The following is a 56,332-nucleotide window of genomic DNA, read 5'->3' as shown; positions in this document are numbered from 1 at the left end:
CCCACCCGGGTGCATCCCGCCCGGAAGGAAAGCCCCACGTGGAGTTCCGGCTGCTCGGTACGGTCTCCGTGGAGACACTCACCGGACCGCTGCCACTCGGGCCCGCCAAGCGGCGCAGCCTGCTGGCCGCGCTGCTGCTGTCCGCCAACACACCTGTCCCGGTCTCCCGGCTGACGGACTCCCTGTGGGACGACATGCCCCCGCTCCACGCCCGCAGCGTCATCCAGGGGCACGTCTCACGGCTGCGCGCCCTCCTGGTGGGCGCGGACGCGGCGGCGTACGGGGTGGAGCTGGTCACCCTCGGCGACGCGTACGTGCTCCGGGTACCGGAGACCCTGCTGGACTCCCAGCGGTTCGAGGAACTGCTGATGCTGGCCCGGCAGCAACGCAGCCCCGCCGACTCCGTGCTGATGCTCACGGAGGCGCTGTCGCTCTGGCAGGGGCCGGCGCTCAGCGGCGCGTTCATCGGGCCACCGCTCCAGGCTGCCGCCCACACGCTGGAGGAGTCACGCCTGGCGACGGTCGAGCAACTGGCGCGGGCCTGGACGGCGATGGGGGAGCATCACCGCGCCGCGTCCGTGCTGCGGGCGGAGGCGGCCGCGCATCCGATGCGGGAGTCGCTGGCGGCGGCCCTGATAAGGGCGCTGTACCGGGCGGGACGTCAGTCCGAGGCACTGGACTGGTTCCACCGCACGAGGCGGCTGCTCGCCGACGAGCTGGGCATCGACCCCGGACGCGAACTCGCCGACGCGTACGCGCTGATCCTCCGGGGCCATTGCCTACCGGACGCGGGCCGGGACGGGACGGACGCGGCACCGCCGGCAGGCGGCCCGGGGACGGCGCCGCACGATCCCGTACGGCCGGGCTCCGCGGGCGGGGACCGGACGCTACCCGCGGCCCGCCGGAGCGAGGACGCCTCGCCCCCTGTGGCCGGCAGCCCCGGCGCCCCGCCCCGCGACCGCCCCCTGGCGCCCCCGGCGGACGGACGGCTCTACGCCGATCTGCTGCCCCGCGCCCCCCGCGGCTTCCACGGCCGGGCGGCCGAACTGGCCGCGCTCACCCGGGCGGCAGCGGGCGAGGCGCCCGTCTGCCTGGTCACCGGACCGGCCGGTGTGGGCAAGACGGCGCTGGCCCTGCAGTGGGCGCACCACAGCGCCGCCTTCCCGGACGGACGGCTCTTCGCCGATCTGCGCGGGTTCAGCGAGACCGGTGAGGCCGCGCTGATCGACGTACTGCGCGAATTCCTGCTGGCGCTCGGCGTCGCACCGCGCCGCGTCCCCGAGTCCGTCCCCGCCGCAGCCGCGCTCTTCCGGTCCCTGACCGACCGGCGCCGGCTGCTCGTGGTCCTCGACAACGCGCGTGACTCCGCCACCGTCCGGCCACTGCTTCCGGGCGGCACCGACTGCGTCACCCTGGTCACCAGCCGGCACCGGCTGGAAGGGCTCATCGCCTCGGACGCCGCCCGGCCCGTCCCCCTCGACACGCTCGAACCCCACGACGGCACCGCACTGCTCGCCGGGGTGCTCGGCGAGGAACGCGTCCTCGCCGAGCCGGTGGCCGCCCACCGGCTCGCCGAGCTCTGCGGAGGCCTGCCGCTCGCCCTGCGCGTGACAGCGGCCCGGCTGGCCGGGCGTCCGCACCGGACGCTCGCCGGACTGGCCGCCGAACTGGCCGACGAGCGCAGCCGGCTGACCTATCTCGACGTGGACGACATCGGTGTCTCCGCCGCGCTGCGGCTGACCGTGCAGCAGTTGCCGCCGGAGGCCGTCCACCAGCTGGGCAGGCTGGGCCACCATCCCGGCAGCCACTTCGACCCGTACACGTGTGCCGCGCTCGCGGGAACGGACCCGGTGTCCGCCGCGACGGCGCTGGAACGGCTCGGCGCCGCCCACCTCGTGACCGAGACGGCACCCGGGCGCTGGGTGCTGCACGACCTGGTGCGCCTCTACGCCCGCGGGCTCGACCCCGCGTCGGCGTCCGAGGCCCTGGTCAAGGTCCTCGACCACTACATCGCCACGGCCCTCGCCGCCGCCGACACCGCCGAGCCCGGCGGTGAGCCGTGTTTCGTCCTTCCGGACGACTACCACCACCCTGCCGCCGTAAGGGACTTCACCGACCGGACGGTGGCGATGCGCTGGCTGGCCGCCGAACGCGACGACCTGGCCCTGGCCGCCGTCGCGGCCCGGACCGCCGGGCTCCACGACCGGGCCTGGCGGATCATCCTGCTCCAGTGGCCGCAGGTCGTGTGGCGGGTCCGGGACAGCTGGGCCCCGCTGCTCGAACTGGCGCTGGACTCCGCCCGTGCGCAGAAGGACCCGTACGCGGAGTCGAGGGTGCTCAACCTGCTGGGGTGGGTGCTGACGGAAGAGGGCAGGACGGCCGAGGCGGTGACCCTCCTGGAGCGTTCGCCCGGCCTCGCCAGGGACGCCGGGGACCGGCTGGGCGAGGCGACGGCACTGATCAACCTCGCTGTCGTCCAGGCCGGGCAGGGAGACCTCGAAACGGCACTGGAGGGCTGCTCCCGCGCCGTCCGGCTGGCCCGGGAGGAGCAGGACCGGCACACCGAGATGCTCGCCCTGCAGCACCTCGCCCGGATGCGGCTCACCGCGGGCCTGCCCGAGGACGCCCTCGAAGCCGCCCGGACCGCGCTCGACCTGGGTCCCGAACACGAGGAGGCGGCACGCCGGAGCCTGCTGCTGGCCATCAGCGGCGAGGCCCGTCTGGCGCTCGGCGAGCAGGACGAGGGGGTCCTGCTGCTGGACCGGGCAGCGGCGGAAGCGGAACACGCGGGTTACGACGAGGGCGCGGCACAGGCCCTGGCGGCGCTGCTGCGCGCGACCGGGCGGCCCGAATACCGGAGGCGGTACGAAGAGGCGCTCCAGCGGCTCACCGACGAGGGCTGACGCACCCGGGGACGGCGCCGACGGGACGTCAGCAGGACGTCAGCGGAAAAGCAGCGGAACGTGAGCGGCAGGGTCCAGACTCATGGACGTCAGCAGATCGGAGGCGCTTCGTCCGGACCAGGCGAGCGCCTCGCTCCGCGCCACCACGTCTCACTGCCACTCACGGGGGAATCTCCATGCGTACGTTCCGCAGCCGCACCACCGTCCTCGCCGCCACCACCGCAGCGGTGCTCGCCCTCGCCCTCACCGCCTGCGGCGACAACGGCACCGGCACGAAGTCCGCCGGCGCCGCGACAGACGGATCCGCGCCGGCCTCCTCCTCGGCGACGCCCGCGCAGAACGCCGGCGCCGCGAAGGACAGCGGCACCGCACAGGCCGGCACGTCGGACAAGGCGGGCGGCACCCGGACCGCCGCCGGCACCAAGGGCACCAGCGGCTCCTCCTCGTCCGCTCCCCTCTGCACCACCAAGGACCTGAAGATCGGCGCCGAGCTCCAGGACGGCCCGCCCTACACGCACATCGTCCTGACGGCGAAGAACTCCTCGGGCCACAGCTGCCGGATGGAGGGCTTCCCGGAGATCCGCTTCCTGGAGAACGCCCGGGGGACCGTGCCGGCCGTGGCCAAGAGCAAGCCCGCCGCCCCCGTCGTGCTCGAGGCCGGTGCGCCCGCGTACGCGCTGGTGAAGCTGTCGGACGGCGGGATGGACGAGGACGTGGAGACGGTGAAGGACTTCTCCGTCACGCTCCAGGGCAACGGCGGCATGGCAATCGTGAAGGCACCCGGCGCCGAGGGCATCTCCGTCGACCCGGCGGTGTGGGCGACCGGCTACTGGACGTACGAGCTGCGCAACGGCGCCGACGACTTCTGATCCGTCAGCCCCGCTCGTCCAGCCCGGCCAGCACCAGCGGCAGCCTGGAGACCCCGTCGGCGGTGACGCGGACGGGAACGCCCCAGTCCTGCTGGTGCACATGGCAGGCCGGGTACTCGTTCGCCGGGTCGTCGTCGCAGGACGCGGCCATCGCGGACACGTGCAGGACGCCCTCGGTGACACCGTCCGCCAGGCGGAGGTCGCGGCCCAGGTCCGTACCCGGCCCCGCCCCTCCGGCCAGCAGTTCCGGCGGGGTGGAGGAGACCAGCAGCCGGGTCGAGGGCCCGTACCGGGTGTCCAGCTTCTGCCCGGCGGGGGCCTGGAAGACCACGTCGAGGCGGAGCGTGCCGGCGGCTACCTCGGTGGCGGCCCGCTGCGTGCGGTGGGCCCGGCCGGCGACCCGGACGGCTTCCTCGGGGAGCCGCAGCCGGGTCAGCCGGTGCCGTGCGGACTCGACGACGACCAGGTCGCCGTCGACGAGCACGGCGTCACTCGGCTCGCGCAGGTCCGTGGCCAGCGTGGTGACCTCGCCGCTCCCGGGGTCGTAGCGCCGCAGAGCGTGGTTGTACGTGTCGCTGACGGCCACGGAGCCGTCCGGCAGGGCCGTGACGCCCAGCGGGTGCTGGAAGAGCGCCTGCTCCGCGGGACCGTCGCGGTGGCCGAAGTCGAAGAGACCGGTGCCGACGGCGGTGTGGACGGTGCCCTCCAGGTCCACGTACCGCAGCGCGGAGGTCTCCGGGTCGGCGACCCACAGCCGGTCGCCGGCCGCCGCCAGGCCGGACGGCTGCGCGAACCACGCCTCGGCGCCCGGTCCGTCGACCAGCCCCTCGTTGGTCGTGCCCGCGGCGACCCGCACGGTGCCCGTGCCGGGGTCGTACGTCCACAGCTGGTGCACGCCGGCCATGGCGATCCACAGCCGGTCGCCGAACCAGGCGATGTCCCAGGGCGAGGAGAGGTCCACCTCCGTGGCTGGACCGCTGGTGGCGGAACCCTGCCACCACTGGCGTCCGGTACCGGCGAGCGTGGCCGTCAGGCCCGTGGTGAGGTCGAGGGCCCTGATCGCGTGGTTGACCGTGTCCGCGACGGCGATCCGGCCGTCGGGCAGGACCGCGAGGCCCTGTGGCTCGCTGAACTCGGCCTCGGCGGGGCCACCGTCCGTGAACCCGCGCGTACCGGTACCGAAGTGCCTGCGCACGGACTCGCCGTCCGCGTCCAGCTCGACCAGCCGATGCCGGGTCGTGTCGGAGACCAGGAAGCCGCCGTCCTCGAGGGCGAGCGCCTTGCCGGGGAACCGCAGATGCGTGGCGACCGGCTCCGGCGCCACGTAGGGGCCGTCACCGCGGCGCAGCGTGCCTTTCGCGGCGTGCTCGTCCTCCAGCTCCTGGACGAGCTTCTCGATGGCGTGCGCGTGCCCCTCACCCGCGTGCTGGGCGACCACGTAGCCCTCCGGGTCGACGACGACGAGCGTCGGCCAGGCGCGCACGGCGTACTGCTTCCAGGTGGCGAGCTCGGGGTCGTCCAGGACGGGGTGGTGCACGGCGTAACGCTCGACCGCGTCGACGACCGCCTGGTGCTCCGCCTCGTGCACGAACTTCGGCGAGTGGACGCCGATGATCACCACGGTGTCGCGGTGCTTCTCCTCCAGCTCGCGCAGCTCATCGAGGACATGCAGACAGTTCACGCAGCAGAAGGTCCAGAAATCCAGGATCACAATGCGTCCTCGCAGATCAGCGAGGGTGTACTGCTGGTTGCCGGTGTTGAGCCAGCCGCCCTTGCCGATCAGTTCGGGGGCGCGGACGCGTGCACGTGCTGTCATGCCAACAGTCAACATCACCAGAGCCTGCGCACATTCCGGCGGAGCCTCGGGGAACCTGTGAGGCATGAGACTTCTCGTACGTGAGCGCCTGTTCGCCGTCGGCGACGACTACTGGATCGAGGACGCGGACGGACGCAAGATCTTCCTCGTCGACGGCAAGGCACTGCGGCTCCGCGATACGTTCGAGCTGAAGGGCACCGACGGCCGGGTGCTGGTGGGAATCCGCCGGAAGCTGATCAGTCTGCGCGACACGATGGTCGTCCAGCGCGACGGCGAGGAGCTCGCCACGGTCAGGCGGAAGCGGCTCTCGCTGCTGCGCAACCACTACCGGGTGACCCTGGTGGACGGCACCGGGCTCGACGTCAGCGGCAAGATCCTGGACCGTGAGTTCGCCGTGGACTACGACGGCGAACTGCTCGCGCAGGTCTCCCGGCGGTGGCTCACCGTCCGCGACACGTACGGCATCGACATCGTGCGGGAGGACGCCGACGTACCGCTGCTCGTCGCGGTGGCGGTGTGCGTGATCGCCCTCGCCGACAAGGAGAAGGAGGAGGAGGAGGAGGACTGAGCCGGGCCGGCCCCTGTTTCACGTGAAACAGGTTCAGCGTGGCGGGGCGAGGCCCAGGCGGCGGTCCTTGAGGGCGGGAAACTGCTCCCGCGTGGTGGCGGTCCTCGCCGGGTCGAACTCCACCGTGAGCACCTCTTCGCCCGCGCCTGCCTCCGCCAGCACCTCGCCCCACGGATCGACGGCGATGCTGCGCCCGGCCTGCTCCACCCCGCCGTGCGTGCCCGCGGTGCCGACGGCCAGGACGTACGCCTGGTTCTCGACGGCGCGGGCCCGCGCCAGCAGTGTCCAGTGCGAGCGGCGGCGCTCCGGCCAGCCGGCCGCGACGACCAGCGTCTCGGCCCCCGCGTCGACAAGACCTCGGAACATCTCGGGGAAGCGCAGGTCGTAGCAGGTGGCGAGGCCCAGAGTCGTCCGCGGCAGCGCGACGGTGACGAGCTCCTCGCCGGCGCCCATCATCACCGCCTCGCCCTTGTCGAAGCCGAAGCGGTGGATCTTGCGGTACGCGGCGGCCCGCTCACCCTCGGGTGTGAAGACGAGCGAGGTGTTGTAGAGGGTGCCGTCCTCGGTGCGCTCCACGAAGGACCCCGCGTGCAGCCAGACCCCGGCCTCGGCCGCGGCCTTCGCCATCACGTCGTGCGTGGGCCCCCGCAGCGGTTCGGCCTCGTCGGCGAACGCGGTGTAGGCGAAGGCACCGACCGGCCAGAGCTCGGGAAGGACCACCAGGTCCGCACCCCGCTGCGCCACGACCAGTGAAGCCGCGCGCTCCCTACGGGAATTGGCAGATTCGTCCGGATTTACTGCGATCTGGATGAGGGAGGCGTGCACACTACCACCGTCCTGGCATGAGAGACGTCAACACGGGCCTACGATCGTCACACGAAAGCACTGCCGGGGTGCCTGCTCGCAGCGTAACTTAGCGAGCGAACCTCCCACGCAGCCGCCGACAGCGCCGTCAGTGCCGGCCAGCCCGCCAGTACTCCCTGCTCTCCAGCCCATGCACCGCAGAACCGCACGAGGGGTCCCGTGACCGTCCATCCCAGCCTCCAGACCTATGCCGATGCCTGGACCCACTCCGTCGAGTCGATAGCCGAGCTGGTCAAGCCGCTCGCCGAGGGGGAGTGGAACCGCCGCACGCCCTGCCCGGGCTGGTCGGTGCGCGACATCGTGTCGCACGTCATCGGCATGGAGTGCGAACAGCTCGGCGATCCGCGCCCGATCCACACGCTGCCGCGCGACCTGTACCACGTGCAGAACGACTACCAGCGCTACATGGAGATGCAGGTCGACGTACGGCGCCACCACACGGCGCCGGAGATGACCTCGGAGCTGGAGTACACGCTCATCCGGCGCATGCGCCAGCTGCGCAACGAGTCGCGCGCCCCCGAGACCATGGTCCGGGCGCCGCTGGGCGCCGAGCAGACACTGGAACTGGCACTGCACATGCGGGCCTTCGACGTCTGGGTGCACGAGCAGGACCTGCGCACGACGCTGGGCCTGCCGGGCAACCTCGACTCCCCCGGCGCCCTGGTCGCCCGGGACACACTGCTGGCCGGGCTGCCGAAGGTGGTCGCCAAGGACGCGGGCGCGCCGCCGAATTCGGCGGTGGTCCTCGATGTGCACGGCCCCCTGGAGTTCCTGCGCACGATCCGGGTGGACGGAGAAGGGCGCGGTTCGGTCGACGGTGCGCCCTCGCTCGGCCCCGCGGTGACGCTGGCGATGGACTGGGAGACGTACTACCGCCTGGCCTGCGGCCGGGTGCGGCCGCACGCGGTGGAGGACCGGATCAAGGTCGAGGGCGACCAGGACCTGGCGGCGACGATCCTGCGGCACTTCGCCGTGACGCCGTAGCGAGGTGATCGGCGGCGCCCGTCCGTACGCGGACCGGGGCGGGCGCGCCGCCGGACACGGTCAGGCGGGAACGTGCAACGCCTCCACCCGGCTGACGACGTGATGGTCGCGTTCCCGGTGTGTGGCACTGGCGTGCAACCGCAGGATCTGCACGACCCCGAGCGCCTCCAGGACGAAGACCGAGGCGAACGCGATGCGGTAGTCGTCACCGGTCGCGTCCAGCAGGACACCGACCGCGAACAGTGTGGTCATCGAGGCGACGAAACCGCCCATGTTGACGATCCCCGACGCCGTCCCCTGGCGCTCCGGCGGGTTGGCGGGCCGTGCGAAGTCGAAGCCGATCATCGACGCGGGCCCGCAGGAGCCGAGCACCACGCACAGGGTGACCAGCAGCCACATCGGGGCGTGCTCGCCGGGGTGGAGAATCGTGGCCGCCCAGAGCAGTGCGGTCACCGCGACCGTACCGAGGGCCAGCGGCGCGCGTGCCGCGTGATGCCGGGCGATGACCTGCCCGTAGACGAGCCCGACCACCATGTTGGAGAGCACCACCAGGGTGAGCAGTTCACCGGCGGTGCCCCTGCTCAGCCCCTGGGCCTCCACCAGGAAGGGCATGCCCCACAGCAGCAGGAACACCATGGCGGGGAACTGCGTGGTGAAGTGCACCCACATGCCGATCCGGGTGCCCGGCTCGCGCCACGCGGCGGCGATCTGCTTGCGCACGTACGCGGAGCCCGCGTGCTCGGACGGCGGTGGCTCGTGCCCCTCCGGGTGGTCCTTCAGGAAGAACAGCAGCGGTACCAGCACCGCCACTCCCGCCAGCGCACTGCCCGCGAAGGTCGTGGTCCAGCCGAATCCGTGCAGCGCGCGGGCGATGAAGAGGGTCGAGACGAGGTTGCCCGCCATGCCGAAGAGCGCGGCGACCTGCCCGATCAGCGGCCCGCGCCGGGCCGGGAACCAGCGGGCGCCGAGCCTCAGCACGCTGATGAACGTCATCGCGTCGCCGCAGCCGAGCAGGGCACGGGAGGCGAGCGCCATGCCGTACGAGGGGGAGAGGGCAAAGCCCAGCTGGCCCACGGTGAACAGCACCGCCCCGATGGTGAGGACCTTCTTGGTCCCGAGCCGGTCGACCATCAGACCGACGGGAATCTGCATGCCGGCGTAGACGAGCAACTGCAGGATGGAGAAGGTCGACAGGGCCGAGGCGTTGACGCCGAACCGGTCCGCGGCGTCCAGGCCGGCGACGCCCAGGCTCGTACGGAAGATGATGGCGACGAAGTAGACGGCGACCCCGATGCCCCAGATCCAGGCGGCGCGCCTGCCGCCGGGCGGGTCTCCGGGCAGGGCGAGGGTGGGGGCGGCGGACGTCACCGGTCCTCACCCCTGACCAGGACCTTGACCCGGCCGACGTGGCGCCGTACGACCTGTGCGGCGCCTTCGGGGTCGCCCGCCCTGATGGCGTCCAGCAGCTCACCGTGCTCGGTGATGTTGGCGGCGATCCTGCCGGGGTGCGCCTCCATCACGGCGACGCCCATCCGCAGCTGGCGGTCGCGGAGCTGGTCGTAGAGGCGGGAGAGGATCTCGTTGCCCGCGTTCTTCACGATCTCGGCGTGGAAACAGCGGTCCTTGACGGCGACGGCGGCCAGGTCACCGGCCTGCGCCAGCTGCCGCTGTTCCTCCAGGAGCTGCTCGAGCCGGGCGATCAGCCGCGCCGGGGCGGGGACGGCCTTGCGCGCGGCGAACTCCTCGACGAGCAGCCGGGTCTCCACGACGTCGGCGATCTCCTGCGCGGAGACGGCGAGGACCAGGGCGCCCTTCTTCGGGTACAGCCTGATCAGCCCTTCGGCCTCCAGCCGCAGCAGCGCCTCCCGCACCGGCGTCCTGGACACGCCGACGGCTTCCGCCAGGTCGCCCTCGGTGAGGAGCGTGCCGCCCTCGTACCGGCGGTCGAGGACCGCCTCCTTGATGTGGGTGTAGACGCGTTCGGCGGCGGGGGGCTGCTTGACGGAGGTCTTGGCGGGCTCGACGGGAACAGGGGGTGCGGCAGGCATGCGCACAGCATAGATACAACATGCACGCATCACGGGACGGTTCCACGATGCGGGACACCGAGCGCCCCGAGCACCGCGGTCCGCGCGCAGCCCCGCGGCCGGACACCGGCTTCCCCCGCCCGTAGCCCTCGCTCCCGAAATCACCCGTGCGGCAGCACATCCATTCGCCCGCCTCATGAGTCTCACCACCGAGCGGCACCTTCATGTGGCCGCAATTCAGGGGTATTTGGAGCGTTTGACTTGAAAATCGGTCTTAAGGGCATAAACCGCGCGACCGTTGCCGCCACCGTGGCCCTCACCGCGGGTGCCGTCCTCGCGGGCAGCGCGTTCGCCTCGACAGCGCAGGCAGCGACACTGCCGACGCCCACGATCACCGCCAAGGGCGGTTTCGTGATGAACAACGGCACCGGGAAGGCGCTCTACAGCAAAGCCGCGGACATCCGTCGCTCCACCGGCTCCACCACCAAGATAATGACGGCCAAGGTGGTGCTGGCCCAGACGAATCTGAATCTGGACTCCAAGGTCACGATCCAGAAGGCGTACAGCGACTACATCGTCGCCAACACCGCCTCGTCGGCGCGGCTGATCGTCGGCGACAAGGTCACGGTCCGTCAGCTCCTGTACGGGCTCATGCTGCCGTCCGGGTGCGACGCGGCGTACGCCCTGGCAGACAAGTTCGGCTCCGGCACCACCCGCGCGGCCCGGGTGAAGTCCTTCATCGGCAAGATGAACGCCAGCGCGAAGAGCCTCGGTCTGCAGAACACCCACTTCGACTCGTTCGACGGCATCAGCAGCGGCTCGAACTACTCCACGCCGCGTGACCTGACGAAGATCGCCAGCAGTGCGATGAAGAGCTCCACGTTCCGCGCGATCGTGAAGACGAAGTCGACGAAGCAGAAGGTCACGACGAAGAGCGGCGGCTACCGCTACATGTCGTGGACCAACACCAACGCCCTGCTCGGCAGCTACAGCGGGGCGATCGGTGTGAAGACCGGTTCCGGCCCGATGGCCAAGTACTGCCTGGTCTTCGCCGCAACCCGCAACGGCAAGACGGTCATCGGCACGGTCCTCACCTCGACCTCCTCGACGACCCGTACCACGGACGCGAAGAAGCTCATGGACTACGGCTTCAAGAAGTAGCCCCGGGCACACGCACGACCGGGTACGCGAGGAGGGGCCTGCCGCAGGATGCGGCAGGCCCCTCCCTCGTGTGCGGCAGGCCGCTAGGCCCAGGTGATCAGCCGCTTCGGCTGTTCCAGGATCGCGGCGACGTCCGCGAGCACCTTGGAGCCGAGCTCGCCGTCGACCAGCCGGTGGTCGAACGACAGGGCGAGCGTGGTCACCTGGCGGGGCTTCACCTTGCCCTTGTGGACCCACGGCTGGAGCTTGATCGCCCCGACCGCGAGGATCGCGGACTCGCCCGAGTTGAGGATCGGCGTACCCGTGTCGACGCCGAAGACACCCACGTTCGTGATGGTCACCGTGCCGCCCGCCATGGCCGCGGGGGACGTCCTGCCCTCGCGCGCCGTGGAGACCAGCTCGCCCAGGGCCGCGGCCAGCTGGGGAAGCGTCTTGTCGTGCGCGTCCTTGATGTTCGGCACGATCAGACCGCGCGGGGTGGCCGCGGCGATACCCAGGTTGACGTAGTGCTTCCGCACGATCTCCTGGGCGGCCTCGTCCCAGGCGGCGTTGATCTCCGGGTTGCGCCTGATCGCGACGAGGAGCGCCTTGGCGATGATCAGGAGCGGGTTGATCCGGACTCCCGCCATGTCCTTGTCTTCCTTGAGCTCCGCCACCAGCTTCATCGTGCGCGTCACGTCGACGGTCACGAACTCGGTGACGTGCGGCGCCGTGAAGGCACTGCCGACCATGGCCTGCGCCATGGCCCTGCGTACGCCCTTGATCGGGATGCGCGTCTCCCGGAGGCCCGCGGCGGCCTCCACGGGCACGGCCGGAGCCTGGACGGCGGCGGGTGCGGGCGGCGCGGGGACCTCGGCGGCAACGGGAGCGGCCGCCGCGTGGACGTCCTCGCGGGTGATGATGCCGCCCTCGCCGGTCGGGGTGACCGTGGCGAGGTCGATACCCAGGTCCTTCGCGAGCTTGCGTACCGGCGGCTTGGCGAGCGGCCGGCTCTCCGGCACCACCGCGCCGTGGCCGTTGATCTCGGCCTGGATCGCGGCGGCGGCCGGACCCGGGACCTCGACGCCCTTGCGGGCGCGGCGCTTGGTGGAGCTCTCGGCCACGCCGTAGCCGACCAGCACCGGCTGCCGGCCCTTCGGTGCCTCCGGCTCCGCCGGCGCCACGGGCTGCCGCACGACTGCCGGGGCGGACTCCGCGGCCGGGGCGTCACCGCTGCCGGGCGCCACGTCCACCGCGATGATCACCTCGCCGACGTCGACGGTCGTCCCCTCGGGGAAGCGCAGCTCGTGCACCACCCCGTCGAACGGGATCGGCAGCTCCACCGCGGCCTTGGCCGTCTCGACCTCGCACACGACCTGGCCGTCGGTGACGGTGTCGCCGGGCTGGACGAACCACTTGAGGATCTCGGCCTCGGTCAGTCCTTCACCCACGTCGGGCATCTTGAACTCACGGAAGCGAGCAGACGTTTCGGTCATCGTCGTCACGAACCTCTCCTCAGTACGCCAGCGAGCGGTCGACGGCGTCGAGCACCCGGTCGAGACCCGGCAGGTACTCGTCCTCGAGCCGGGCCGGCGGATACGGAACGTGGTAGCCGCCGACCCTCAGCACCGGTGCTTCGAGGTGGTAGAAGCAGCGTTCGGTGATCCGGGCGGCGATCTCCGCCCCGGAGCCGTAGAACACCGGCGCCTCGTGGACCACCACGAGCCGGCCGGTCTTCTCGACGGACGTCTGTACGGTGTCGAAGTCGATCGGGGACATCGACCGCAGGTCCAGGACCTCCAGCGACTTGCCCTCCTCCTGCGCGGCCGCGGCCGCCTCCAGGCAGACCTTCACCATCGGGCCGTACGCGACGAGCGTGAGGTCGGAGCCCTCGCGGGCCACGGCGGCCTTGTGCAGGGGCCCGGGGATGGACTCGGTGTCGAGCTCCCCCTTGTCCCAGTAGCGCCGCTTCGGCTCGAAGAAGATGACCGGGTCGTCGCTCTGCACGGCCTGCTGCATCATCCAGTACGCGTCGCTCGCGTTCGAGGGCGAGACGACCTTCAGGCCCGCCACGTGCGCGAAGAGCGCCTCGGGCGACTCGCTGTGGTGCTCCACGGCCCCGATGCCGCCGCCGTACGGGATGCGGACGACGACCGGCAGCTTGATCTTGCCGAGGGCGCGGGCGTGCATCTTGGCGAGCTGCGTGACGATCTGGTCGTACGCGGGGAAGACGAATCCGTCGAACTGGATCTCGACCACCGGGCGGTAGCCGCGCAGGGCCAGGCCGATGGCCGTCCCGACGATGCCGGACTCGGCGAGCGGGGTGTCGATGACCCGGTCCTCGCCGAAGTCCTTCTGCAGCCCGTCCGTGATCCGGAAGACCCCGCCGAGCTTGCCGACGTCCTCACCCATGATGAGGACCTTGGGGTCGGTGTCGAGAGCCTTGCGCAGCGACTCGTTGAGCGCTTTCGCAAGGGACATCTTTTCCATGGCCATGGCTAGTTGCCCTCCTCGGCGAACGATGCCTGGTAGGCGGCGAACTGGGCGCGCTCCTCGTCGACGAGCGGGCTGCCGTCGGCGTAGGCGTGGTCGAAGATCGCCAGCCGGTCCGGGTCGGGCATGGCCCGCACCGCTTCACGGACCCGCTTGCCGAGGGTCTCGCTCTCCTCCTCCAGCGCGGTGAAGTACGCCGCGTCGGCGAGGCCCTGCTTCTCGAGGTACGCACGCAGCCGCAGGATCGGGTCCTTGGCCTCCCATGCCGCACGCTCCTCGTCCGCCCGGTACTTGGTCGGGTCGTCGGAGGTGGTGTGGGCACCCATGCGGTAGGTGAACGCCTCGACGAGGGTCGGCCCCTCGCCCCGGCGGGCACGCTCCAGCGCCGACCTGGTGACGGCCAGGCACGCCAGTACGTCGTTGCCGTCGACCCGGACACCAGGGAAGCCGAAGCCCTGTGCGCGCTGGTAGAGCGGCACTCGCATCTGCTTCTCCGTCGGCTCGGAGATGGCCCACTGGTTGTTCTGGCAGAAGAACACGACGGGCGCGTTGTAGACGGCGGAGAAGGTGAAGGCCTCCGCGACGTCGCCCTGGCTGGAGGCTCCGTCACCGAAGTACGCGATCACGGCCGAGTCCGCACCGTCCTTGGCGACGCCCATGGCGTAGCCGGTGGCGTGCAGGGTCTGCGAGCCGATGACGATCGTGTACAGGTGGAAGTTGTTCGTGGTGGGGTCCCAGCCGCCGTGGTTCACGCCGCGGAACATCCCGAGCAGATTGGTCGGGTCCACCCCCCGGCACCAGGCCACGCCGTGCTCCCGGTAGGTCGGGAAGACGTAGTCGTCGTCGCGCAGCGCCCGGCCGGAGCCGATCTGCGCGGCCTCCTGACCCAGCAGCGAGGCCCACAGGCCCAGCTCGCCCTGGCGCTGGAGCGCGGTGGCCTCGGCGTCGAAGCGGCGGGTCAGAACCATGTCCCGGTAGAGACCGCGCAGCTCGTCACCGCTCAGGTCGATCTGGTAGTCCGGGTGCTCGACGCGCTCGCCCTCCGGCGTCAGCAGCTGAACCAGCTGCGGCTCGGAACTCTGTGGCGTCTTCGCGGCGCTGGTCCGCTTACTGCTGCGTCGCGGTTTGCGCGCTGCAGTGCTCTCCACGGTCACGTGCGTGCTCCTCCGTCGGTCCGGCCCCCGGGATGGCCGGGAACCAGTGCGGCTCGCCTGTGTCCGGACCCGTGCACGGGGTGGGTGCCGCTCGGCCGGGAACAGGCGTGACAGGTGCCCCGGCGAACGCCCTGTCATAGGCACGTTACCCAGTGCATCGCATAACTGCGAAACACCTTGTGACCTGCAATTTTGCTTGGATTTCCAAGTAAATCGCAATAACCGCGAACTTCTGCTGGTCACAGCACTGGCAACGGCCTCGCAGGCCGCCGGAACAACGGCACGTTATCCCGGGCGGCAGCGCCAGGGAAGGGCAGACAGGAAAGGAGTATGTGAGACTGCGATTGTGCGCGAAGAAGGAAAAATCACCGTATTCCTGCTCGATGACCATGAAGTCGTCCGGCGCGGCGTTCATGAGCTGCTCTCCGTCGAGGAGGACATCGAGGTCGTCGGCGAGGCCGGTACGGCGGCGGACGCGCTCGTGCGGATCCCGGCGACACGGCCGGATGTGGCCGTCCTCGACGTGCGGCTGCCCGACGGGAGCGGGGTGGAGGTCTGCCGCGAGGTCCGCTCGAAGGACGAGAACATCAGATGCCTGATGCTCACCTCGTACGCCGATGACGAGGCCCTCTTCGACGCGATCATGGCGGGCGCGTCCGGATACGTACTGAAGGCGATCCGCGGCAGCGAGCTGCTCAATGCCGTACGGGACGTGGCGGCCGGGAAGTCCCTGCTGGATCCGGTGGCCACCGCGCGCGTGCTGGAACGGCTCCGTGAGGGGAAGGACGGAAAGGGCGACGACCGGCTCGCCGGCCTGACCGACCAGGAGCGCAGGATCCTCGACCTGATCGGCGAGGGGCTGACGAACCGGGTGATCGGCGAGCGGCTGCACCTCGCCGAGAAGACCATCAAGAACTACGTCTCCAGCCTGCTCGCCAAGCTGGGCATGGAGCGGCGCTCGCAGGCGGCGGCGTACGTGGCCCGGCTGCAGGCGGAAAAGCGCTAGCGGCGCGGACGGTTCCGGGCAGAGACGCGCCGAGCGGCGCGGTCCGGTTCAGGGCCGGGACACACCGAGCCGCGCGGGCTGGTCCCGCCGCTGCGGACACCCGGGACCTTCGTCCCCGTCCTGACGGTCGGCGGACCCTTCCGGGGCTCCTGACAGGTGCCGGAGAGTGGAGCGCATGCCCTTTCCCCGCCCCTCCGACGAACTCCGCGCCATCGAGCTCCTCGGCCGCGTCCGCTACGGCCGGCTGGCCACCAGCATGCGGGCCCTGCCCTTCCTGGCCGTGGCCCGTCACCTGGTGATCGAGGGCCGGATCGTCCTGCGGACGCACCGCGGGCTCGGCTGTCACGAGTCCTGCGACGGAAGCGTCGTCGCGTACGGGGCGGATAACTTCGGCTCCCCCGCGGTCACCGCACCCGACGGCTTCGAGGACGAGGACCCCTGGGCGGTGCAGGTCACCGGCCTCGCCGAGATCGTGCACCCCGACTCCGGCCGACGGGAACTCTTCGGCACCGGCCCGTCCGAGGTGAACGGTGAACCCTTCGACCCGGTATTCCTCCGGCTCGAGCCGCACGTGATCCATATGCACACTTCGACTTTCGAAGCAAGTCAGTAAAACCAGCCACACAGCGTCACCTAACATGTGGCGAGTGCTGCGCTCATCTGTGACCTTTTCACCTGTTCCTCCGGTCGGCGAGGTCCTGCGCCGCTATCCGGGTGCCGGTGAACCTCTCGCCTGCGAGCCCCTCACCAAGGGCCTGCTCAACCACGGTTACCGGGTATCCACGACCCGTGGCTCGTACTTCCTCAAGCACCACCTCGACAAGCACCACCTGGACGACGCCAGCGGGGACCACGACACCATCGTCCGGCAGCACCGCGCCACCCAGCAGCTGCACACCCTCGGCGTGCCGGTGGCCCCGCCCCTCGCGGACACGGAGGGTGACACGGTCACGGTGATCGGCGGGGGGTGCTACGCCCTGCACCCCTGGGTGGACGGCCTCCACCGCGACGGCGCCCAGCTCACGACCGCCGAATCGCGACGGCTCGGGGCGCTCCTCGGAGCCGTACACACAGGACTGGAGCAGGTCATGGAGGCGGACCCGCCGCCTCCCGTACGGGGTCAGAGCCCCGATCCCGCCGACACGTTCGCCCTGATCGACGACCTGCTGGCGTCCGCGCGCGGCATGGGTCCACGGGACGCGTTCGACGAGCTCGCCGTGCACCGCCTCGTCGAGCGCCGTGCCTTGCTGGAACAGCACGCGCACCGGCGCCCGCCGACGCCCGGGGAGCCCGCGCGGGGGTGGGTGCACGGCGACTTCCATCCGCTGAACCTGCTCTACCGGGGCGCGGACCCGGTCGCGATCGTGGACTGGGACCGGCTCGGCGTGCAGCCGCGGGCGGAGGAGGCGGTGCGGGCCGCCGCGATCTTCTTCGTCCGGCCGGACGGGGAACTGGCGCTGGAGAAGGTGCGGGCGTACGCCCGCGCCTACCGGCGGTCGGCCGGCGCGGGGGCGGCCGAGCTGGCCGCCGCGGTGCACCGGGTGTGGTGGGAGCGGCTCAACGACTTCTGGATACTGCGCTGGCGCTACCGCCTGCACGACCGCAGGGCCGACCCGCAGTTCCCTGCGGTGTCGGCCCTGGCGGTGTGGTGGACGCGCGAGTACGAGGCGGTCGGCGAGGCCTTCACGGGGTGAGGGCCCGCGACGGCTACGGGGTGGTACCGGTGGTGGTGCTCCCCCCGGCAGCGCCTGCCGGGGTACCGGTGGTGCCTCCGTCGGTGGTCCCCTCGGTCGTCGTTCCCGTGTCGCCGGTGGTTCCGCCGTCGCCGGTGGTTCCGCCGTCAACGGTCCCGCCGTCGTCGCCGGTCCCGCCGTCCGTCGTCGTGCTGCCGCCGTCACTCGTGCCCGGATCCGGCGACGACGGGGTCTCCGAGGGCTCCTCGGACGGCTCGGTCGGGGTGTCCGAGGGCACCCAGGTCGGCTCCTTGGTGGGCCAGTTCTGACCGCCCGTGGAGCTCTCCGGCGCCTCGGTCTCCTCCGTCTCGTCGTCCGTCGGCTCCGGCGAGGAATCCGACCGGGACGGGGAGACGGAGGAGGAGGGAGCCGTCGGCGTCTTCTTGTTGCCGCCGTCGTCCGCCGCGTTCACGGCGAACGCGACGCCCGCGCCGATCGCGACGAGGGCGAGCACGACGAACAGCCACATCTTTCCGCGGCCGCCCCCGTCGCGGTGGCCGCCGGCGTACGCGCCGTCGTCGGGGTTCATCGGCGGCAGGATCGGGCCCTGCGAGGTGTCCCCGTGCATCGGGTGGCCCATGGCCGCCGTACCGCCGCCGATGTTCATCACGGCCGTGTGGCCGCTGTCGCTCATCGCGACCGGACCCGTGTTCCACGTGCCGGTGTGCCCGCCCTGGACCTGCAGCATCTGCAGGCTGTACTGGACGAGGCCGCGCATCTCCTCGGCGCTCTGGAACCGGTCGTCCGGGTCCTTCGCGAGCGAGCGCATGACCATGCCGTCCAGCTCCGGCGGTACGCTCCCGGCGACCTCGGAGGGCGGGACCGGGATGTCCTGGACGTGCTGGTACACCACGGACAGCGGGGTCTCGCCGGTGAACGGGGGCCGCAGGGCCAGCAGTTCGTAGAGCAGGCAGCCGGTGGCGTACAGGTCGGAACGGTGGTCGACCGCCTTGCCGAGCGCCTGTTCGGGGGAGAGGTACTGGGGCGTGCCCATGACCATGCCGGTCTGGGTCATCGTCGACTGCGCGCCGTGCAGCGCACGGGCGATGCCGAAGTCCATCACCTTGACCGCACCGGAATGCGTGATGATCACGTTCGCCGGCTTGATGTCACGGTGCACGATGCCGTGCTGGTGCGAGTACGCGAGCGCTTCCAGCACACCCGAGACGATGATCAGCGCCTGCTCGGGCGGCGGTGCCTCGGCACTGACCAGCAGCTCGCGGATGGTCCGGCCCTCGACCAGCTCCATCACGATGTACGGCACGGTCGCGCCGCCCACGACGTCCTCGCCGGAGTCGTACACGGCGACGATCGCATGGTGGTTGAGTCCCGCGACCGACTGCGCCTCGCGCGTGAAGCGGGCCTTGGAGACCGGATCCTCGGCGAGATCGGAACGCAGGAGCTTCACCGCGACCGTGCGCCCCAGACGGACGTCCTCCGCGGCGAAGACCTCGGCCATACCGCCGCGGCCCAGCCGGTGGGTCATGCGGTAACGGCCGTCCCCGACCACACCGCCGACGATCCCGGAATCGGTGCCATCCGAGAATCCGCCGCCGTTTGCTTCGGGTTCGGGTGCCATCAGTCCTCGCCGTCGTTTCTGTCCGCGCGTCCGCGGGTTCTCACGGTGCCTTGCTGCATTGCCACGTCACGCTACAGCCTCTGACGGACCCACCTGTTCCGAGCGGGACGGGTCATCCAATCGGCTGGCGTGCCGGACACGCAAATTACATGCGGTTCCTGTAACGCTTCCGAGACGCTTCTTGTGCGTAGGGTCACGGAACGGGCACCTGGCTTGACGTGTCGGACCCCTCGGGCAGACTTGGCCCGTACGAGGGATCATCGCGTCCGTGGGCGCCGAGGGGGAGCAAGTCATGAGCCAGGACGGCGCACACGGCGCACAGGGGCGCTACGCGGGCGGTTCCGTGGCCGGTGGCCGCTACCAGCTGCGCGACCTGCTCGGCGAGGGCGGGATGGCATCCGTCTATCTCGCGTACGACTCCGCGCTCGACCGCCTGGTGGCCATCAAGACGCTGCACACCGAGCTGGGACGCGAGCAGTCCTTCCGCGAGCGGTTCCGGCGAGAGGCGCAGGCCGTCGCCAAGCTGCAGCACACGAACATCGTCTCGGTGTTCGACACCGGTGAGGACGAGCTCGGCGGCGCGCTGATGCCGTACATCGTCATGGAGTACGTCGAGGGGCAGCCGCTCGGCTCGGTGCTCCAGTCCGACATCCGGAACCACGGCGCGATGCCGGCCGACAAGGCGCTCAAGGTGACGGCCGACGTGCTCGCCGCCCTGGAGACCAGTCACGAGATGGGCCTGGTCCACCGCGACATCAAGCCCGGCAACGTGATGGTGACCAAGCGCGGCGTCGTGAAGGTCATGGACTTCGGCATCGCCCGCGCCATGCAGTCGGGGGTCACGTCGATGACCCAGACGGGCATGGTCGTCGGCACCCCCCAGTACCTCTCCCCCGAGCAGGCGCTGGGCCGCGGCGTGGACGCGCGGTCCGACCTCTACTCGGTCGGCATCATGCTCTTCCAACTGCTCACCGGACGCCTTCCGTTCGACGCGGACTCGCCGCTCGCCATCGCGTACGCGCATGTGCAGGAGGAGCCGGTCGCGCCGTCCAGCATCAACCGTTCGATCACTCCCGCGATGGACGCACTCGTCGCACGCGCGCTCAAGAAGAACCCGAACGAGCGCTTTCCCAGTGCCGCGGCGATGCAGGACGAGATCGCCCGCGTGCTGAACGCGGGCGGCCACGCGGGCGCTCCGGTGATCATCGGCGGGAGCGCGGCGGCGAACAGTGGGTCGGGCGTCGGCTCGGCGGTCTTCCCGCCCGTCGACCAGACCGCTCCGGCACCCCACGGCGTGCACACGCCGTACCAGCCGTATCCGGGAACCCACCAGCAGCACCAGCCGGGCCCCTACGCGTCGCCGGCCCCCACGCCCACGCCGGGTTACGGCTACCCGCAGACGGCCCAGCCGTACGGCACCCAGGCGCCCCTCGCGCACCAGCCGGCGCCCTACACGATGTCCCCCCGGTCCACGGCGGTCACGGGCGGCAACGGCCGCTCCAAGCGCAACCTCCCGGTCATCGTGGGTTCGATCGTGGTGGCCCTGCTGGCGATCGGCGGCCTGATCGGCTTCCTGTCCATGGACGACGGGACGGACCCCGGCAAGGGCGACGATCCCAGCACCGGCGAATCGGTCGCGGCGGGCGAGCACAAGCCGCCGGAGCGGAACCGGACGATGGACACCGAGGACTGCACGGACGCGATGGAGGACACGGACGACCCGCAGAAGGTGCTGGCGCCGAGCTTCGTCTACAAGGACATCCTCTCGGCGAAGGAGTGTGCCCTCGCCGCGGGCTGGACCGTCAAGGAGATCGAGGAGCCGGGCAACACCTACGCCGAAGGACAGGTCATCGGTCAGTTCCCGTCCGCCGGCACGGCTGTCGCGGAGCGCGGCACCCACTTCGAGCTGAAGGTCTCCACCGGCGACCCGGCCTGACGTCGTTCGCGGGTGGTTCCGTCCCTGACCGGCTCTGTTCGCGGCCGACCTCGTTCGTGACCGGCCCTGTCGTGGGCTGACTCCGGCGGTCGGGCGCATCCAGGATGCCGGACATATCGGGGCGTGTGACGCTGATCTCATGCCCCCAGGACTTCTGGTCTCACGGTCGTCGCGATGCGTGGCCTGTCTGGTGATGGCGGCCGGAATGGCACTCGGGCCGACAGCCGGGGCGTACGCGTCCGGCCGGCCGGACGCGGCCCGCTCCGCACCCGGTCCGTCGCACGGGCCCGCGGGATCCCCGTCGCCCTCGGCGGAGGAGTCCGAGTCCGCCATGGCCGGGAGGCAGGCCGGGGAGGGCCGGGCACGGCCCGGACGGTCACTGTCACCGGCTGAGCTCGCCGCCTCCGAGGCCTCGGCCGACGAGGTACCGCCCGGGGCGGACCCCGGCAGGGTGCCCGCGTTCACCCCTCCGCCCGACGCGTTCCCCGAACCCGGTCGGACCGCCCGTCAGCGCCAGGCCCTGGACGAGCCCGCCGTGCGGCAGGTCCAGCAGGTGTCCCTCGGCAGCGGAATCGCTCTGGTCGGTCTGGGGCTGGGGTTCCTGGCGCTCCGCATGCGCCGCATGAGCTGACGGCGAAGACACGTGCGTCCGGTGTGCGGACCGGCTCGGACCGCACACCCAGGACCAGGGCGGTTTCCACACCGTCGCGCACACCCCGGCAGGCGCCGGGCAGCAGGCGGTGTCGGCCGCGTTCGCGCAGACCGGGGACGCAGCCCGCCTTCCGCCGGATACGGGCCGGGCTCCCGGGACGAGGACGTGGTGCGGCCGGTCCTCGCCCTGCTCGCGGGCGTGGTGACCCTGGGCGCCGCCGCCCTCACGACCGGTCTCGCCGAGGCCGACCGTCCTCACCGCGCCCGGCGCGGACGTACGACGTACGCTCGCCGGCTTCCAGTGCCTGGTGGTCGCGCTCGCGGGTGTGCCGCTCGGCACGGTGACAGGCATCGTGCCCGCGGTGCCGCCGCGCCTGACCGACCTGCGCGAGGCGAGGGAGCCCATGGGGCGCGGAGCCGATGGACTCCGCGTACACGCCGATCGTTGCGCCGTGGGAGACCATCGGACTGCCGGCCCCGGGCCTACCGGGCCCGGCCGGGCTGCTCGCCGCCCGCATGCGCCGGGTCACGGCTGACGCTGACCCGCCGCACGGGGTGAGGGCCTGCCGCCGGCACGCGTTCCGGCGCCCAGGAGAGGGTGGATCATCCCTTCCCGGGGGCACTACCGCGGTGCGCGGCAGGTGTACGAGACAATGTCGGTATGGAGATGCCGAGGAATGACCGGTCGCAGGAGCACCCCCAGGTCCTCGTGGTGGGGCAGGACGGAATGGCTATCGGCGGCGGTGGCAGTGACGACACGTCGCGCGAGGTCCCGGTGACGGAGATGGTCGAACAGCCCGCGAAGGTCATGCGCATCGGCAGCATGATCAAGCAGCTTCTGGAAGAGGTCAGGGCGGCTCCTCTCGATGAGGCGAGCCGGGTCCGGCTCAAGGAGATCCACGCGAGCTCGGTGAAGGAGCTCGAGGACGGCCTGGCGCCGGAACTGGTCGAGGAGCTGGAACGGCTCTCGCTGCCGTTCACCGAGGAGTCCGTGCCGTCCGAGGCCGAGCTGAGGATCGCGCAGGCCCAGCTGGTCGGCTGGCTGGAGGGCCTGTTCCACGGCATCCAGACGGCGCTGTTCGCCCAGCAGATGGCCGCCCGCGCGCAGCTGGAGCAGATGCGCCGCGCCCTGCCCGCGGGTGCGGGCCACGAGGGCGAGGAAGGCGGCACGGACCCGCACGGTCCGGCACGCTCCGGTCCGTATCTGTAACACCCTCGGTCTGCGACGGCAGCACGCGTACGGCGGCCCGGCACACCTGGTGTGCCGGGCCTCTGCGCGTACGGCCGGTCCACGTACGGCGGGCCGCTCCGGCGCCTGGCCGCCGGGGCCGCTCAGGAGAGGCCGTCCGTGGCCGGGCTTCCCAGTCAGGCCGTCGGAGCGAGCAGGAGCACCTTGCCGATGTGGGCGCTGGACTCCAGCACCCGGTGGGCCTCCGCCGCGTCCGGCATCGGCACCGTACGGTCCACGACCGGCCGGACGACACCCTCGCCGATCAGCGGCCAGACGTGTTCGCGTACCGCGGCGATGATCGCGGACTTCTCCGCGAGCGGACGTCCGCGCAGGGACGTGGCCGTGACGGCCGCGCGCTTGCTCAACAGGGCGCCCAGGTTCAACTCGCCCTTGACACCACCCTGGAGGCCGATGATCGCGAGGCGGCCGTTCACCGCCAGGGCCCGTACGTTGCGGTCCAGGTACTTCGCCCCGACGATGTCGAGGATGACGTCCGCCCCCGCACCGTCCGTCGCCTTGCGCAGCTCCTCGACGAAGTCCTGCTCGCGGTAGTCGATGAGGATGTCGGCACCGAGCTCCTGGCAGCGTGCCAGCTTCTCGGGCCCGCCGGCGGTCACCGCGACGCGCGCACCGACGGCCTTCGCGAGCTGGATCGCCATCGTGCCGATGCCGCTGGACCCACCGTGCACCAGCAGGGTCTCGCCGGGGCGCAGATGGGCCACCATGAAGACGTTGGACCAGACCGTCGCTGTCACCTCGGGCAGCGCGGCGGCAACCGCCAGGTCCACACCGTCGGGCACGGGCAGCAGCTGGCCGGCCGGAACGGCCACCTTCTCCGCGTACCCGCCACCCGCCAGCAGCCCGCACACCTCGTCGCCCACCGACCACCCGGCCGCCCCCGGGCCGAGGGCCGCGACGCGCCCCGCGCACTCCAGGCCGGGGTAGGGCGAGGCGCCGGGCGGTGGGTTGTAGAAGCCCTGCCGCTGCAGGACGTCGGCACGGTTGACCGCGCTGGACACGACCTCGACGAGGACCTCGCCCTCGCCGGGTACGGGATCGGGGACCTCGGCCCATACGAGCGCCTCGGGGCCACCGGGTTCGGGGATCGTGATCGCATGCATGGCGGCGAGGCTACTCCGTGCGGGCCCCGACGGCCGTCAGGCCTGCGAGTTGCCGTCCTTCCCGGGCCGCTGGCCGGACTGCGGCAGATGGTTCGCCTGCGGAGCATGGATCGGCGAGGCCCGCACGATCGTGATCACCCGGTCCGTCAACTGCAGGGGGCTGGCCGCCGGATCGTCGTATCCCATCAGCCGGTGACCGCGCAGCACGCTGACCACCAGGTCGTCGGTCTCCCGGACGCTCTTGCCCACCTCGGCCTTTATCACCGGCCGTTCGACGAGGTCGAGTCCGCTGCCCTGCTGGATGAGGTCCTCCATCACCGTGCCCGCGCTCGGGCTGAGGACGGAAAGGCCCAGCAGACGGCCCGCCGCGCTCGCGCTGGTGATCACGGCGTCGGCACCGGACTGCCGGAGCAGCGGTGCGTTCTCCTCCTCGCGCACAGCGGCGACGATCTTCGCGCCCCGGTTGAGCTGACGCGCGGTCAGCGCCACCAGTACGGCGGTGTCGTCGCGCTGGGTCGCGATGATGATCTGACGCGCCTTCTGGACCTCGGCCCTCAGCAGCACATCGCTGCGCGTGGCATCGCCCAGCACACCGACGAACCCTTCGCCGTTGGCGGCTTCGATCACCTTGCCCGCGGGGTCGACGATGACGATCTGTTCCTTCTTCAGACCGGTGGCACAGAGTGTCTGGATCGCCGAGCGGCCCTTCGTGCCGAAGCCGACGACAACGGTGTGTTCACGCAAGTTCGTTCTCCAACGGTTCAGCCGGAAGTCCTCCCGGGTCCGCTCCGTCAGGACCTCGAGGGTGGTGCCGACCAGGATGATCAGGAAGAGCACGCGCAACGGCGTCACGAGCAACACGTTGACCAGCCGGGCCGGGTCGCTGTACGGGACGATGTCGCCGTATCCGGTCGTCGACAGCGTCACCGTCGCGTAGTAGACGGCGTCGAGGAAGTCGACCTTCCCGTCGGCGTTGTCGTGGTAGCCGCTGCGATCCGCCCAGACGATGAAGACCGTGGTCGCCAGCACGGTCAGAGCCATCGCGAGACGCTTGGCCACCTGGCGCAGCGGTCTGTCGATCACCCGTCGGGGCAGGAGCACCCGAGTGGGGACGACGTACTCGTCCGCGCGCCTGGCCATCGCGTCGTGGCCGGGAAGTTTCACGTGAAACACCCTTCCGTCCACGGCGTCGCCGAGGCCCACGGTAGATCGAGGATCTCCACCTCGGTGCCGGACCGTACCCCGCCCGGCGGCACAACGGCCAGTCCGTCAGCGGCGGCGATGCCCCGCAGCATGGCGGGGCCGTTGTAGTGCAGGGCCATGACGCTGTCCCCGCGGTGAACCACGGGGACGAGCCGGGTGTCGCGCGGATGTCCGTGCACCGCTTCACGCACGGGCACACGGTACGGATCCTGAGCGGGTCGTCCGGCGATCCCGCGGAGCAGGGGCTCCGCCAGTGTGAGCAGTCCGGACACGGCGGCCAGGGGGTTGCCGGGCAGCCCCACCAGGTAGGGGCCGCCGTCGGTGAGCCGGGCCAGGAGCATGGGGTGGCCGGGGCGCACGGCCACCCCGTCGACGAGCAGTTCGGCCCCGGTACCGGCCAGGACGGGGTGCACGTGGTCGACGGGGCCTGCGGCGGTCCCGCCCGTGGTGAGGATCAGATCGGCGTCGGAGGTGGTGAGGGCCTTCCGGAGCGCTCCGGCGTCGTCGCCGAGGCGTCGGGGGTCGGAGACGTCGGCACCCAGCGACCGGAGCCAGGGGCCCAGCATGGGACCCAGGGCGTCCCGGATGAGCCCGTCGTGCGGAAGCCCGCCGGTGAGGAGCTCGTCGCCGAGCACGAGGACGTCCACCCGGGGACGGGGTACGGCGACGAGGGCGTCGTAGCCCGCGGCCGCGGCCAGTCCGAGAACGGGCGGGGTCACCAGTGTCCCGACGGGCAGGAGCCGGTCACCGGAACGGCACTCCTGCGCGCGGGGCCGGATGTCCTGTCCTGGGACCACTTCGTGGGCGGCGTGCAGCAGCCCCTCGGCCACGTCGGTGCGTGCGTGCTCGCTCCGGACGACGGCGGTGGCATCCGCCGGGATCCGGGCACCGGTGGCGATGCGTACCGCCTCGCCATCGAGGAGCGGTCGCGCCGCACCACGTCCGGCGAGGAGTTCTTCGCCGTCCCGTACGTTCCAGGGACCGGGCCCGGCGACGACCCATCCGTCCATGGCGGAGGTGTCGAAGGACGGCAGGTCGGTGAGCGCCACCACGGCCTCGGCCAGGACGTGTCCGAGCGCCCGGTCCAGGGGGAGCCGGTGGGCGGCGCGGGGGGCGGCACGGCCGAGACGCTCGGCCAGGGCGCGCGCCTCGCGCCAAGGCGTGGCGTGGGCACGGTGAGCCATCGGCGTCGGCGATGCCGCCGGCGGCCGGCCCGGAGGGTTCGGGGTGCCCGGGGCACTCGGGGGAGCGCCGGTGGGGTTGGGTGTGGGGCTGGGCGTGGGGGTGGGCGTCCGGCCCGGCGTCGGCGACGAGGTCCGGGCCGGTCTGCCGGTTCCGTCGTCCCGGCCCGGGAGGTGCCCGGCCGGTGGGAGGTGCCCGGCCGGTGGGAGGTGCCCGGCCGGTGCCTGGCGGCCCACGAGAGCAAGGGCCTGCTCGACGGCCCGTTCCTCCTCGGCCGCCCGCTCTTCCTCGGCAGTCCGGAGCTCCTGGGCCGCCCCGATCTCAGCGGCCGTCAGCGACGGGGGCCGGCCGGACAGGCCTGGGCTCGCGGCCGAGGCGTCCGGTCCGCGGGCAGGTCCGCCCGCGGACAGGGGCCCGGCGGCCTCACCTCCGGGAGTCGTCATGGTGAGCCGGTTCCGCTACCGGTCTCCGTCTCTTCCTCCCACCGGAGAGCGAGCGCGGTGGCCTTGCGGGCTGCCTCCGCGACCGCTTCGGCGGCGGCTTCCGGGCTCTTCCCACTGCTCGCCGTCGCCGCCGCGTACCCGACCAGGAAGGTGGTCAGCGGCGCGGCAGGCCTTGCGACGCCGTGCGCGGCATCACGGGCGAGATCGAGGAGGACGCCGGTGTCGACGTCGAGCTCGATGCCCAGTTCGTTCTTGACTGCGGTGATCCATTCATCCAGCACGGTCCCATGCTCCCTGATCCGCGCCCTGGCGGCAGCAACGTCTTCCCAGGTGTCGCAGTCGAACGAGGCGAGGGGGTCCGCCTCCACCCGGGCCAGTTCCAGTTCGGCGGTCAGCAGCCGCAGCGGGAGACCGGCGAGACTGCCGTGTTCGGTGGCGAGGAGTGCGAGCTCCCGCCGGAGCGGCTCGCCGCGGTAGACGGCGACCAGCGGCTGGTCCCGCCCGTCCGGATCTCTGCACAACGCACCTTCGTGGGCTCCCGTTCCCGCGGCAGCCAGCAACGAACGGACCGTTTGCTCCCCCAGGAACGGCAGATCCGCGGAGAGCACGAGAACGCTCTCCGCGGTCGTGTGCCGCACCCCGGCCCCCAGTGCGGCCAACGGGCCGCCCCGCTCGGGTGCTTCGCGGGTCCAGATCACCGGGCGCACGGTGGGACGGCGCCCGCCCACCACCACGGTGGTCCCGGCGTCGGCACAGACGGCGAGCACCCGGTCGAGAAGTGCGCGCCCACCCACCCTGAGTCCTGGCTTGTCGGCTCCCCCGAGCCGCTTCGCGGCCCCTCCGGCAAGAACGATGGCGTCATACGCGGTCATGCCCCGAGTATGCGTGCCACCCGCCTCCGCTGATTCCCCCGGGGCGGTACTCACCGGCAGTCCCGCGGCGAAGGACCCTGCCGCGGAGGCCCCCACCATGGATGGACGGCCGGCCGACGGATCCGGCCGGCCGTCCCTGTGCCCGCACGCCCACGCTGCGCCCAGGCACCACATCCGCGCTTCGCGTCCACGCGTCGCACCCACGCGTCGGATCTGCCCGCCGCCCCCGTGCGTCGCCCCTCATGCGTCGCATCTGCGCGGCAGGAGGCGGTTACAGCGTGCGCAGAAGCACCGCGGGCTGTTCCACGCAGTCGGCCACGTACCGGAGGAAGCCTGCCGACGTGCCACCGTCGCAGACCCTGTGATCGAAGGTGAGCGAGAGCTGGACGACCTGGCGCACCGCCAGCTCCCCCTGGTGCACCCAGGGCTTGGGGACGATCCGCCCGACCCCGAGCATCGCCGCCTCCGGGTGGTTGATGATCGGTGTCGAGCCGTCGACGCCGAACACCCCGTAGTTGTTCAGCGTGAAGGTCCCGCCGGTCAGCTGTGCCGGGGTGAGTTTCCCCGCCCGGGCAGCCTCGGTCAGCCGGGCGATCTCCGCACCGATCGACTCCACATTCCGGGAGTGCGCGTCCCGTACGACCGGGACCATCAGACCCCGCTCCGTCTGGGCGGCGAAGCCGAGATGGACCTCCGGAAGCCGCACGATCTCCCGGGCCTCGGTGTCCACAGTGGAGTTGAGATCGGGGAACCGGGCCAGAGCCGCCGTGCAGATGCGGGCCAGCAGAGCGAGCACCGACACCTTGGGCGCCGCCGCAGAACCGGCCCCGTTCATCGCGGCCCTCGCCGCCATCAGTTCGGTGGCATCGGCGTCGACCCAGCACGTGGCCTCGGGAATCTCCCGCCGGCTGCGCGCCAGCTTGTCGGCGACCGCTCCCCGGACCCCGCGCAGGGGGATCCGTTCACCCGCGGAAGCCGAGACCGGCCGGGCCACAGGTGCTGCGACAGCCGAGACCTTCTCGTCCGCGGCCCTGATCGCCGATTCGACATCGGTGCGCAGGATCAGCCCGTCCCGGCCCGATCCCACGACCTGGTGGAGATCGAGACCGTGCTGCCGCGCCAGCTTCCGTACCAGGGGGGAGACGACCGCCACGGGCCCCCGCGTCTGATGAGCACCGTCAACCGGCGCCGAAACCGGGGAAACAGCCGGAACCGGAGCCGGAACCGCCACCGGAGCCGCCGCGACCGGTGCGGGCCTGATCCTGCGGCGGCGTGCGGCGGGTGCGCCCGTGCCGTAACCGACCAGCACGTTGCCGGACGACTCGGCTTCCTCCGCAGCACCGGCACCGGAAGGCGCACCGGAGGCCGGCTGCCCCGTCCCCGGCTCCGTCCCGACCGCCACCGTCAGCAGCGGAGCACCCACCGGAAGCTCCGCACCCTCCTCGCCGAACCTCGCCGTCACCACGCCCCCGTAGGGGCACGGCACCTCCACCATCGCCTTGGCCGTCTCGACCTCGACGACCGGCTGGTCGATGGCGACGACATCGCCGACCTCCACCAGCCAGCGCACGATCTCTGCCTCGGTCAGCCCCTCGCCGAGGTCCGGCAGCTTGAATTCGAGCACCTGCGCCATCAGCTCTCGGCCTCCCACTGAAGACGGGCCACCGCGTCGAGCACGCGGTCGACGCCCGGCAGGTGATGCCGCTCCTGCATCGGCGGCGGATACGGGATGTCGAAGCCGGCCACACGCAGCACCGGCGCCTCCAGGTGGTGGAAGCACCGCTCGGTGACCCGGGCCGCGATCTCGCCGCCCGGACCGCCGAAGCCGGAGGACTCGTGGACGACCACGGCACGCCCCGTGCGCCGTACGGACGCGGCAACGGTCTCGTCGTCGAACGGAACCAGCGAGCGCAGGTCGACGACCTCGAGATCCCAGCCCTCGGCCGTGGCCGCTTCCGCAGCCTCCAGGCACACCGGCAGGGAAGGTCCGTAGGTGATCAGGGTCGCACTGCGCCCGGAGCGGCGGACGACGGCCCGCCCGATCGGCTCGACCGCCGCGGGCGCGTCCGGGGACCAGGCCGCCTTCGACCAGTAGAGCCGCTTGGGCTCCAGGAAGACCACCGGATCGTCGGAGGCGATCGACGCCCTCAGCAGCCCGTACGCGTCGTCGACGGTGGCCGGCATGACGACGTGCAGGCCGGGCGTCGCCATGTAGTAGGCCTCCGAGGAGTCGCTGTGGTGCTCGACCCCGCCGATCCCGCCGCCGTACGGCACCCGCACCGTGATCGGCAGAGGCATGGCGCCCCGGGTGCGGTTGCGCATCTTGGCCACATGGCTGATCAGCTGCTCGAACGCCGGATAGGCGAACGCGTCGAACTGCATCTCCACGACGGGCCGCAGCCCGTACATCGCCATGCCGACCGCCGCGCCAAGGATTCCGGCCTCGGCCAGCGGCGTGTCCGTGCACCGGTCGTCGCCGAACTCCTTCGCCAGGCCGTCGGTGACGCGGAAGACCCCGCCGAGCGTTCCGACGTCCTCGCCGAGGACGTGCACGGTCGGGTCCTCGGCCATCGAGTCCCGGAGCGCCCGCCCGAGGGCCTGCGCCATGGTGGCCGGCTTGGCCCTGCCGGTCTGTTCGCCGGCCGCCGCCGCAACGGTGGTCATCGCCCTGCCTCCGCGCCGTTCTCGTCGTGCTCGGCGTCCAGCTCGACCCGCAGCCGGGCGGCCTGCTCGCGCAGCTGCCCGGTCTGTTCCTCGTAGACATGGGCGAACAGGTCCATCGGGTCGAGAACCGGATCGGCGTTCATCTGCTCACGCAGACCCGCCGCCATCCGCTCCGCCGCCTCCCGCACCGTCCTGATGCCGTCCTCGTCCAGCAGCCCGCGCCCCGTCAGCTCCCGTTCCAGCAGCAGGATGGGATCGTGTGCTCGCCACGCCTCCACCTCGCTGTCGACCCGGTAGCGGGTGGCGTCGTCCGCGTTCGTATGGGCGTCCATGCGGTATGTCACCGCTTCGACCAGCGTCGGCCCCTCGCCACGCCTGGCCCGTGCCACCGCCTCACCGAGCACCTCGTGCACCGCGGCCGCGTCGTTGCCGTCGACCAGCCGGCCCGGCATTCCGTACCCCACGGCCTTGTGGGCGAGCGACGGCGCAGCGGTCTGCTTGGCGAGCGGTACGGAGATCGCGAAGCCGTTGTTCTGCACGAGGAAGACCACGGGGGCCCGCCAGACGGCCGCGAAATTCAGTGCCTCGTGGAAGTCGCCCTCGCTCGTGCCACCGTCGCCGACCATGGCGAGCGCCACCACGTCGTCGCCCTTCAGCCGCGCCGCGTGCGCCAGACCGACAGCATGGGGCAACTGGGTGGCCAGCGGGGTGCAGAGCGGGGCGATGCGGTGCTCACGCGGGTCGTACCCCGTGTGCCGGTCCCCCCGGAGCAAGGTCAGCGCCTCGACCGGGTCCAGGCCTCGCGCCACGGCGGCGAGGGTGTCGCGGTAGCTGGGGAAGAGCCAGTCACGCTCCTCCAGCACGAGTGCCGCCGCGATCTCGCAGGCCTCCTGCCCGGTGCTCGACGGATACACCGCCAGGCGGCCCTGCTTGGTCAGGGCGGTGGCCTGGGCGTTGTACCGCCGGCCGCGCACCAGCTCGGCGTAGAGCCGCAGCAGGAGCCCGGGGTCCGCGCCGGCCGCGCCGTCCGTACCGAGCACGCGGTACGGCTCGGGGTCCGGGAGCAGCGGCGCGGGGTCGGTGAGCGGCTTCCAGGCCGGGGGCGGCGTGGGCCGGTAGGCGGCTGCGCCGGGCAGCTCTTGGACCGTCATGACAAGCACCTCCTGGCATCGAGATATATCGAGGGGTGTCGAAATCTGCAGGAATGTCGGGGCGTGGGCGGGCACCGGCGTGGTGTGCCTCACCTACCGATTGTTCGGTCGTCGGCGCAATTTGGCTACAGGCGCGGCCAGCCTGTGGACAAACGGTTCTCCACAGCCTGGGATAGGTACAGGTCGTCCACAACAGGGAGGCACGGGCAGATGACAGCTGAACAAATGGCCGACAGGGGCGGGGACCCCGGCCAGGTTCCGCCCGCGCGACCGCTGGACTCCATCGACCGGGCGATCCTCCGCATCCTGCAGACGGACGGCCGGGCCTCGATACGGGCCGTCGCCGAACGCGTCCACGTGTCACGGGCGAACGCGTACGCCCGGATCAACCGGCTGGTCGAGGACGGCGTGATCCGCGGCTTCAGCGCACGGGTGAATCACGAGCGGGCGGGGCAGGGAGCCTCCGCCTACATCACGCTGAAGATCGTCCAGAACTCCTGGCGCACCGTGCGCGAAGAGCTCCAGGCACTGCCGGGCGCCACCCACATCGCTCTGGTCAGCGGCGACTTCGACGTTCTGTTCCTGGTCCACACCCCGGACAACCGAGCCCTGCGTGAGCTGGTCCTGACCAGGATCCAGGCCATACCCGAGGTTCTCTCGACCCGCACCCTGCTGGTGTTCGAGGAGACCGACCTCGGCACCCGCCCGGACCGGCCCGCCGAGCTCACCTAGACCTCTGGACCCCGGCCCGCACGGATGGCCCGGCGGGCCGCGGCCGGCACACAGGGGGACGGCTCAGCGGCTGGCCCGCATGCCCTCGAAGGCCAGCTGGACGACCGTGTCGGCCAGCTGTTCCCGCTCCGAGGATCCGCCGGGCTGCGGGCGATACCACTCGACCAGGGAGTTGACCATCCCGAAGAGCAGCCGGGTGGCCATGCGTATGTCCACGTCGGCGCGGAGGTCTCCGTCCGCCACCGCGGCCTTGAGCAGCTCGGACACCCGCTGGTCGAACTCGCGCCGCCGCTCCAGGGCCCAGCGCTCGGTCTTCGTGTTGCCGCGCACGCGCAGCAGCAGCGTGACGTACGGCAGCTCGTCCATCAGCACCTCGACCGTCCGGCGCGTGACGTATTCGACCCGTGCGACCGCCCGTCCCCGCGTCGCGCCCGGCTCCTCGAGAATGCCGAACAGTCCGTCGAGCGCCCGGCTCACCGCTCGCCTCAGCAGCTCTTCCTTACCGGCCACATGGTGGTAGATGGACGACTTGGAGATGCCCGCCGCCCTGGAGAGGTGCTCCATGGACGTGCCGTCGTAGCCGCGCTCGTTGAAGACTCGGACAGCGACGGTGAGGAGGGTCTCCGGGGTGTACGTGTCCCGCTTGGCCGTGGTCATGAACGCGATCCTCCCCCATGAGTTGTCCACAGGTTTCCTGGGGCCCCTTGTCCCGACCGATCGTTCGGTTACTCTAACTCCGTCCGCACATCCCTGCCCGGCTCGACGAGGAGTTGGTCCGTCATGGCCGCCGAGCTTTCCCCCGAGAAGCTGTCCGAGACACACCGCCACACGCTCGACCAGGCCCTTGACGCGATCCGCACACGCGCCTACTGGTCCCCGCACCCCGAGCACCCCAAGGCCTACGGCGAGGGCGGCCTCCCCGGCAGCCTGGGCGCGGCCGACGGCAAGGCCGCGTTCGACGCCGTGCTGAACACCCGGCTCGATCTCGGCCAGCCCGGCACCGACGGCTGGACCGGCGGGGAGGTGTCGCCGTACGGGCCCGAGCTCGGCGTCGAGTACCCCCACGCCGACCTGGACGTCCTGCTCCCGGCGATGAGCGCGGGCATGGGTGCCTGGCGCGCGGCGGGACCCGAGACCAGGGCGCTGGTCTGCCTGGAGATCCTCGCCCGGATCAGTGCCCGAACCCATGAGCTGGCCCACGCCGTCATGCACACCAGCGGGCAGGCGTTCGTGATGGCGTTCCAGGCAGGCGGTCCGCACGCCCAGGACCGCGGCCTGGAGGCTGTGGCGTACGCGTACGAGGAGCAGATGCGGACGCCCCGGTCCGCCGACTGGTCGAAGCCGCAGGGAAAGCGCGACCCGCTGCGGCTGCACAAGTCGTACACGGCGGCCGGCCGGGGTGTCTCGCTGCTGATCGGCTGCAACACCTTCCCCACGTGGAACGGCTACCCGGGTCTCTTCGCCTCGCTGGCGACCGGGAACCCGGTCCTGGTCAAACCGCATCCCCGGGCGGTGCTGCCGCTCGCCCTGACGGTCCAGCTGGCACGCGACGTCCTGTCCGAGGCGGGCTTCGACCCGAATCTGGTCGCGCTCGCGGCGGAGCGGCCCGGTGAGGGCATCGCCAAGGCCCTGGCGGTACGGCCCGAGATCAAGATCATCGACTACACGGGCTCCACCGCCTTCGGCGACTGGCTGGAGGCCAACGCCCGGCAGGCCCAGGTCTACACGGAGAAGGCCGGCGTCAACACCGTCGTCATCGACTCCACGGACAACTACCGCGGCATGCTCTCCAACCTGGCCTTCTCGCTCTCCCTCTACAGCGGCCAGATGTGCACCACCCCGCAGAACCTCCTCATCCCCCGGGACGGCATCACGACCGACGCGGGCGCCAAGTCCTACGAGGACGTGGTGACGGACATCGCGGAGGCCGTCAACGGTCTTCTGGGCGACGACGCCCGGGCCAACGGACTGCTCGGCGCCCTGGTGAACCCGGACGTGAAGGCCCGTCTGGACAAGGCCGCGGATCTGGGCGACGTCGCCCTCGCCTCGCGCGCGGTGGCCAACCCCGACTTCCCCGACGCGGTGGTGCGTACACCGGTCATCGTGAAGCTCGACGGTACCGAGCCCGACGACGGGGCGGCCTACTTCTCGGAGTGCTTCGGCCCGGTCTCGTTCGCGGTCGCCGTCGAATCGACCGGTGCCGCTCTGGACCTACTGCGTCGCACGGTCCGGGAGAAGGGGGCGATGACCGTCGGCGCCTACACCACGTCGTCGGAGGTGGAGCAGGCGGTGGAAACCGTCTGCTTCGACGAATCGGCCCAGCTCTCGCTGAACCTCACGGGCGGGGTGTTCGTGAATCAGACCGCTGCGTTCTCCGACTTCCACGGCTCCGGCGGAAACCCGGCGGCCAACGCGGCACTGTGTGACGGGGCCTTCGTGTCCAACCGCTTCCGGGTGGTGGAGGTCCGCCGCCAGGCCTAGGAGGCCGCCGATGACCGGTGGAGCGGTCGCCGCTCCACCGGTCATCGGCCCTGTGGGGCTGGAATGTCCGCGTACCGCTGCACCCAGGCATGCATCGCGATGGCGGCCGCAGCACCGGCGTTGATCGACCGGGTGGAGCCGAACTGCGCGATCGAGCAGACGATCGAGGCGTGCGCGCGTGCTTCCTCCGTCAGGCCGGGACCCTCCTGCCCGAAGAGCAGCACACACCGCCGCGGCAGCTCCGTGCGCTCCAGCGGCACGGCCCCGGGAAGATTGTCGATACCGATGATCGGCAGCCCTTCTGCCTCCGCCCACGCGGTCAGGTCCGCCGTGCCGGGATGGTGCCGCACATGCTGGTAGCGGTCGGTGACCATCGCCCCCCGACGGTTCCAGCGGCGCCGCCCCACGATGTGGATCTCCTTGGCGAGGAAGGCGTTGGCCGTGCGTACGACCGACCCGATGTTGAAGTCATGGCCCCAGTTCTCCACCGCGACGTGGAAGTCGTGCCGCCGCAGATCGAGATCGGCGACGATCGCCTCCCGCGTCCAGTACCGGTAGGCGTCGCCCACGTTCCGCCGGTCACCCTGGGCGAGCAGCTCGGGGTCGTACCGCTCTCCCTCGGGCCAGGGCAGCGGATGCGGCCCGACACCGATCTCGGTGCCGTACCCGTCGTCGTACTGCATCGGATCCGTTGACGGATCGGGCACCGCCGCCGTGCCGGGCTCTTCGGTCGCCCCGGGCTCTTGTGTACTGCCGGTCTCGCTGGTCACCCGACGAGCGTATGGCCACCGCCGGCACCGGACTGCGCCGCCTCCTGCCCGCCCGCGTCCGCCCGGCGCGGCCCGGGTACCACGGCCTTGCCCGCAGAGCGGGAGAACAGCCGCTGCCGACCGAGCGCCACCTTGCCGCCCATCCACACCAGGAAGACCGTCGGCAGGAACACGGCGTCGGCGGCGATCATCGCCATCGAGAAGAACGGCAGCCCGAGCAGGACGGCGATCCCGGCGTGCTCGCCGATCATGACGACCAGCAGGACGTTCTTGACCCGGCGGTTGAACAGCGTGAACGGGAACGCGACCTGCACGATGACCGTGGCGTACGTCAGCACCATGACCGCGAGCGCACTGGACGCGAGGAGCCCGGAGAGGCCGGGCCACGGGGTGAAGTAGTCCAGCTTGAGCGGGTAGTAGAGCGCGGTGCCGTCCTGCCAGCGGGAGCCCTGGATCTTGTACCAGCCGGCGGTCGCGTAGATCAGGCAGACCTCTGCCATGATCACGACGAGCGCGGCGTTATGGGCGAGGTTGGCCAGGACGTCGAGCAGGGTGCGCAGTTCACGGTCCGCGGCCTGACGGCTCAGGGCCCACCATGCGGCATTGCCCACCCACATCACCCACAGGAGGGACGGCAGCCACCAGGTACCGCCGAGCCCGCCCATCACCGTGGCCGGGAGCAGCACCAGGCCGAGCGCGGCCCACAGAAGAGGTCCCGTGACGTCCCGTGCCGGCCGGCCGCCCTCTGCGACACGTGCCGCGTTCCGTGCGGCACGGCGGGCGTCCAAGGACCACACCCGCGCGCAGCGCGTCAGCACCAGGTAGATCGCCATCAGGTGGATGACGTTGTCACCGCCGTCACCCATGAAGATGCTGCGGTTCTGAAGCGAGAGCACCCCGGCCATGAACAGGACGGACGTGACCCGGGTCCGCCAGCCGACCATCAGCAGCGCGGCCGACACGAGCGTGAGCGCGTACACGATCTCGAACCAGACGGCGCTCTGCGACCACATGAGCACGGTGAAGGAGTCGTTGTTGCTGATCAGCCGGCGCGCCATGTCCCAATGCCAGGGGCCGTCGGGGCCGTACAGCTCACGCCGGTGCGGCAGCTCGCGCAGCAGGAACAACAGATACGTGGCCGAGACACCGATCCTGACGACAGCGCTCTGGTACATGCCGAGGGGTACGGCCGTGATGCGCTGAACCGCGCGGGCCGCCGACGAGGGGCCGGTACTCCGGGTGTTGCCGCGGACCTGGACGGGAGCGCTCACTTCTCCGCCTCCTCGCCGTGTGATGCCTGGTCTTCCCCGGCCTTCGCGGGGAGATCGGCAGATGTGACGGTCCACCACGGGAGGACCCGGTAGCTCGGCTCTGTGCTGATCTTCTCGTCGCTCCAGGGCGGGGCGCCGACGGCTCGCACGGCGGACCGCACCTGGATGCGCTCCACGGTGCCGCCGTAGTCGCGCTCGGACAGGCGCAGCATCACGATCCTGCGGATGTAGCGCTCGGACAGCTCGCCGCGCAGCCCGTTGGGGCGGTTCTCGTTGGTGTGCGACCCGGTGTAGAAGTCCCAGGCGCGGCGCAGCTCGTTCTGGTGGACATGACTGGGCAGAGGGTTACCGCGTATCGCCTCGCCGTCCTCGTGCGTCAGGCTCATCCAGCGCGTGGTGGTGCGGCCGTCAGCACCGGCCACTTCGGCCCGTACGTGCACGTAGATGTTCTGCTGGAGCGGATTGGGGGCGAACAGCTTCCAGTTCTGCTCGAACTCCGGGTAGATCCAGTCGTCGACCGCCTCGCCGTGCTGCTTCGTCAGCGTGTTGGACGGTGCGACGTGCAGAAACACCATGGCCAGATGCCCGCAGACCAGGAGACCGATGACGGACAGCGCCAGCGCCGCGACGATCTGGTAGGGAAGCGAGAGCGCGGCTATCCCTGCCCCGGTGCGGCGCACGGCGGGCCCGGTACCGGCGCCTGGGTCCAGGCAGTCCGTCGGGCCGGCGCCGGCCGGTATCCCGCCGTCCGGAGCCGCGTCCGGTATCCCGTGAGGTACGGCGTCCGCATCCGCCCGGCTGTCCCCGCCGTCCGGCGACGGGGCTGCGGCGTCCGGTCCACCGTCCGGACCTGTGTCGGGGTGGCTCTTCACCTCCGGCCAGGCGCCCTTCTTCTCGCTTCCGGCGCGCCCACCGTGGTCCGCATCCATCCCGCCCCGATCACCGTCGATCACCACTCAGTTATCCACAGGGTTGACACCCTACGGGCCAGCGACTCACCATTGAAGTCAAGGAACCGAACGATCGGTCGGTAGGGAGCGCGGGATGGCGGCAGTGACTGCGGACCAGAAGACGCAGGGGACAGCAGGCACGGTGGACGACGCGGCAGCCGAGGCCCGCACAGCGGCGTTCGACGCCGCAGTGGCCGCCGACGACCGGATCGAGCCGCGGGACTGGATGCCCGACGCCTACCGGGCCTCGCTGGTCCGTCAGATGGCCCAGCACGCCCACTCAGAGATCATCGGCATGCAGCCCGAGGCCAACTGGATCACGCGGGCGCCTTCGCTGCGCCGCAAGGCCATCCTGATGGCGAAGGTGCAGGACGAGGCGGGACACGGGCTGTACCTGTACAGCGCCGCCGAGACGCTGGGCACCAGCCGCGAGGAGCTCCTCGACAAGCTGCACGCGGGCAGGCAGCGCTATTCGTCCATCTTCAATTACCCGACGCTGACCTGGGCGGACGTCGGTGCGATCGGCTGGCTGGTGGACGGCGCCGCGATCACCAACCAGGTGCCCCTCTGCCGCTGCTCGTACGGCCCGTACGCCCGGGCGATGGTCCGGATCTGCAAGGAGGAGTCCTTCCATCAGCGCCAGGGGTACGAGCTGCTGCTCGCCCTCAGCCGGGGGACCGCCACGCAGCACGAGATGGCGCAGGACGCGGTCAACCGCTGGTGGTGGCCGTCCCTGATGATGTTCGGCCCGCCCGACGACGCTTCGGCGCACTCGGCGCAGTCCATGGCCTGGAAGATCAAGCGGCACTCCAACGACGAGCTCCGCCGACGCTTCGTCGACATCTGCGTACCGCAGGCTCAGGCGCTGGGCCTCACCCTCCCGGACCCCAACATCAGGTGGAACGAGGAGCTCGGACAGCACGACTACGGGGCGATCGACTGGACGGAGTTCCAGGAGGTCCTCAAGGGCAACGGCCCGTGCAACGAACAGCGGCTCGCTCAGCGGCGCGCGGCCCACGAAGAGGGCGCATGGGTGCGCGACGCGGCGGCGGCCTACGCAGAGAAGCACACAGCACAGACCGGTACGTCCGGAGCGACCGCACAGCCCGTGGAGGCGACCGCATGAGCAGCTCGACCGACTGGCCTCTGTGGGAGGTGTTCGTGCGCTCACGGCGCGGACTGTCCCACACCCACGCAGGCAGCCTGCACGCGCCGGATGCCGAGATGGCCCTGCGCAACGCACGCGATCTCTACACGCGCCGTTCCGAGGGCGTCTCCGTCTGGGTGGTCCCGTCCACCGAGATCACCGCCTCCTCGCCGGACGAGAAGGATTCGTTCTTCGAGCCCGCCGGGGACAAGCCCTACCGCCACCCCACGTTCTACGAGATCCCCGAAGGGGTGAAGCACCTGTGACCGCGGCCCTCGCCCTCGGCGACGACGCGCTGGTGCTGTCGCACCGGCTGGGGGAGTGGGCGGGTCACGCCCCCGTCCTCGAAGAGGAGGTGGCCCTCGCCAACATCGCCCTGGACCTGCTGGGACAGGCCAGGATGCTGCTCTCGTTCGTCGGGGACGAGGACGAGCTGGCCTTCCTCCGCGAAGAGCGCTCCTTCCGCAACCTTCAGCTGGTGGAGCAGCCGAACGGCGACTTCGCCCACACCATCGCCCGCCAGCTCTACTTCTCCGTCTATCAGCATCTGCTGTACGAGCGGCTCGCCGCCGGCGAGGGTGAGTTCGCGGACCTCGCGGCCAAGGCCGTCAAGGAGGTCGCCTACCACCGCGACCACGCAGAGCAGTGGGTCCTGCGGCTCGGCGACGGCACCGCGGAGAGCCATGAGCGGATGCAACGCGGCCTGGACGGGCTGTGGCGGTTCACCGGCGAGCTGTTCGAACCCGTCGAGGGCGTGGACGTCGACTGGCAGTCGCTGCACGGTGCCTGGCTGCCCGCCGTCACCTCCGTCGTCGAGCGGGCCACCCTGACGCTTCCCTCAGGACCGCAGTCCGGGGCCTGGACGGCGGGGGCGGGCCGGCAGGGGCTGCACACCGAGCCGTTCGGCCGGATGCTGGCCGAGATGCAGCATCTGCACCGCAGCCACCCGGGGGCGTCATGGTGACCGAGACCCTGCTGGAGGCGGAGCTCCACCGGCTGGCAGGCTCCGTGCCCGACCCGGAGCTCCCCGTCCTCACCCTGGACGAGCTCGGCGTACTCCGCGGTGTGCGGATGCACGGCCCGGACAAGGTCACCGTGCAGCTCACTCCGACGTACACCGGCTGCCCGGCGATCGAGGCCATGTCCGCCGACATCGAGCGAGTACTGCACGAGCACGGCGTGGCCGAGGTCTCCGTGGTCACCGTGCTCGCCCCTGCCTGGTCGACGGACGACATCACCGACGAAGGACGGCGCAAGCTGGCGGAGTTCGGCATAGCACCGCCGCGGCACAGCGGCGGGCCCGGCGGCCCGGTGCCGCTGACCCTCTCGGTGCGCTGCCCGCACTGCGGTTCCACCGAGACGGAGCTGCTGAGCCGGTTCTCCTCCACCGCGTGCAAGGCGCTGCGCCGTTGCGTGGACTGCCGCGAACCGTTCGACCACTTCAAGGAGTTGTAGATGTTCCATCCGCTCCGGGTCAGCGCCATCGAACGGATCACGGACGATGCGGTGGCCGTCACCTTCGCCGTACCGCCCGAGCTGCGCGAGACCTTCCGGCACAAGCCCGGCCAGCACCTGAATGTGCGCTACAGCGTCGACGGTGAGGAGATCCGCCGCTCGTACTCGATCTGCGCACCCGCCACCGAGGAGCCGGGCGGTCCGGTGCTGCGTGTGGGCATCCGTCTGGTGGACGGCGGCGCCTTCTCCACGTACGCCCTCAAGGAGCTCGCGGTCGGCGACCGGGTGGAGGCGATGGCCCCCATGGGCCGCTTCGTCCTCGACCCGCGCCCCGGCCATTTCGCGGCGGTCGTCGGGGGCAGCGGCATCACGCCGGTGCTGTCGATCGCGGCGACGCTGCTGGCGCGGGAGCCCGGGGCGCGCTTCTGCCTGATCCGCAGTGACCGGACCGTGGCCTCGACCATGTTTCTCGACGAGGTGGCCGACCTCAAGGACCGCTACCCGGACCGCTTCCACCTGGTGACCGCACTGTCCCGGGAGGAACAGGCCGCCGGGCTTCCGTCCGGCCGCCTGGACCGCGAGCGGCTCATCGGGCTGCTGCCCGCGCTCCTGCCGGTCGCCGATGTCGACGGCTGGTTCCTGTGCGGACCGTTCGGACTGGTCAAGGGCGCGGAGGGTGCGCTGCGGGCGCTGGGGGTCGAACGGTCCCGCGTCCACCAGGAGATCTTCCATGTCGCCGACGAGGGAGCGGATCTGCCCACGCCGGCCCGGGCCGACGCACCGGCGGAGAGCACGCTCACGGCGACGCTCGACGGCCGCTCGGGCAGCTGGCCGGTCCAGGAGGGCGAATCGCTGCTGGAGACGGTGCTGAGGAGCCGCTCGGACGCCCCCTACGCCTGCAAGGGAGGAGTGTGCGGGACCTGCCGGGCCTTCCTGGTCTCGGGCGAGGTGCGGATGGACCGCAATTTCGCTCTGGAACCGGAGGAGACCGGGGCAGGCTTCGTGCTCGCCTGCCAGTCGCACCCGGTGACCCCGGACGTGGAGCTCGACTTCGACCGCTGATTCGACCGCTGGAAGGTCCGGCCCGATTCGCCGCCCGCACCGGCTCGGTGCGGGCGCACCGCGGCCGGACCGGGTCCCCCGGCCCTCGTCCGCAGGCGCGTCAGAGAACGAAGGCCGACGTCCCGTCGTCCGCGACCATCGGGCGCCCGGCACCATCCCAGGCGAGCATCCCGCCGTCGATGTTCACGGCGTCGATGCCCTGCTGCACCAGGTACTGGGTGACCTGAGCGGACCGGCCGCCGACCCGGCACATCACATGGACGCGCCGACCGTCGTCAGCCGCCTCGGTCAGCTCGCCGAAGCGGCCCACGAAGTCGCTCATGGGAATGTGCAGAGCACCCTCGACATGCCCGGCCGCCCACTCGTCGGCCTCACGCACGTCCAGCACGAAGCCGTCCGACGGCACTGCCGCGACATCCACCGAGGGCAGCGGAGCGAAATTCATGGGTCATGCCTTCTCTCGTAGGTACGCGCCACAGTCACCGGAAACGCTACTGCACCAGGCCCGCCAACTCGTCCTCCCGCTGGGAGACCTCGGCCAGCAGCTTCTCGCCGATGTCGTCCAGCAGCCCGTCGGGGTCGTCGGGCGCCATCCGGAGCATCGAGCCGATCGCGCTCTCCTCCAGCTCACGGGCGAGAACCGTGAGCAGTTCCTTGCGGCGGCTGAGCCACTCCAGCCTGGCGTAGAGCTCCTCGCTCTCGCTCAGCTGCAGCTCCGGTGCCACGGGCCCTGCTTCCCACTCCCCCGCCAGCTCCGTCAGCAACGCCACGTCACCGCGTCCGTAGGCCGCGTTGACACGGGCGATGAACTCGTCCCGCCGTGTCCGCTCCTTCTCGTCCGGCGCCAGGTCGGGGTGAGCCTTGCGGGCCAGCTCCCGGTAGAGCTTGCGCGCCTCCTCACTCGGCCTGACCCGCTTCGGGGGCCGGACCGGCTGCTCCGTGAGCATGGCCGCGGCCTCGGGCGACAGTCCGTCGGAGTCCATCCAGTCATGGAAGAGCTCTTCGACCCCAGGCATCGGCATGACGATCGCCCGGGCTTCCTGCGCCTTGCGCAGATCCTCCGGATCGCCGGTCCTCGCGGCCCGGGCCTCCGCGATCTGCGCGTCGAGCTCGTCCAGGCGTGCGTACATCGGGCCGAGCTTCTGATGGTGGAGCCGGGAGAAGTTCTCGACCTCGACCCGGAACGTCTCCACCGCGATCTCGAACTCGATCAACGCCTGCTCGGCCACCCGGACGGCCCGCGCCAGCCGCTCCTCGGGCCGGGGCACACCGGCTTCACCCGCCGATCCGCCCGCCGCACCGGCAGTCCCGCCAGCGGCTGCCTCGCCGGCCGCGTCGCCGGTGAGGGAATCGGCCTGTGGCGCATCGTTCGGATGGCTCCGCAGGTCGCCCCGCGACACCTCCTGCGCGTGCCGCAGCTCGTCCTGCCGGTTCTGGTCCTGCCGGTCTTCGTCGTTCCGGGTGGTCGGCACCCCGGCGGCTTCGTCGGTCACTCGTCCAGCGTATGGCCACCGCCCGCACCGGAAGGACGCGCGGTGGCCGCGACGCCCGTCAGACGCCGAGCTCGGCGTCTATACGCCCGGCCCGGACGGCCCGTACGAGCTCGGCGTGGTCCGCCTCGGTCCGGTCCGCGTACGTCACCGCGAAATCGGCCACCGCTTCGTCCAGCTCTGCGTTCTTCCCGCAGTAGCCGGCGAGCAGCCGGGGATCGGCGCTGTGCGCGTGTGCCCGGGCCAGCAGAGCACCGGTCATCCGCCCGTAGTCGTCCACCTGATCCGCCGCGAGAGCGGCGGGGTCCACGCTGCCCTTGCGGTTCCTGAACTGGCGCACCTGGAACGGCCGGCCGTCGACCTCCGCCCAGCCGAGCAGGATGTCGCTGACGACCTGCATCCGCTTCTGTCCGAGCACCACCCGGCGCCCCTCGTGCACCACCACCGGTACGTCGAAGCCGACCTGCGGGAGATAGGGCGAGAGCGCCGAGGGGCGGGCCTCCTTCACCTGCAGGACCAGCGGCTCACCACGGTGGTCGAGCAGCAGCACCACGTACGACCGGGTCCCCACGCTGCCCGTTCCCACCACCCGGAACGCCACGTCGTGGATGGCGTACCGGGCCAGCAGCGGCACCCGGTCCTCGGAAATCGTCCCCAGGTAACCCTCGAGACCCGCCGCGACGGCCGCGGCCTCCGCGTCCGGCACCCGGCGGAGCACGGGCGGTGCGTCGACGAAACGGCGCCCACCTTCCTCGGTCTCCTCCGTGGACCTGGCGGCGAACCGCGCACTCGTGTTGTTGCGGGCCTTCGCCGAGACCCGTTCCAGCGTCCCCAGCAGGTCCCGCGCATCCGTGTGCGAGACGAGCTCCTCGTCCGCGATGGCGTTCCAGGCGTCCAGCGCGGGCAGTCCGGCCAGCAGACGCATCGTGCGGCGGTACGCGCCCACCGTGTCGTACGCGCCCTGCCGGCAGGTTTCCTCGTCCGCACCGGCCAGGCGGCCCGCGAGCACGAGTGAGGTCGCAAGCCGTTTGAGGTCCCACTCCCACGGGCCGAAGACGGTTTCGTCGAAGTCGTTCAGATCGATGACCAGGTTTCCGCGGGCATCGCCGTAGAGACCGAAGTTGGCCGCGTGCGCGTCACCGCAGAGCTGCGCGCCCACGCCGGTGACCGGCGTGCCCACCAGGTCATGGGCCATCAGCCCGGCCGCCCCGCGAAGAAAGGCGAACGGGGTCGCCGCCATCCGCCCCACCCGTATCGGTGTCAGCCCGGGCACCCGGCCGGCGTTGGACTCCTCGACCGCCCGCACAGCATCGGGCCGGCCGGAGGGCAGGACCAGCGAACTGTGTGAGGACCGCGGCACCTTGAGCCTCAGCGCCCTGCCTGCCGTCTTCGGAGATCCCACCCCGGCCGCCGCCGGCGCCGGACCCCGTCCCGCCCGCTGCGCGAACCCGGGAACGACCGGAATGCGCGGGTCTCCCGCTGCCGCCTGCCGCACCGGCACCGTCGCATCGACTTCGCTCATGGAGCGCCGCCTCCCCCGCCTCGTTCAGCCCGCTGTGTCCGACATCAACCGCGGATGACGGTACAGCTGTCCCGCCGGAGCCGTCTGCCCCTGTGGACAACCCCGGAAGCGACCTGGGGACAACTTCCCGAGCGCCTCATACGGACCGGTAGGAACAGCGCGGCAGAGCGTCACCCCGACCGCCTCGCCCATCTCCTCGTCGGCACCGGCGGCCCCGGGAGCGGCACCCGTCCTCGCCGAAGCAGGGGTCCCCCTCCGATACGGCCCGGCCTCCGCCGGCGGGACGGCTGCCGCCCGGCCGCGCTCGGCAGCCACGCGGCGCCCCCTCGCCCCGGTCCACACCCACGGCAGCCGGCCCTGCCACGAACCAGAGCGCCAGAACCAGCACATGGCCGCCCAGTCCGTGGTCCCCGAAGTACACGTGGCTGCGGACCCCTTCGAGGAAGCCCGCACCGTTCCGGAGGCGTGCAGGGCTCCGAAGAACCCGGGCTGGAGCTCGGGCCGCAGGACCCCGCCGGAGCTCGTGAAGTTGAGCATGACGAAGAGCACCATCACACCGAGCGTGGTCCACCGCTTGAGCAAGGTGTGCAGCCCGGACCCCGATCAGCAGGATTCCCGCCGAACAGAGCCACACCATCACTCAGAGCCCGCCGAGCCCGTGGTCCACGAGGCCGAACAGCGGCCCCGCGAACACCACGCCGATCGCACCCCGACCACGAGCGAGGCACCGAGAGCCGGAGCGGCCCTGGACCGCATCGCCAGCAGCGCGCCCGCACCACCGGTCACCGCGAACGACGCGTACGACGCGTCCGACCCGATGCTCACGGCCACCAGCAGGAAGAAGAGCCCTTGGCCGGGGATCGCCGTCCGCCGTGGGCGCCACGTCCGTCACCATCAGGGGTGCTCCCTGACCGGCGGCAACCTCGGTGAAGACCCTCTGGACCACCGTGACACCGGTGTCCGACGAGGCCGTGGCCACCAGCAGCCCGGGAGTCCTGCCCGGCAGGTAGGCGCCGTAACTCTGCTGCGTCCGGAGATGGTTCACCGCAGTGTCGCGGTCGGCTACCGTACGCACACTCAATGCACCGTCGCCCCTGTCCTGCAAGGTCTGTGCGAGCACGTGGGCGCTCGCCCCCGAGCCGACGACGTCCACCTTCAGGTCGTGCGGCTCCGGGGCGTGAGAGGCACCCAGGCGAGCCCCATGCCGACGCACATCAGCAGCGGCGTAACGAGATGACTGAGCACATGACGCAGCGCACCGGCAGTGGTGCCGGACGCCCCGTTCGGGACTGCGGACATTCGGCCGACCTCAATGGGTGGCTTTTACAACTCAATATCCGATGCATTATACAACTAAAATTTTGGGAAAGGTGATTCCGTGGCAGGCGCCCCCCGGGAACGCGAAGAGTCGCTGGATGTCATCCAGCGCGAACTGACCGCCTTCGCCCGCCGTGCGCGCGCAGCGGCGGCACGACTCCACCCGGATCTGCCCCTGGTCTCGTACACGCTGCTCGCCCACATCGACTACCGACAGGGGTGCCGCGCCACCGATCTGGCCGCGCACTACATGCTGGACAAGTCGACCGTCAGCCGACAGGTCGCAGCCCTGGAGAAGCTGGGTCTGGTCGAACGCCACCCCGACCCGGACGACCATCGCATCCAGGTACTGCACCCCACGCCCGCAGGCACCCAGGCACTGGCATCGACCCAGGCCAGCCGTCGCGCCGCCTACCGGGAACGCCTCGGCGAGTGGACGGCGGACGACCTCGCCCGCTTCGCGCAGTACCTGCTGCGTTACAACTCGACCGACCCGCGCTAGAGGATCATCCGCACCGCCGCCGGGCCACCCGGCGGCCGGTCAGCAGCCCCCGGACTCCGGCAGATACGCGTCCGCCCACCGCCCCAGCTCCTTGAGCGCCGGACCCATGGCGGCACCGGCCTCCGTGAGGCGGTACGAAACGCGCAGCGGGGGCCCTTCGTCGACTTCGCGCACCACGAGCCCCGCCGCCCCCAGCTCGGAGAGCCGGTCCGACAGCATGCGCTCACTGATCCCCGGAACAGCCCGCCTCAGATCCGCGAAGTGCACCGGCTGCTGCATCAGCACCGAGACGATCGGGCCCGTCCAGCGCTTCCCGAACAGCTCGAAGACGCGGCTGATACCCACATCCACGCGCCGACAGGCCTGCTCGCTGTGATCCGCCATGTCACCCAGAGTACTGCGTCCCCGTGAGGGGCTAATAAAAAGTAAGTGACTGTGTTATCAATAGCTACATACGAAACCCAAGCGCATCGCCCGGCTCGGGTGCGTCGTGAACCCGCCGCGCCCGGGCCGCCCATCGATTCTGTGGAGATCCCCCATGGTCACGCTCCTGCATCTCGACTCCGCCGTATTTCCCCAGGGCTCCGCGTCTCGCGACGTGACCGCCGCGTTCGTCGCGGCCTGGCGCGAGCAGCACCCTGACGGCCGGGTCGTGTACCGCGACCTCGCCGCCGAGCCGCTGCCCCACCTGGACGCCTCGGCCGTTGCCGCCGGCGCCGAAGACGCGCTGCGCGGCGAGCTGGCCGCCGAACTGGCCTCGGCCGACGCCGTGCTGATCGGCGCGCCGATGTACAACTTCTCGATCGCGTCCACCCTGAAGGCCTGGCTGGATCAGGTGATCATCGTCGGCCACAACACCGGCCCCGACAGCCCCCTCGCAGGCACTCCCGTGACCGTCGTGGCCAGCCGCGGCGGCTCATACGCGCCCGGCACCCCGCGCGAGGACTTCGAATTCGTCCAGACCTACTTGGACAAGGTGCTGACGGGCATGCTGGGCGCCGAAGTCGATTTCATCGTGCCGGAGTTGACGCTGGCCCGCTCCAAGCCCGAGATGGCCGAGCTCATTCCGCTCGCGGACGCCTCCCGCGCGAAGGCCTTCACCGACGCCGAGGAGAAGGCCAAGCACCTCGCGGTGCGCCTCGCCGGCTGAAGGCCCGGATACTCCCGAGCCAGCAGCAGGGCAGACCGACATGCGGGCCTGCTCCCGATCTCTCGAACCACTCGATACGGCACGGACCCGACGTTTCACGTGAAACAGCGGCCCCAGGCCGGAGGCGGCCGTGCGGACACCCACAGGCAGGCCGTGCCTGACCGACGCACGACCTACGGCCACGGGACGGACGGGCCAAGCAGGCCGACGTCCGGGCCGCATCCACCGGCCGGACGGGCAAGTCCGCCAGCGAAAGGGTGCACACATGGGACAAGGAGTCCATGGATAACGAAGAACCCCCGCCCCGGATCTCTCCGGGGCGGGGGTTCTGTCGAACCAACCCGGCAGCTGCAAGCAACTACCCGTTGTGCGCGAGGGGGGATTTGAACCCCCACGTCCCTAAGGACACTGGCACCTGAAGCCAGCGCGTCTGCCGTTCCGCCACTCGCGCATGAGTGGTGTTTTCAGACTCTCTCACCGTGTGGTGCGAGCGCCTGGCGACATCCGGAAGATTAGCACGCTGGACAGGGTGGATTCACATCCGTTGTTTCGCCGGACCCACGAGGGGAACCGGGAACGCGGGAAGCCTGCCCCCGCTCCTCCTGAGTGCACCCCGAGTGCGGGACACTGTCAGGAAGGCACCTCTACGATCCGTGTGAGAGGTGACACTCGTCCACTGTGCAGACAAGGGGAACCAGCCGATTTCCCGACGCGTGGATACGATCAGTAAGCAGTGCAGGGATGACGACACCGGAGGAGGTGCCCCATGGGAGTCATGAAGCGTTTCGAGCAGCGTCTCGAAGGTCTGGTCAATGGCACCTTCGCCAAGGTCTTCAAGTCCGAGGTGCAGCCGGTCGAGATCGCGGGAGCCCTCCAGCGCGAGTGCGACAACAACGCGACGATCTGGAACCGCGAGCGGACCGTCGTACCCAACGACTTCATCGTCGAGCTCAGCACCCCCGACTACGAACGCCTCAGTCCGTACTCGGGTCAGCTCGGCGACGAGCTGTCGAGCCTCGTCCGGGACTACGCCAAGCAGCAGCGGTACACCTTCATGGGACCGATCAAGGTCCATCTGGAGAAGGCGGACGACCTCGACACGGGGCTCTACCGCGTACGCAGCCGGACCCTGGCATCGAGTTCGTCACAGCAGGGCCAGCAGAGCGGCCCCGCCCCGCAGGGGCCAGGCGGTTACGGCTACCCGCCTGCCTCTCCTCCGCCCATGCCCGCGGCCCCGCCGCCGGGCGCAGGGCGGTCAGGAGGCCCGGTGGCCGACTGGCGCCCCCCGGCGGCGTCCGGCCCCGCGCCGGACGCGCAGGTGCGGCGCTGGGTCGAGATCAACGGCAACCGCCATCAGATCTCCCGCCCGACGTTGGTGATGGGACGAAGCACCGACGCCGACGTGCGGATCGACGACCCCGGCGTATCGCGCCGGCACTGTGAGATCCGGACCGGAACGCCCTCGACGATCCAGGATCTCGGGTCCACCAACGGCATCGTGGTGGACGGGCAGCACACCACCCGCGCTACGCTCCGCGACGGCTCGCGGATCGTCGTGGGCAGCACCACCATCGTTTACCGGCAAGCCGAAGGGTGAAGCGGGGGCAATGTCAGAGCTGACCCTGACGGTCATGCGGCTAGGTTTCCTAGCTGTTCTGTGGCTATTCGTAATCGTGGCCGTCCAGGTCATTCGCAGCGACCTGTTCGGAACGCGCGTCACGCAGCGCGGCTCACGCCGTACTGCCAACGACACGCGCCCTCAACAGGCTCGCCAACAGCAGGCAGCGCCGCCTCAGCAGCGCCAGCAGTCCGGGCGCCAGCGCCGCGGGGCGCCCACGAAGCTGGTCGTCTCCGAAGGCACGCTCACCGGCACCACCGTCGCTCTCCAGGGCCAGACCATCACCCTGGGCCGGGCGCACGACTCAACGATCGTGCTGGACGACGACTACGCGTCCAGCAGGCATGCCAGGATCTACCCGGACCGTGACGGCCAGTGGATCGTCGAGGATCTCGGGTCCACCAACGGCACCTATCTCGACCGGACCCGGCTCACCACCCCGACACCTGTTCCGCTGGGCGCGCCGATCCGCATCGGCAAGACCGTCATCGAGCTGCGGAAGTAGTACGACAATGAGCGAGCGGAGCGAGCGAGCCGCGGCGGTCCTGACGAAGGAACCGCCCCGGCTCCCGACCGGAGGGTGGGCAGTGTGGCTCGAGACCGGCTGTACCCCGAGCCGACGGGCGAGGTGCGCATGAGCTTGTCCCTGCGCTTCGCCGCCGGATCCCACAAGGGCATGATCCGGGAGGGCAACGAGGACTCCGGCTACGCCGGTCCCCGCCTTCTCGCCATCGCCGACGGCATGGGCGGCCAGGCGGCGGGAGAGGTCGCCAGCTCCGAGGTGATCTCCACGCTCGTCCAGCTCGACGACGACGTCCCGGGCTCCGACATCCTCACCGCGCTCGGTACGGCGGTCCAGCGTGCCAACGACCAGCTGCGCGTCATGGTCGAGGAGGACCCCCAGCTGGAGGGCATGGGCACGACGCTCACCGCCCTGCTCTGGACCGGGCAGCGCCTCGGACTCGTCCACGTCGGCGACTCCCGTGCGTACCTGCTGCGCGACGGCGTACTGACGCAGATCACCCAGGACCACACCTGGGTGCAGCGCCTGGTCGACGAGGGCCGGATCACCGAGGAAGAGGCCACCACCCACCCCCAGCGCTCCCTGCTGATGCGGGCCCTGGGCAGCGGCGACCACGTCGAACCCGACCTCTCCGTCCGTGAGGTCCGGGCCGGTGACCGTTACCTGATCTGCTCGGACGGGCTCTCCGGCGTCGTCTCGCACCAGACGATGGAAGAGACCCTGGCCAGCTACCAGGGCCCGCAGGAGACCATCCAGGAGCTCATCCAGCTCGCTCTGCGCGGCGGCGGCCCCGACAACATCACCTGCATCGTCGCCGACGTCCTGGACGTCGACAACAACGACACCTTGGCCGGGCAGCTCAACGACACCCCGGTCATCGTCGGCGCCGTCGCCGAGAACCAGGCCGCCCAGCTGAGCGACGGCGGCGCCATGGAAACCCCCGCAGGGCGCGCGGCCGGCCTCGGCCGCCCCGTCCCGCCGCCCGCCGGAGGCTTCGGCCCGCCCGGCAGCGGCGACGAGATGGGCTACGGCTCCGGTCCCGACGACGCCTTCGGCTCGTACACCGACGACGACTTCGTGAAGCCGCGCGGCGGCCGGACGTGGCTGAAGCGGTCGTTCTACATCGTTCTCGCCCTGGCCGTCATCGGTGGTGGCGTCTACGGCGGCTACCGCTGGACCCAGACGCAGTTCTACGTCGGCGCCAAGGACGAGAACGTCGCACTGTTCCGCGGCATCAGCCAGGACCTCGCCTGGGTCTCGCTCTCGAAGGTCGAAGAGAGCACCGAGATCGAACTGAAGTACCTCCCGCCCTACCAGCGCAAGCAGGTCGAGGCGACCATCGCCGAGGGCAACCTCACCGATGCCCGCGAGAAGGTCGGCGAGCTCGAGACGCAGGCCTCCGCCTGCAAGAAGAACGCCCAGCGCCGCGCGGCCGAAGCGGACAGCAATGCCGCCAAGGACCCGAGCAAGACACCCGACACCGCCGACAGCACTTCCGCCACGTCCTCCGCCGAGGGGACCAAGACGACCGCGACTCCCACTCCCGGCCCCAGCCTCTCGGAGGAAGAGAAGAAGCTGGTCCCGCAGTGCGGTAAGCAGTAAAGCCGTAGGGGGCCTTCAGCACCATGAGCGTTGTCACCAACACCACGACCATCGGCGCGATCGACGCGCCGAGCCGTCGCAACACCGAGCTGGCGCTGGTCGTCTTCGCCGTACTGATCTCGGTGTTCGCGTACGCCAACGTGGGCCTCGCCCTCAACGGCGCACTGCCAGCCGGCATGCTCGGATACGGGCTCGGCCTCGCCTTGCTCGGCGGTGTCGCGCACCTCGCCGTGCGGAAGTTCGCGCCGTACGCGGACCCGCTGCTGCTCCCGCTGGCGACCCTGCTGAACGGGCTGGGCCTGGCGATCATCTGGCGGCTGGACCAGTCCGAGAGAATGCAGGCGCTCAAGACGTACGCGCCGGCCGCCTCGAAGCAGCTGATCTTCTCCGCGATCGGCGTGGCACTGCTGGTCGGCGTGCTGATCGCCCTGAAGGACCACCGCATCCTGCAGCGCTACACCTACATCTCCATGGTGGTGGCGCTGATCCTGCTGATCCTGCCGATGTTCTTCCCCGCCGTGAACGGTGCGAAGATCTGGATCCGGCTCCCCGGTGTCGGGACGATCCAGCCGGGTGAGTTCGCCAAGATCGTCATCACCGTCTTCTTCGCCGGCTACCTGATGGTCAAGCGTGACGCGCTGGCCCTGGCCAGCCGCCGTTTCATGGGGCTCTACCTTCCCCGTGGCCGCGACCTCGGTCCGATCCTGATGGTCTGGGCGTTCTCGATCCTCATCCTGGTCTTCGAGACAGACCTCGGTTCGTCCCTGCTGTTCTTCGGCATGTTCGTCGTCATGCTGTACGTCGCCACCGAACGCACCAGCTGGATCGTCTTCGGCCTGCTGATGTCCGCCGTGGGCGCGGTCGGTGTGGCGCTCTTCGAACCGCACGTCCAGCAGCGTGTCACCGCGTGGCTCGACCCGTTCGCCGGGTACGGCAAGCTGGCCGCGAGCGAGCAGATGGCCAAGTCCCTGATGGCGTTCGGCTCCGGCGGCACGCTCGGCACCGGACTCGGCCAGGGCAACTCGGACCTGATCGGCTTCGCCGCCAACTCCGACTTCATCCTCGCCACCGTCGGCGAGGAGCTCGGCCTCGCCGGGATGATGGCCGTCCTGCTCGTCTACGGCCTGATCGTCGAACGCGGCGTCCGTACGGCTCTCGCCGCCCGCGACCCGTTCGGCAAGCTCCTGGCCATCGGCCTCTCCGGCTCCTTCGCCATCCAGGTCTTCGTCGTCGCCGGCGGTGTCATGGGCCTCATCCCGCTGACCGGTATGACGATGCCGTTCCTCGCGCAGGGCGGCTCGTCCGTGATCGCCAACTGGGCACTCGTCGGCATCCTCATCAGGATCAGCGACACCGCCCGCCGTCCCGCTCCGGCCCCCGCACCGTCCACGGACGCCGAGATGACCCAGGTGGTCCGACCGTGAACAAGCCGCTCCGCCGGATCGCGATGTTCTGCGGGATCCTGGTCCTGGCCCTGCTGGTGCGCACCAACTACCTCCAGTACGTCCGCGCCGACGAGCTCAACTCCAACGAGCACAACCGCCGGGTCGAGATCGAGCGCTACGCGCACGAGCGCGGCAACATCATCGTCGACGGCGAGCCCGTCACCGGTTCGGTCGAGACCACGGACAGCGACTTCAGGTACAAGCGCGTCTGGAAGAACGGCCCCATGTGGGCGCCCGTCACCGGCTACTCCTCGCAGGCCTTCGACTCCTCCCAGCTGGAGAACATCGAGGACGGCATCCTCACCGGCAACAGTGACCAGCTGTTCTTCGACCGGACGCTCTCGATGTTCACCGGCGAGAAGAAGACCGGCGGGAACATCGTCACCACCCTCGACGGCGCCGCCCAGAAGGCCGCCTTCGAAGGGCTCGGCGACAAGAAGGGCGCCGTCGCCGCGATCGATCCGCAGACCGGCGCCGTCCTGGCGCTGGCCAGCACCCCCTCGTACGATCCCTCGGTCTTCGCGGGGAACTCGCTCAAGGACTCGGACGCCCGGCAGAAGCTCCTGAACGACAAGGACAAGCCGATGCTGAACCGGGCCCTGAGGGAGACCTACCCGCCCGGCTCGACGTTCAAGGTCGTCACGGCCGCCGCAGCGCTGGAGAACGGCCTCTACACCGACATCGACGCGAAGACGGACTCCCCGCTGCCCTGGCGGCTGCCGCAGTCGACCAACCTGCTGCAGAACGAGGGCAGCATCCCGTGCAAGGACGCCTCGCTCCGGGAAGCACTGCGCTGGTCCTGCAACACCGTCTTCGGCAAGCTCAGCGACGACCTCGGCAACGAGAAGATGATCGAGCAGGCCGGCAAGTTCGGCTTCAACGAGGAGATCTTCACCCCGGTCCGCGCCGACGCCAGCGTCTATCCCAGGGACAACCGGCCGCAGAACGCCATGGCGGGCATCGGCCAGGCGTCCAACCGGGCCACCCCGCTCCAGATGGCCATGGTGGCCGCCGCGATCGCCAACGACGGCAAGCTCATGCAGCCGTACATGGTCGCCCAGCGGCAGGCCCCGAACCTGGACGTCATCTACACCCACGAGAAGGAGCAGCTCAGCCGGCCGCTCTCGGGTGAGAACGCCCAGAAGGTGCAGCAGATGATGGAGACCGTCGTCGAGAACGGCACGGGAACCAAGGCGCAGATCGACGGCGTCACTGTCGGTGGCAAGACCGGAACCGCACAGCACGGCCTCAACAACAGCGAGAAGCCGTACGCCTGGTTCATCTCGTACGCCAAGACCGACAGCGGCTCCCCGGTCGCGGTCGCCGTGGTCGTCGAGGACGGCGATGCCAACCGGGACGACATCTCCGGCGGCGGCCTGGCCGCACCGATTGCCAAGAATGTGATGAAGGCGGTACTCGACGGAAAGAAGTGACAACCGTCACAACTTCTGTCCACACCAGCACATTGGGATACCGGTCGGATATCAGCTGACGGGTGCGGGGCGATCACGTCGGGCACGCCCGGTAGCGTATGCGCGAACAGCGCACCGCCGGACCACACACGGGTGCGGTCGGGACTGACGGAGAGGGCTGGATCAGTTATGGAAGAGCCGCGTCGCCTCGGCGGCCGGTACGAGCTGGGCTCGGTGCTCGGCCGTGGTGGCATGGCCGAGGTCTACCTCGCGCACGACACCCGGCTCGGCCGCACCGTCGCTGTGAAGACGCTGCGGGCCGATCTCGCCCGCGACCCGTCCTTCCAGGCCCGGTTCCGCCGTGAGGCCCAGTCGGCCGCCTCGCTCAACCACCCCGCGATCGTCGCCGTCTACGACACCGGTGAGGACTACGTCGACGGCGTTTCCATCCCGTACATCGTGATGGAGTACGTCGACGGCTCGACGCTCAGAGAGCTGCTGCACTCCGGCCGCAGGCTGCTGCCCGAGCGCATCCTCGAGATGACGGTCGGCATCCTCCAGGCGCTGGAGTACTCGCACCGCGCCCAGATCGTCCACCGCGACATCAAGCCGGCGAACGTCATGCTGACGCGCACCGGCCAGGTCAAGGTCATGGACTTCGGCATCGCCCGCGCGATGGGCGACTCCGGAATGACGATGACCCAGACCGCGGCCGTCATCGGCACCGCCCAGTACCTCTCCCCGGAGCAGGCCAAGGGCGAACAGGTCGACGCACGCTCCGACCTGTACTCCACCGGCTGTCTGCTCTACGAACTGCTCGCGGTCCGGCCCCCGTTCGTCGGGGACTCGCCGGTGGCGGTCGCCTACCAGCACGTACGGGAAGAACCACAGCCGCCGAGCAACTTCGACCCCGAGATCACGCCCGAGATGGACGCGATCGTGTTGAAGGCGCTGACCAAGGACCCCGACTACCGCTACCAGTCGGCCGACGAGATGCGCGCCGACATCGAGGCCTGTCTCGACGGCCAGCCGGTCGCGGCCACGGCGGCGATGGGTGCCGCGGGCTACGGCGCCTACGGCAACGACCAGCCCACCACGGCCCTGCGCCCGACGGACCCGGCCGGTGCCCAGACGTCCATGCTGCCCCCGGTCAACCCGGACGACGGCGGCTACGGATACGACGACCGGCCGGACCGCCGACGCCAGAAGAAGAACAACACCTCGACGATCCTGCTGGTCGTCGCGGGCATCCTGGTGCTCATCGGCGCGATCCTGATCGGCCGTTCGGTCTTCGGCTCCACCGATGGTGGCAGCGGGGAGATCGATGTACCGAACCTGGTCGGATCCACGGTCGCGGAGGCACAGAGGACGGCGGACAACGCCGACATCGTCCTGAAGGTGGGTTCGAAGGAGCCCTGCGAGGAACAGGCCGCGGACAAGATCTGCAGCCAGAGTCCGGCGGACGGCACGATCAAGGCGGGCGAGACCATCACGGTCGTCGTCTCCACCGGAGCGCCCAAGGTCGAGGTGCCGGACGTCCTGGAGAAGTCGGAGGACAACGCCCGGAAGGCCCTGGAGGAGAAGGGCTTCACGGTCAAGGTCGAAGCGGTCGAGTCCGAAGCGACCGCGGGCACGGTCACCAAGCAGAACCCGGAACCGGGCGCGAAGGCCGAGAAGGACTCCGAGGTCACGATCACGGTGGCCAAGGAAGCCCTGCTGGACCTGCCGGTGCTCAACCGCACGTATGCCGAGGCCGAAGCCCAGCTCAGGGGCATCGGATTCACCAACATCCAGCGCGAGGACGTCGACTCGCAGCAGCCGAAGGACACGGTCGTCGGGCAGACCCCCGCAGGGCCGAGCAAGCAGGCCAAGGACGCCCAGATCGTCCTGAAGGTCTCCAAGGGGCCCGCGCAGCCGGAGCAGGTGACGATCCCGGGTGACATCGTCGGCAAGCGGTTCCAGGAGGTAAAGGCCCAGCTGGAAGGCATGGGTCTGGTGGTGGCACTCGCCGCCAACTCGTCCGACAAGCCGAACGCCGTGGTGATGCAGAGCGCCCCGGGGGCGAACAGCCCGGTGGCCAAGGGCAGTACGGTCACCCTGACCACCATCGGCGGTGGTGACGACAACATCTTCGGAGGCCCGTCCGGTTTCTCGGACTGACCTGCGCAACACACGGCGAAGGGCCCCGGTCACCTCAACTTGGGTTCTAACGGTCCTCGCAACACCCGCGATCTGTGGGAGTTGCGAGGACCGTGGTCGTTGGACGCGATGACGTTGCGAGGCTGAGGGAGCG

Annotated in this window: 49 protein-coding genes, 1 tRNA gene and 3 pseudogenes; 27 read left to right on the top strand and 26 right to left on the bottom strand. The window is 70.7% G+C overall.

All coding sequences use genetic code 11. The features are described 5' to 3' along the window. The first annotated feature begins 38 nt into the window (after nt 1-38). Nucleotides 39-2,903 carry a BTAD domain-containing putative transcriptional regulator gene (locus AB0F38_RS23410; protein ID WP_361896629.1) on the top strand — a complete coding sequence of 955 codons (2,865 nt, stop codon included), beginning with the start codon at nt 39-41 and terminating at the stop codon, nt 2,901-2,903. A 176-nt stretch (nt 2,904-3,079) separates the two neighbouring features. Then, complete coding sequence (locus tag AB0F38_RS23405; protein ID WP_361896627.1) at nt 3,080-3,772, top strand: DUF4232 domain-containing protein; 693 nt, start codon at nt 3,080-3,082, stop codon at nt 3,770-3,772. A gap of 4 nt (nt 3,773-3,776) precedes the next feature. Here the strand turns inward: AB0F38_RS23405 and AB0F38_RS23400 are convergent, their stop codons facing one another. Next, nucleotides 3,777-5,588: an NHL domain-containing thioredoxin family protein gene (locus AB0F38_RS23400; RefSeq protein ID WP_361896625.1), complete on the bottom strand. Its 1,812-nt coding sequence runs from the start codon at nt 5,586-5,588 to the stop codon at nt 3,777-3,779. A 64-nt stretch (nt 5,589-5,652) separates the two neighbouring features. Here AB0F38_RS23400 and AB0F38_RS23395 point away from each other — a divergent pair, with 64 nt between their 5' ends. Next, nucleotides 5,653-6,156 (top strand): LURP-one-related family protein, encoded by a 504-nt coding sequence (locus AB0F38_RS23395; protein WP_361896622.1) that lies wholly within the window; start codon nt 5,653-5,655, stop codon nt 6,154-6,156. 33 nt (nt 6,157-6,189) lie between these two features. Here AB0F38_RS23395 and AB0F38_RS23390 read toward each other — a convergent pair whose 3' ends face one another. Continuing rightward, on the bottom strand, nt 6,190-6,981 hold the full coding sequence (locus AB0F38_RS23390; protein WP_361896619.1) for a carbon-nitrogen family hydrolase: 792 nt from the start codon (nt 6,979-6,981) through the stop codon (nt 6,190-6,192). A gap of 198 nt (nt 6,982-7,179) precedes the next feature. Between AB0F38_RS23390 and AB0F38_RS23385 the strand changes: the two genes are divergently transcribed. Continuing rightward, the gene (locus AB0F38_RS23385; protein ID WP_361896616.1) at nt 7,180-8,004 is read left to right on the top strand and encodes a maleylpyruvate isomerase family mycothiol-dependent enzyme; all 825 of its coding nucleotides are present in this window, start codon (nt 7,180-7,182) and stop codon (nt 8,002-8,004) included. A gap of 60 nt (nt 8,005-8,064) precedes the next feature. Here AB0F38_RS23385 and AB0F38_RS23380 read toward each other — a convergent pair whose 3' ends face one another. Both AB0F38_RS23380 and AB0F38_RS23375 read right to left on the bottom strand, forming a co-directional pair. Then, a complete protein-coding gene (locus AB0F38_RS23380) occupies nt 8,065-9,372 on the bottom strand; it encodes an MFS transporter (RefSeq protein ID WP_361896613.1) in 1,308 nt (435 codons plus the stop codon). Continuing rightward, nucleotides 9,369-10,052: a GntR family transcriptional regulator gene (locus AB0F38_RS23375; protein ID WP_361896610.1), complete on the bottom strand. Its 684-nt coding sequence runs from the start codon at nt 10,050-10,052 to the stop codon at nt 9,369-9,371. The genes AB0F38_RS23380 and AB0F38_RS23375 overlap by 4 nt, the downstream gene beginning before the upstream one ends. Before the next feature lie 240 nt (nt 10,053-10,292). On the opposite strand from AB0F38_RS23375, the gene AB0F38_RS23370 reads away from it, so the two are divergent. Beyond that, complete coding sequence (locus AB0F38_RS23370) at nt 10,293-11,192, top strand: D-alanyl-D-alanine carboxypeptidase (RefSeq protein WP_361896607.1); 900 nt, start codon at nt 10,293-10,295, stop codon at nt 11,190-11,192. An 83-nt stretch (nt 11,193-11,275) separates the two neighbouring features. Here the strand turns inward: AB0F38_RS23370 and AB0F38_RS23365 are convergent, their stop codons facing one another. Genes AB0F38_RS23365 through pdhA (AB0F38_RS23355) form a run of 3 tightly spaced genes read right to left on the bottom strand, consistent with a single transcriptional unit; the run spans nt 11,276 to nt 14,818 of the window. Further along, on the bottom strand, nt 11,276-12,676 hold the full coding sequence (locus AB0F38_RS23365) for a dihydrolipoamide acetyltransferase family protein (RefSeq protein ID WP_361896604.1): 1,401 nt from the start codon (nt 12,674-12,676) through the stop codon (nt 11,276-11,278). Nucleotides 12,677-12,686: 10 nt separating this feature from the next. Next, entirely contained in the window at nt 12,687-13,667 is a 981-nt protein-coding gene (locus AB0F38_RS23360; RefSeq protein WP_361896601.1) for an alpha-ketoacid dehydrogenase subunit beta, read from the bottom strand. Nucleotides 13,668-13,669: 2 nt separating this feature from the next. Next, nucleotides 13,670-14,818, bottom strand: coding sequence for a pyruvate dehydrogenase (acetyl-transferring) E1 component subunit alpha (gene pdhA, locus AB0F38_RS23355; protein ID WP_361896599.1), 1,149 nt, complete (start codon nt 14,816-14,818; stop codon nt 13,670-13,672). Nucleotides 14,819-15,164: 346 nt separating this feature from the next. Here pdhA (AB0F38_RS23355) and AB0F38_RS23350 point away from each other — a divergent pair, with 346 nt between their 5' ends. The 3 genes from AB0F38_RS23350 to AB0F38_RS23340 all read left to right on the top strand — a co-directional run bounded on the left by AB0F38_RS23350 (nt 15,165) and on the right by AB0F38_RS23340 (nt 17,518). Further along, a complete protein-coding gene (locus tag AB0F38_RS23350; protein ID WP_361896596.1) occupies nt 15,165-15,824 on the top strand; it encodes a response regulator transcription factor in 660 nt (219 codons plus the stop codon). Nucleotides 15,825-15,999: 175 nt separating this feature from the next. Next, nucleotides 16,000-16,437 carry a pyridoxamine 5'-phosphate oxidase family protein gene (locus AB0F38_RS23345; protein ID WP_361896593.1) on the top strand — a complete coding sequence of 146 codons (438 nt, stop codon included), beginning with the start codon at nt 16,000-16,002 and terminating at the stop codon, nt 16,435-16,437. A gap of 25 nt (nt 16,438-16,462) precedes the next feature. Further along, nucleotides 16,463-17,518 carry a phosphotransferase gene (locus AB0F38_RS23340; protein WP_361896590.1) on the top strand — a complete coding sequence of 352 codons (1,056 nt, stop codon included), beginning with the start codon at nt 16,463-16,465 and terminating at the stop codon, nt 17,516-17,518. 13 nt (nt 17,519-17,531) lie between these two features. Here AB0F38_RS23340 and AB0F38_RS23335 read toward each other — a convergent pair whose 3' ends face one another. Further along, entirely contained in the window at nt 17,532-19,136 is a 1,605-nt protein-coding gene (locus AB0F38_RS23335) for a protein kinase (protein WP_361896587.1), read from the bottom strand. Between the two features lie 292 nt (nt 19,137-19,428). Here AB0F38_RS23335 and AB0F38_RS23330 point away from each other — a divergent pair, with 292 nt between their 5' ends. The 3 genes from AB0F38_RS23330 (at nt 19,429) to AB0F38_RS23320 (ending at nt 22,933) form a co-directional block, all read left to right on the top strand. Continuing rightward, nucleotides 19,429-21,072 (top strand): protein kinase, encoded by a 1,644-nt coding sequence (locus AB0F38_RS23330; RefSeq protein ID WP_361896585.1) that lies wholly within the window; start codon nt 19,429-19,431, stop codon nt 21,070-21,072. Between the two features lie 139 nt (nt 21,073-21,211). Then, nucleotides 21,212-21,703, top strand: coding sequence for a hypothetical protein (locus AB0F38_RS23325; RefSeq protein WP_361896582.1), 492 nt, complete (start codon nt 21,212-21,214; stop codon nt 21,701-21,703). Nucleotides 21,704-22,384: 681 nt separating this feature from the next. Further along, complete coding sequence (locus tag AB0F38_RS23320) at nt 22,385-22,933, top strand: bacterial proteasome activator family protein (protein WP_361896579.1); 549 nt, start codon at nt 22,385-22,387, stop codon at nt 22,931-22,933. Between the two features lie 155 nt (nt 22,934-23,088). On the opposite strand, the gene AB0F38_RS23315 is transcribed toward AB0F38_RS23320, so the two are convergent. The 5 genes from AB0F38_RS23315 to AB0F38_RS23295 all read right to left on the bottom strand — a co-directional run bounded on the left by AB0F38_RS23315 (nt 23,089) and on the right by AB0F38_RS23295 (nt 29,006). Beyond that, a complete protein-coding gene (locus AB0F38_RS23315; protein WP_361896576.1) occupies nt 23,089-24,075 on the bottom strand; it encodes an NAD(P)H-quinone oxidoreductase in 987 nt (328 codons plus the stop codon). A 36-nt stretch (nt 24,076-24,111) separates the two neighbouring features. After that, complete coding sequence (locus AB0F38_RS23310) at nt 24,112-25,278, bottom strand: potassium channel family protein (RefSeq protein WP_361896573.1); 1,167 nt, start codon at nt 25,276-25,278, stop codon at nt 24,112-24,114. Further along, nucleotides 25,236-26,903, bottom strand: coding sequence for a molybdopterin molybdotransferase MoeA (locus AB0F38_RS23305; protein WP_361896571.1), 1,668 nt, complete (start codon nt 26,901-26,903; stop codon nt 25,236-25,238). Before AB0F38_RS23305 ends, AB0F38_RS23310 begins: the two co-directional genes overlap by 43 nt. Next, nucleotides 26,900-27,775, bottom strand: a complete 876-nt coding sequence (locus AB0F38_RS23300; RefSeq protein ID WP_361896568.1) for an NTP transferase domain-containing protein — start codon at nt 27,773-27,775, stop codon at nt 26,900-26,902. The genes AB0F38_RS23305 and AB0F38_RS23300 overlap by 4 nt, the downstream gene beginning before the upstream one ends. Before the next feature lie 271 nt (nt 27,776-28,046). Next, on the bottom strand, nt 28,047-29,006 hold the full coding sequence (locus AB0F38_RS23295) for a dihydrolipoamide acetyltransferase family protein (protein WP_361896884.1): 960 nt from the start codon (nt 29,004-29,006) through the stop codon (nt 28,047-28,049). Between AB0F38_RS23295 and AB0F38_RS23290 the strand changes: the two are divergent. Beyond that, nucleotides 28,990-29,073, top strand: a pseudogene (locus tag AB0F38_RS23290) (hypothetical protein); the annotation flags it as partial. The gene AB0F38_RS23295 and the pseudogene AB0F38_RS23290 overlap by 17 nt on opposite strands. 116 nt (nt 29,074-29,189) lie before the next feature. Here the strand turns inward: AB0F38_RS23290 and AB0F38_RS23285 are convergent. The 3 genes and pseudogenes from AB0F38_RS23285 to pdhA (AB0F38_RS23275) form a co-directional block, all read right to left on the bottom strand. Next, nucleotides 29,190-29,408: pseudogene (locus tag AB0F38_RS23285) on the bottom strand (biotin/lipoyl-containing protein); the annotation flags it as partial. Further along, complete coding sequence (locus tag AB0F38_RS23280) at nt 29,408-30,439, bottom strand: alpha-ketoacid dehydrogenase subunit beta (RefSeq protein WP_361896565.1); 1,032 nt, start codon at nt 30,437-30,439, stop codon at nt 29,408-29,410. The pseudogene AB0F38_RS23285 and the gene AB0F38_RS23280, both read right to left, overlap by 1 nt. After that, on the bottom strand, nt 30,436-31,590 hold the full coding sequence (gene pdhA / locus AB0F38_RS23275) for a pyruvate dehydrogenase (acetyl-transferring) E1 component subunit alpha (protein WP_361896562.1): 1,155 nt from the start codon (nt 31,588-31,590) through the stop codon (nt 30,436-30,438). Before pdhA (AB0F38_RS23275) ends, AB0F38_RS23280 begins: the two co-directional genes overlap by 4 nt. Before the next feature lie 210 nt (nt 31,591-31,800). Here pdhA (AB0F38_RS23275) and AB0F38_RS23270 point away from each other — a divergent pair, with 210 nt between their 5' ends. Continuing rightward, nucleotides 31,801-32,322, top strand: coding sequence for an Lrp/AsnC family transcriptional regulator (locus tag AB0F38_RS23270; protein WP_361896559.1), 522 nt, complete (start codon nt 31,801-31,803; stop codon nt 32,320-32,322). Nucleotides 32,323-32,385: 63 nt separating this feature from the next. Here AB0F38_RS23270 and AB0F38_RS23265 read toward each other — a convergent pair whose 3' ends face one another. Further along, entirely contained in the window at nt 32,386-32,979 is a 594-nt protein-coding gene (locus tag AB0F38_RS23265; protein ID WP_361896556.1) for a TetR/AcrR family transcriptional regulator, read from the bottom strand. 123 nt (nt 32,980-33,102) lie between these two features. On the opposite strand from AB0F38_RS23265, the gene paaN reads away from it, so the two are divergent. Further along, entirely contained in the window at nt 33,103-34,803 is a 1,701-nt protein-coding gene (paaN, locus tag AB0F38_RS23260; protein WP_361896553.1) for a phenylacetic acid degradation protein PaaN, read from the top strand. Nucleotides 34,804-34,844: 41 nt separating this feature from the next. Here the strand turns inward: paaN and AB0F38_RS23255 are convergent, their stop codons facing one another. From AB0F38_RS23255 to AB0F38_RS23245, 3 genes are all read right to left on the bottom strand, one after another. Continuing rightward, entirely contained in the window at nt 34,845-35,486 is a 642-nt protein-coding gene (locus AB0F38_RS23255) for a TrmH family RNA methyltransferase (protein WP_361896881.1), read from the bottom strand. Between the two features lie 83 nt (nt 35,487-35,569). Next, nucleotides 35,570-36,844 (bottom strand): HTTM domain-containing protein, encoded by a 1,275-nt coding sequence (locus AB0F38_RS23250; RefSeq protein WP_361896551.1) that lies wholly within the window; start codon nt 36,842-36,844, stop codon nt 35,570-35,572. Next, nucleotides 36,841-37,773 (bottom strand): DUF5819 family protein, encoded by a 933-nt coding sequence (locus AB0F38_RS23245; RefSeq protein ID WP_361896878.1) that lies wholly within the window; start codon nt 37,771-37,773, stop codon nt 36,841-36,843. Before AB0F38_RS23245 ends, AB0F38_RS23250 begins: the two co-directional genes overlap by 4 nt. A 115-nt stretch (nt 37,774-37,888) precedes the next feature. On the opposite strand from AB0F38_RS23245, the gene paaA reads away from it, so the two are divergent. Genes paaA through AB0F38_RS23220 form a run of 5 tightly spaced genes read left to right on the top strand, consistent with a single transcriptional unit; the run spans nt 37,889 to nt 41,458 of the window. Next, entirely contained in the window at nt 37,889-38,920 is a 1,032-nt protein-coding gene (paaA, locus tag AB0F38_RS23240; protein WP_361896549.1) for a 1,2-phenylacetyl-CoA epoxidase subunit PaaA, read from the top strand. Continuing rightward, nucleotides 38,917-39,207: a 1,2-phenylacetyl-CoA epoxidase subunit PaaB gene (gene paaB, locus AB0F38_RS23235; protein ID WP_361896546.1), complete on the top strand. Its 291-nt coding sequence runs from the start codon at nt 38,917-38,919 to the stop codon at nt 39,205-39,207. Before paaA ends, paaB begins: the two co-directional genes overlap by 4 nt. After that, nucleotides 39,204-39,905 (top strand): 1,2-phenylacetyl-CoA epoxidase subunit PaaC, encoded by a 702-nt coding sequence (paaC, locus tag AB0F38_RS23230; protein ID WP_361896543.1) that lies wholly within the window; start codon nt 39,204-39,206, stop codon nt 39,903-39,905. Before paaB ends, paaC begins: the two co-directional genes overlap by 4 nt. Continuing rightward, nucleotides 39,899-40,396, top strand: a complete 498-nt coding sequence (gene paaD / locus AB0F38_RS23225; RefSeq protein WP_361896540.1) for a 1,2-phenylacetyl-CoA epoxidase subunit PaaD — start codon at nt 39,899-39,901, stop codon at nt 40,394-40,396. The genes paaC and paaD overlap by 7 nt, the downstream gene beginning before the upstream one ends. After that, a complete protein-coding gene (locus tag AB0F38_RS23220) occupies nt 40,397-41,458 on the top strand; it encodes a 2Fe-2S iron-sulfur cluster-binding protein (protein WP_361896537.1) in 1,062 nt (353 codons plus the stop codon). It abuts the gene before it with no gap. Nucleotides 41,459-41,558: 100 nt separating this feature from the next. On the opposite strand, the gene AB0F38_RS23215 is transcribed toward AB0F38_RS23220, so the two are convergent. The 4 genes and pseudogenes from AB0F38_RS23215 to AB0F38_RS23200 all read right to left on the bottom strand — a co-directional run. After that, nucleotides 41,559-41,903 carry a rhodanese-like domain-containing protein gene (locus AB0F38_RS23215; protein ID WP_361896534.1) on the bottom strand — a complete coding sequence of 115 codons (345 nt, stop codon included), beginning with the start codon at nt 41,901-41,903 and terminating at the stop codon, nt 41,559-41,561. A 46-nt stretch (nt 41,904-41,949) separates the two neighbouring features. After that, entirely contained in the window at nt 41,950-42,951 is a 1,002-nt protein-coding gene (locus AB0F38_RS23210) for a J domain-containing protein (protein WP_361896531.1), read from the bottom strand. A 58-nt stretch (nt 42,952-43,009) separates the two neighbouring features. Further along, nucleotides 43,010-44,470 (bottom strand): DUF2252 domain-containing protein, encoded by a 1,461-nt coding sequence (locus AB0F38_RS23205; protein WP_361896528.1) that lies wholly within the window; start codon nt 44,468-44,470, stop codon nt 43,010-43,012. Nucleotides 44,471-44,825: 355 nt separating this feature from the next. Beyond that, nucleotides 44,826-45,769: pseudogene (locus AB0F38_RS23200) on the bottom strand (hypothetical protein); the annotation flags it as partial. Between the two features lie 79 nt (nt 45,770-45,848). Between AB0F38_RS23200 and AB0F38_RS23195 the strand changes: the two are divergent. Continuing rightward, entirely contained in the window at nt 45,849-46,289 is a 441-nt protein-coding gene (locus tag AB0F38_RS23195) for a MarR family winged helix-turn-helix transcriptional regulator (protein ID WP_361896525.1), read from the top strand. 39 nt (nt 46,290-46,328) lie between these two features. On the opposite strand, the gene AB0F38_RS23190 is transcribed toward AB0F38_RS23195, so the two are convergent. Further along, complete coding sequence (locus AB0F38_RS23190) at nt 46,329-46,673, bottom strand: helix-turn-helix domain-containing protein (RefSeq protein WP_361896523.1); 345 nt, start codon at nt 46,671-46,673, stop codon at nt 46,329-46,331. Nucleotides 46,674-46,827: 154 nt separating this feature from the next. Between AB0F38_RS23190 and AB0F38_RS23185 the strand changes: the two genes are divergently transcribed. Further along, nucleotides 46,828-47,439 carry an NAD(P)H-dependent oxidoreductase gene (locus AB0F38_RS23185; protein ID WP_361896520.1) on the top strand — a complete coding sequence of 204 codons (612 nt, stop codon included), beginning with the start codon at nt 46,828-46,830 and terminating at the stop codon, nt 47,437-47,439. Between the two features lie 368 nt (nt 47,440-47,807). Here AB0F38_RS23185 and AB0F38_RS23180 read toward each other — a convergent pair. Next, nucleotides 47,808-47,890 (bottom strand) — tRNA-Leu (locus tag AB0F38_RS23180). A 315-nt stretch (nt 47,891-48,205) separates the two neighbouring features. Here AB0F38_RS23180 and AB0F38_RS23175 point away from each other — a divergent pair. The 6 genes from AB0F38_RS23175 to pknB all read left to right on the top strand — a co-directional run bounded on the left by AB0F38_RS23175 (nt 48,206) and on the right by pknB (nt 56,199). Further along, nucleotides 48,206-49,036, top strand: a complete 831-nt coding sequence (locus tag AB0F38_RS23175; RefSeq protein ID WP_361896517.1) for a DUF3662 and FHA domain-containing protein — start codon at nt 48,206-48,208, stop codon at nt 49,034-49,036. A gap of 10 nt (nt 49,037-49,046) precedes the next feature. Next, the gene (locus AB0F38_RS23170; RefSeq protein ID WP_028441640.1) at nt 49,047-49,562 is read left to right on the top strand and encodes an FHA domain-containing protein; all 516 of its coding nucleotides are present in this window, start codon (nt 49,047-49,049) and stop codon (nt 49,560-49,562) included. Between the two features lie 129 nt (nt 49,563-49,691). Continuing rightward, nucleotides 49,692-51,182, top strand: a complete 1,491-nt coding sequence (locus AB0F38_RS23165) for a Stp1/IreP family PP2C-type Ser/Thr phosphatase (protein ID WP_361896513.1) — start codon at nt 49,692-49,694, stop codon at nt 51,180-51,182. A gap of 23 nt (nt 51,183-51,205) precedes the next feature. Continuing rightward, the gene (locus AB0F38_RS23160) at nt 51,206-52,606 is read left to right on the top strand and encodes an FtsW/RodA/SpoVE family cell cycle protein (protein ID WP_361896510.1); all 1,401 of its coding nucleotides are present in this window, start codon (nt 51,206-51,208) and stop codon (nt 52,604-52,606) included. Beyond that, nucleotides 52,603-54,060, top strand: coding sequence for a penicillin-binding transpeptidase domain-containing protein (locus tag AB0F38_RS23155; protein WP_361896507.1), 1,458 nt, complete (start codon nt 52,603-52,605; stop codon nt 54,058-54,060). Before AB0F38_RS23160 ends, AB0F38_RS23155 begins: the two co-directional genes overlap by 4 nt. Before the next feature lie 168 nt (nt 54,061-54,228). Further along, entirely contained in the window at nt 54,229-56,199 is a 1,971-nt protein-coding gene (pknB, locus tag AB0F38_RS23150; protein WP_361896504.1) for a Stk1 family PASTA domain-containing Ser/Thr kinase, read from the top strand. Nucleotides 56,200-56,332 lie beyond the last annotated feature (133 nt).

The organism is Streptomyces sp. NPDC025273, from assembly GCF_040638585.1.
GTDB lineage: Bacteria > Actinomycetota > Actinomycetes > Streptomycetales > Streptomycetaceae > Streptomyces > Streptomyces cinereorectus.
This window is presented reverse-complemented; position numbering and strand designations above follow the sequence as displayed.

Coding starts and splice junctions, on each gene's coding strand:
- AB0F38_RS23245 (WP_361896878.1), bottom strand. CDS start 37,773: ATGGATGCGGACCACGGTGGGCGCGCCGGAAGCGAGAAGAAGGGCGCC.
- AB0F38_RS23160 (WP_361896510.1), top strand. CDS start 51,206: ATGAGCGTTGTCACCAACACCACGACCATCGGCGCGATCGACGCGCCG.
- AB0F38_RS23220 (WP_361896537.1), top strand. CDS start 40,397: ATGTTCCATCCGCTCCGGGTCAGCGCCATCGAACGGATCACGGACGAT.
- AB0F38_RS23315 (WP_361896576.1), bottom strand. CDS start 24,075: ATGCATGCGATCACGATCCCCGAACCCGGTGGCCCCGAGGCGCTCGTA.
- AB0F38_RS23330 (WP_361896585.1), top strand. CDS start 19,429: ATGAGCCAGGACGGCGCACACGGCGCACAGGGGCGCTACGCGGGCGGT.
- AB0F38_RS23345 (WP_361896593.1), top strand. CDS start 16,000: ATGCCCTTTCCCCGCCCCTCCGACGAACTCCGCGCCATCGAGCTCCTC.
- paaN (WP_361896553.1), top strand. CDS start 33,103: ATGGCCGCCGAGCTTTCCCCCGAGAAGCTGTCCGAGACACACCGCCAC.
- AB0F38_RS23395 (WP_361896622.1), top strand. CDS start 5,653: ATGAGACTTCTCGTACGTGAGCGCCTGTTCGCCGTCGGCGACGACTAC.
- AB0F38_RS23190 (WP_361896523.1), bottom strand. CDS start 46,673: ATGGCGGATCACAGCGAGCAGGCCTGTCGGCGCGTGGATGTGGGTATC.
- AB0F38_RS23270 (WP_361896559.1), top strand. CDS start 31,801: ATGACAGCTGAACAAATGGCCGACAGGGGCGGGGACCCCGGCCAGGTT.
- AB0F38_RS23300 (WP_361896568.1), bottom strand. CDS start 27,775: ATGACCGCGTATGACGCCATCGTTCTTGCCGGAGGGGCCGCGAAGCGG.
- AB0F38_RS23320 (WP_361896579.1), top strand. CDS start 22,385: ATGGAGATGCCGAGGAATGACCGGTCGCAGGAGCACCCCCAGGTCCTC.
- AB0F38_RS23360 (WP_361896601.1), bottom strand. CDS start 13,667: ATGGCCATGGAAAAGATGTCCCTTGCGAAAGCGCTCAACGAGTCGCTG.
- pknB (WP_361896504.1), top strand. CDS start 54,229: ATGGAAGAGCCGCGTCGCCTCGGCGGCCGGTACGAGCTGGGCTCGGTG.
- AB0F38_RS23265 (WP_361896556.1), bottom strand. CDS start 32,979: ATGACCACGGCCAAGCGGGACACGTACACCCCGGAGACCCTCCTCACC.
- AB0F38_RS23175 (WP_361896517.1), top strand. CDS start 48,206: ATGGGAGTCATGAAGCGTTTCGAGCAGCGTCTCGAAGGTCTGGTCAAT.
- paaB (WP_361896546.1), top strand. CDS start 38,917: ATGAGCAGCTCGACCGACTGGCCTCTGTGGGAGGTGTTCGTGCGCTCA.
- AB0F38_RS23375 (WP_361896610.1), bottom strand. CDS start 10,052: ATGCCTGCCGCACCCCCTGTTCCCGTCGAGCCCGCCAAGACCTCCGTC.
- AB0F38_RS23405 (WP_361896627.1), top strand. CDS start 3,080: ATGCGTACGTTCCGCAGCCGCACCACCGTCCTCGCCGCCACCACCGCA.
- AB0F38_RS23400 (WP_361896625.1), bottom strand. CDS start 5,588: ATGACAGCACGTGCACGCGTCCGCGCCCCCGAACTGATCGGCAAGGGC.
- AB0F38_RS23205 (WP_361896528.1), bottom strand. CDS start 44,470: ATGAGCGAAGTCGATGCGACGGTGCCGGTGCGGCAGGCGGCAGCGGGA.
- AB0F38_RS23340 (WP_361896590.1), top strand. CDS start 16,463: ATGTGGCGAGTGCTGCGCTCATCTGTGACCTTTTCACCTGTTCCTCCG.
- paaA (WP_361896549.1), top strand. CDS start 37,889: ATGGCGGCAGTGACTGCGGACCAGAAGACGCAGGGGACAGCAGGCACG.
- AB0F38_RS23305 (WP_361896571.1), bottom strand. CDS start 26,903: ATGACGACTCCCGGAGGTGAGGCCGCCGGGCCCCTGTCCGCGGGCGGA.
- AB0F38_RS23280 (WP_361896565.1), bottom strand. CDS start 30,439: ATGACCACCGTTGCGGCGGCGGCCGGCGAACAGACCGGCAGGGCCAAG.
- AB0F38_RS23215 (WP_361896534.1), bottom strand. CDS start 41,903: ATGAATTTCGCTCCGCTGCCCTCGGTGGATGTCGCGGCAGTGCCGTCG.
- AB0F38_RS23165 (WP_361896513.1), top strand. CDS start 49,692: ATGAGCTTGTCCCTGCGCTTCGCCGCCGGATCCCACAAGGGCATGATC.
- AB0F38_RS23335 (WP_361896587.1), bottom strand. CDS start 19,136: ATGGCACCCGAACCCGAAGCAAACGGCGGCGGATTCTCGGATGGCACC.
- AB0F38_RS23255 (WP_361896881.1), bottom strand. CDS start 35,486: ATGCAGTACGACGACGGGTACGGCACCGAGATCGGTGTCGGGCCGCAT.
- AB0F38_RS23170 (WP_028441640.1), top strand. CDS start 49,047: ATGTCAGAGCTGACCCTGACGGTCATGCGGCTAGGTTTCCTAGCTGTT.
- paaD (WP_361896540.1), top strand. CDS start 39,899: ATGGTGACCGAGACCCTGCTGGAGGCGGAGCTCCACCGGCTGGCAGGC.
- pdhA (WP_361896562.1), bottom strand. CDS start 31,590: ATGACGGTCCAAGAGCTGCCCGGCGCAGCCGCCTACCGGCCCACGCCG.
- AB0F38_RS23185 (WP_361896520.1), top strand. CDS start 46,828: ATGGTCACGCTCCTGCATCTCGACTCCGCCGTATTTCCCCAGGGCTCC.
- AB0F38_RS23325 (WP_361896582.1), top strand. CDS start 21,212: ATGCCCCCAGGACTTCTGGTCTCACGGTCGTCGCGATGCGTGGCCTGT.